At 72.3% G+C, this 57671-nt stretch carries 37 protein-coding genes, 1 pseudogene and 1 riboswitch (2 of these 39 cut by a window edge); of the genes and pseudogenes, 14 read left to right on the top strand and 24 right to left on the bottom strand.

Annotation, left to right across the window (positions count from 1 at the left end; translation table 11 throughout):
- The 8 genes in view from AB0F82_RS22925 to AB0F82_RS22960 are tightly spaced (at most 52 nt apart) and all read right to left on the bottom strand, a layout consistent with a single transcriptional unit that may run on beyond the window.
- Positions 1-220, bottom strand: the beginning of a protein-coding gene (locus tag AB0F82_RS22925; RefSeq protein WP_362630776.1) for a 4'-phosphopantetheinyl transferase family protein. It extends 638 nt beyond the left edge of the window; the window shows 220 of its 858 coding nt (coding positions 1-220); its start codon is at positions 218-220; its stop codon lies off the left edge, out of view.
- Complete coding sequence (locus AB0F82_RS22930; protein ID WP_362630779.1) at positions 217-453, bottom strand: phosphopantetheine-binding protein; 237 nt, start codon at positions 451-453, stop codon at positions 217-219. The genes AB0F82_RS22925 and AB0F82_RS22930 overlap by 4 nt, the downstream gene beginning before the upstream one ends.
- Positions 440-2332 carry an HAD-IIIC family phosphatase gene (locus AB0F82_RS22935; RefSeq protein WP_362630782.1) on the bottom strand — a complete coding sequence of 631 codons (1893 nt, stop codon included), beginning with the start codon at positions 2330-2332 and terminating at the stop codon, positions 440-442. The genes AB0F82_RS22930 and AB0F82_RS22935 overlap by 14 nt, the downstream gene beginning before the upstream one ends.
- A 7-nt stretch (positions 2333-2339) precedes the next feature.
- Entirely contained in the window at positions 2340-3380 is a 1041-nt protein-coding gene (locus AB0F82_RS22940; RefSeq protein ID WP_356812591.1) for a 3-oxoacyl-ACP synthase III family protein, read from the bottom strand.
- Positions 3377-6316 (bottom strand): type I polyketide synthase, encoded by a 2940-nt coding sequence (locus tag AB0F82_RS22945; RefSeq protein WP_362630785.1) that lies wholly within the window; start codon positions 6314-6316, stop codon positions 3377-3379. Before AB0F82_RS22945 ends, AB0F82_RS22940 begins: the two co-directional genes overlap by 4 nt.
- Positions 6316-6612: an acyl carrier protein gene (locus AB0F82_RS22950; RefSeq protein ID WP_362630788.1), complete on the bottom strand. Its 297-nt coding sequence runs from the start codon at positions 6610-6612 to the stop codon at positions 6316-6318. Before AB0F82_RS22950 ends, AB0F82_RS22945 begins: the two co-directional genes overlap by 1 nt.
- Positions 6613-6664: 52 nt before the next feature.
- Positions 6665-8416, bottom strand: coding sequence for an acyl-CoA dehydrogenase (locus AB0F82_RS22955; RefSeq protein WP_362630791.1), 1752 nt, complete (start codon positions 8414-8416; stop codon positions 6665-6667).
- Complete coding sequence (locus tag AB0F82_RS22960; RefSeq protein ID WP_362630794.1) at positions 8413-10224, bottom strand: fatty acyl-AMP ligase; 1812 nt, start codon at positions 10222-10224, stop codon at positions 8413-8415. Before AB0F82_RS22960 ends, AB0F82_RS22955 begins: the two co-directional genes overlap by 4 nt.
- A 240-nt stretch (positions 10225-10464) precedes the next feature.
- On the opposite strand from AB0F82_RS22960, the gene AB0F82_RS22965 reads away from it, so the two are divergent.
- The 4 genes from AB0F82_RS22965 (at position 10465) to AB0F82_RS22980 (ending at position 14090) form a co-directional block, all read left to right on the top strand.
- Positions 10465-12024: an acyl-CoA carboxylase subunit beta gene (locus AB0F82_RS22965; protein WP_362630797.1), complete on the top strand. Its 1560-nt coding sequence runs from the start codon at positions 10465-10467 to the stop codon at positions 12022-12024.
- 2 nt (positions 12025-12026) lie between these two features.
- On the top strand, positions 12027-12221 hold the full coding sequence (locus AB0F82_RS22970; protein ID WP_362630800.1) for an acyl-CoA carboxylase epsilon subunit: 195 nt from the start codon (positions 12027-12029) through the stop codon (positions 12219-12221).
- A 36-nt stretch (positions 12222-12257) separates the two neighbouring features.
- Positions 12258-13031, top strand: a complete 774-nt coding sequence (locus AB0F82_RS22975) for a thioesterase II family protein (protein WP_356815708.1) — start codon at positions 12258-12260, stop codon at positions 13029-13031.
- Between the two features lie 150 nt (positions 13032-13181).
- Positions 13182-14090 (top strand): ion transporter, encoded by a 909-nt coding sequence (locus AB0F82_RS22980; RefSeq protein ID WP_362630803.1) that lies wholly within the window; start codon positions 13182-13184, stop codon positions 14088-14090.
- A gap of 19 nt (positions 14091-14109) precedes the next feature.
- On the opposite strand, the gene AB0F82_RS22985 is transcribed toward AB0F82_RS22980, so the two are convergent.
- From AB0F82_RS22985 to AB0F82_RS23005, 5 genes are all read right to left on the bottom strand, one after another.
- Positions 14110-17697, bottom strand: coding sequence for an SAV_2336 N-terminal domain-related protein (locus AB0F82_RS22985; protein ID WP_362630806.1), 3588 nt, complete (start codon positions 17695-17697; stop codon positions 14110-14112).
- Positions 17694-18821, bottom strand: coding sequence for an AAA family ATPase (locus AB0F82_RS22990; RefSeq protein ID WP_362630809.1), 1128 nt, complete (start codon positions 18819-18821; stop codon positions 17694-17696). The genes AB0F82_RS22985 and AB0F82_RS22990 overlap by 4 nt, the downstream gene beginning before the upstream one ends.
- Before the next feature lie 31 nt (positions 18822-18852).
- On the bottom strand, positions 18853-20928 hold the full coding sequence (locus AB0F82_RS22995; protein ID WP_362630812.1) for a hypothetical protein: 2076 nt from the start codon (positions 20926-20928) through the stop codon (positions 18853-18855).
- On the bottom strand, positions 20925-22190 hold the full coding sequence (locus AB0F82_RS23000; protein WP_362630815.1) for a hypothetical protein: 1266 nt from the start codon (positions 22188-22190) through the stop codon (positions 20925-20927). Before AB0F82_RS23000 ends, AB0F82_RS22995 begins: the two co-directional genes overlap by 4 nt.
- Before the next feature lie 156 nt (positions 22191-22346).
- Entirely contained in the window at positions 22347-23534 is a 1188-nt protein-coding gene (locus AB0F82_RS23005; RefSeq protein WP_362630818.1) for a GDSL-type esterase/lipase family protein, read from the bottom strand.
- A 263-nt stretch (positions 23535-23797) separates the two neighbouring features.
- Between AB0F82_RS23005 and AB0F82_RS23010 the strand changes: the two genes are divergently transcribed.
- The 3 genes from AB0F82_RS23010 to AB0F82_RS23020 all read left to right on the top strand — a co-directional run bounded on the left by AB0F82_RS23010 (position 23798) and on the right by AB0F82_RS23020 (position 26829).
- A complete protein-coding gene (locus tag AB0F82_RS23010) occupies positions 23798-24757 on the top strand; it encodes a trypsin-like serine peptidase (protein WP_362630821.1) in 960 nt (319 codons plus the stop codon).
- Positions 24758-24833: 76 nt separating this feature from the next.
- On the top strand, positions 24834-26087 hold the full coding sequence (locus AB0F82_RS23015) for a hypothetical protein (protein WP_362630824.1): 1254 nt from the start codon (positions 24834-24836) through the stop codon (positions 26085-26087).
- Positions 26059-26829 carry a hypothetical protein gene (locus tag AB0F82_RS23020; protein ID WP_362630827.1) on the top strand — a complete coding sequence of 257 codons (771 nt, stop codon included), beginning with the start codon at positions 26059-26061 and terminating at the stop codon, positions 26827-26829. Before AB0F82_RS23015 ends, AB0F82_RS23020 begins: the two co-directional genes overlap by 29 nt.
- Positions 26830-26857: 28 nt before the next feature.
- Here AB0F82_RS23020 and AB0F82_RS23025 read toward each other — a convergent pair whose 3' ends face one another.
- Positions 26858-27823: an oxidoreductase gene (locus AB0F82_RS23025; RefSeq protein ID WP_362630830.1), complete on the bottom strand. Its 966-nt coding sequence runs from the start codon at positions 27821-27823 to the stop codon at positions 26858-26860.
- A gap of 145 nt (positions 27824-27968) precedes the next feature.
- Between AB0F82_RS23025 and cbiE the strand changes: the two genes are divergently transcribed.
- From cbiE to AB0F82_RS23040, 3 genes are read left to right on the top strand one after another with little or no spacing between them, the layout of a single operon-like run.
- Entirely contained in the window at positions 27969-29261 is a 1293-nt protein-coding gene (cbiE, locus tag AB0F82_RS23030) for a precorrin-6y C5,15-methyltransferase (decarboxylating) subunit CbiE (protein WP_356815387.1), read from the top strand.
- Positions 29258-30007, top strand: a complete 750-nt coding sequence (gene cobM, locus AB0F82_RS23035; RefSeq protein ID WP_362630833.1) for a precorrin-4 C(11)-methyltransferase — start codon at positions 29258-29260, stop codon at positions 30005-30007. The genes cbiE and cobM overlap by 4 nt, the downstream gene beginning before the upstream one ends.
- Positions 29997-30767, top strand: a complete 771-nt coding sequence (locus AB0F82_RS23040) for a cobalt-precorrin-6A reductase (protein ID WP_362630836.1) — start codon at positions 29997-29999, stop codon at positions 30765-30767. The genes cobM and AB0F82_RS23040 overlap by 11 nt, the downstream gene beginning before the upstream one ends.
- Before the next feature lie 60 nt (positions 30768-30827).
- On the opposite strand, the gene AB0F82_RS23045 is transcribed toward AB0F82_RS23040, so the two are convergent.
- Genes AB0F82_RS23045 through AB0F82_RS23055 form a run of 3 tightly spaced genes read right to left on the bottom strand, consistent with a single transcriptional unit; the run spans position 30828 to position 34229 of the window.
- Positions 30828-32330, bottom strand: a complete 1503-nt coding sequence (locus tag AB0F82_RS23045) for a precorrin-2 C(20)-methyltransferase (RefSeq protein WP_362630839.1) — start codon at positions 32328-32330, stop codon at positions 30828-30830.
- Positions 32327-32974 carry a precorrin-8X methylmutase gene (locus AB0F82_RS23050; RefSeq protein ID WP_362630842.1) on the bottom strand — a complete coding sequence of 216 codons (648 nt, stop codon included), beginning with the start codon at positions 32972-32974 and terminating at the stop codon, positions 32327-32329. The genes AB0F82_RS23045 and AB0F82_RS23050 overlap by 4 nt, the downstream gene beginning before the upstream one ends.
- Positions 32975-32978: 4 nt before the next feature.
- Positions 32979-34229 (bottom strand): cobalamin biosynthesis protein CobG, encoded by a 1251-nt coding sequence (locus AB0F82_RS23055; protein ID WP_436842135.1) that lies wholly within the window; start codon positions 34227-34229, stop codon positions 32979-32981.
- Positions 34230-34565: 336 nt separating this feature from the next.
- Positions 34566-34684: riboswitch (cobalamin riboswitch) on the top strand.
- Between the two features lie 46 nt (positions 34685-34730).
- On the opposite strand from AB0F82_RS23055, the gene cobN reads away from it, so the two are divergent.
- Positions 34731-38348, top strand: coding sequence for a cobaltochelatase subunit CobN (gene cobN / locus AB0F82_RS23060; protein WP_362630846.1), 3618 nt, complete (start codon positions 34731-34733; stop codon positions 38346-38348).
- Between the two features lie 117 nt (positions 38349-38465).
- On the opposite strand, the gene AB0F82_RS23065 is transcribed toward cobN, so the two are convergent.
- From AB0F82_RS23065 to AB0F82_RS23085, 5 genes are all read right to left on the bottom strand, one after another.
- Positions 38466-38687 (bottom strand): hypothetical protein, encoded by a 222-nt coding sequence (locus AB0F82_RS23065; protein WP_362630849.1) that lies wholly within the window; start codon positions 38685-38687, stop codon positions 38466-38468.
- 91 nt (positions 38688-38778) lie between these two features.
- Positions 38779-40296, bottom strand: coding sequence for an immunity 49 family protein (locus AB0F82_RS23070; protein ID WP_362630852.1), 1518 nt, complete (start codon positions 40294-40296; stop codon positions 38779-38781).
- A 37-nt stretch (positions 40297-40333) separates the two neighbouring features.
- Positions 40334-40999: a hypothetical protein gene (locus AB0F82_RS23075; protein WP_362630855.1), complete on the bottom strand. Its 666-nt coding sequence runs from the start codon at positions 40997-40999 to the stop codon at positions 40334-40336.
- A 29-nt stretch (positions 41000-41028) separates the two neighbouring features.
- Positions 41029-41274 carry a helix-turn-helix domain-containing protein gene (locus tag AB0F82_RS23080; RefSeq protein ID WP_362630857.1) on the bottom strand — a complete coding sequence of 82 codons (246 nt, stop codon included), beginning with the start codon at positions 41272-41274 and terminating at the stop codon, positions 41029-41031.
- Between the two features lie 918 nt (positions 41275-42192).
- Positions 42193-42585, bottom strand: a complete 393-nt coding sequence (locus AB0F82_RS23085) for a hypothetical protein (RefSeq protein ID WP_362630860.1) — start codon at positions 42583-42585, stop codon at positions 42193-42195.
- Positions 42586-43304: 719 nt separating this feature from the next.
- Between AB0F82_RS23085 and AB0F82_RS23090 the strand changes: the two are divergent.
- Positions 43305-44033: pseudogene (locus AB0F82_RS23090) on the top strand (tyrosine-type recombinase/integrase); the annotation flags it as partial.
- A gap of 134 nt (positions 44034-44167) precedes the next feature.
- Here the strand turns inward: AB0F82_RS23090 and AB0F82_RS23095 are convergent.
- Both AB0F82_RS23095 and AB0F82_RS23100 read right to left on the bottom strand, forming a co-directional pair.
- A complete protein-coding gene (locus tag AB0F82_RS23095; RefSeq protein ID WP_362630863.1) occupies positions 44168-44536 on the bottom strand; it encodes a hypothetical protein in 369 nt (122 codons plus the stop codon).
- 240 nt (positions 44537-44776) lie between these two features.
- Entirely contained in the window at positions 44777-51721 is a 6945-nt protein-coding gene (locus AB0F82_RS23100; RefSeq protein ID WP_362630866.1) for a polymorphic toxin-type HINT domain-containing protein, read from the bottom strand.
- A 729-nt stretch (positions 51722-52450) separates the two neighbouring features.
- On the opposite strand from AB0F82_RS23100, the gene AB0F82_RS23105 reads away from it, so the two are divergent.
- Together AB0F82_RS23105 and AB0F82_RS23110 are read left to right on the top strand one after the other, a co-directional pair.
- Positions 52451-56704 carry a ricin-type beta-trefoil lectin domain protein gene (locus AB0F82_RS23105; RefSeq protein WP_362630869.1) on the top strand — a complete coding sequence of 1418 codons (4254 nt, stop codon included), beginning with the start codon at positions 52451-52453 and terminating at the stop codon, positions 56702-56704.
- Positions 56705-57038: 334 nt separating this feature from the next.
- On the top strand, positions 57039-57671 hold the 5' end (the start) of the coding sequence (locus AB0F82_RS23110) for an ABC transporter ATP-binding protein (protein WP_362630871.1). The gene runs 1389 nt beyond the window's last position; 633 of the gene's 2022 nt are visible here — the first part of the coding sequence; it begins with the start codon at positions 57039-57041; its stop codon lies beyond the right edge, outside the window.

Consider the following 57671-nt stretch of genomic DNA (forward strand, 5'->3'; position numbering starts at 1 on the left):
GCGTCAGGTCCAGGTAGCGCGTCCAGTCGCGGCCGAGCAGCTCGCGCAGCCCGTCGCCGGAGGGCACGACCGGCTCCAGGTCCCTCAGCCACGCGTACACCAGGGCGGTCCCGTGCGTGGCCAGGTCGTCCCGCACCCGGTCCCACGAGTCACCTCCCGGTACCACGGCGACGGGCTCACCGAGCGGCGGGCCGAGCGAGGGGCTGCCCGGGGCAGTCATCCGTACTCCTTCACGAGGGTGTGGACCTCCCGGAGACTGCGTGCCTCCAGCAGGCGGTGTACCGGTACCCGGTGGCCGGACTCCTCCAGCAGCGCCACCAGTCGGAGCAGGTTCAGCGAGTCCCAGCCCGGCAGGTCTGCCAGGGCCGTGTCCGCGCCTTCGGGGAACCCGATGTCCAGGCCGAGGTCGTCACGGACCGTCCGCAGGAACACCTCGAGGCTATCGAGGCCCATCGGCCCGCCCTCCCCCCGGGGTTTCGGTGACGCGCACGTGCGCGGGGACCTCCGGCAGCCGTACCAGGTCATGGTGGAACACCACCGGACCGTCGGCGGAGCCGTCGGTTCCGGCGGGTTCCGCCGGGGTGAACCCGCAGGACGGGTAGAAGTCCCGGGCGCTGTGGTTGCGGGCGGTGGGAACGTACCGTGCGCTCACCGCGGTCAGCCCGAGCTCCCGCGCCCGGGCCAGCAGCACGGCGAGGCAGGTCCGCTCCACGCCGCGGCCGAGCACCCGGCAGCTGAGCCACATGCCGTCCAGCCGGAGCACCCCCTCGGCGATGGTCCCGAGCACCGCGCCGACCAGGCCGTTGTCACCGAACCGGTCCGCGCTGCGCACCACGAGCAGGAGCCGCCCCGGAGCGGCCGCCAGCAGGGCCAGTTCGTCCTCCGGGAGGCCTGCGCCGCTCAGGTTGAACTGGTTGGTTCGCAGGGTCAATTGGGACACGCGGGCGAATTCGTGACGGCGGGGCGGGCCGAGCCCGACGCTCACCTGCAGGGCCCGCAGGAACTCCTCGTACGAGCCGGAACCCGCCCGCAGCGCCCCGCGCTCGCGCCGCCCGCGGTACTCGCCGGTCCTGGCGCGGTCCTCGGCGGTCAGCCGCAGGGTGTCGAACCAGCCGTCGGCGAGGAGCCGGGTCACGTGCAGCGCGGGTTCCCCGTCGAGTGCCACGACGGCGACCTCGGGCGCGCCGAGCCGTACCTGGGCGCGCTCGGCCGGGGAGTCGTCGGCGAAGACGAGGGCGTCGGGGGCGAGGTCCAGGGCCCGGGCGATGTCGGCGAGGTTGCCGTCCTTGGGCTCCCAGTTGGCTCTGACCGCGGCGAAGTCCGGCTCGCGCAGGACGAGGTCGGGGTGGGCGGCGAGCGCCTCCAGGACGGGGCCCTCGTCGTTCTTGCTGCTCACGGCGAGGAGCACGCCCTGGGAGGCGAGCTGTTTGAGGCACTTCTGGAAGGCGCCGAACGCCTCCCCGCGCAGGGTGCCGGCCGCGGCGATGCCGTCGGGCCCGTCCTCGCCGAGCACCCCGTCCCACAGGGTGCCGTCGAGGTCGAGCACGAGGCATTTGCGGACCCTGCCGCGCAGGGCGCGGGCCAGGTGTCCGATCTCGCGGGCGTAGGCGGCCAGGAGTCCGGCACCGAGGTGGACCTTGGCGTGGCGGGCCAGCCGGGGGTCGGTGACCGGCCCGCCCTCGCCGATCAGCGGTTCCAGGTCGATCACCACGAGCCGGGTGGCGGACTCGGTCAGCCGCAGCAGTCGGGCGTTGAACTCCCGCCAGACGGCTCCCAGTCGGGCCCGGGAGCGGTGGTCTACGAGCTGGTGGCTGCAGGAGCGGGGCAGCGGGACGGTGTTGAGGACCAGGGTCCCGGGGACCTCGGCCGCGAGGGCGGCGCACCGGCCCAGCGCCTCCTCCCCGGCACGTTCGACGTCCTCGGGTCCCCACACCGCGGGGACCTGGGAGAAGAGGGTCTCGGCGTCCAGCAGGCACAGGGTGAGGTCCGGTGCGGCCGTCCGCAGTTCGCCGGCCGGATCGGTGAGGTCGCGCAGGTACGTCCCGTGCTCGCCGAGCACCGGGCGCAGCAGCATCCCGTGGCGGGCCAGTTCGCCCCTGAGGGGTTCGACGACGTGTCCGGCGGTGGACTGGCCGGTGACCGCCACCGTCACCACGGGGGTGTGCGGGTGGTGCTCCAGTACGGCGGCGTGGTCGAGGCCGGCGAGCAGCCGGCCCGCCGCCGCGGCGCCGGGCCCGTCCTCCTCGGCGAGCAGTGCCGGCACCTGGTCGTAGGCCTTCTCCAGCAGCCCTCGCCCGCGCAGCTCGCGCAAGCGGTCCGGTCCCCTCGTCATCGGGCCCTCACACCTTCTCCAGGGCGAACCCGGCTCTGATCCACCTGCTGGACTCCACGCACAGGGCCAGCGCCCGGTCCCCGGTGGCGAACTCCGGCAGAAGCCGTTCGACTTGCAGGAAGGGCAGCGCGTTGCCGGTGTTGCCGGTCTCGGAGACGCAGGAGATCTCCCGGGCGGGTCCGGCCGGCAGCCGCTCGACGATGCGGGCGGTCATCCGCTCGGACAGCTGCGGCGGCAGCAGGAAGGCGATGTCGTCCAGGCTCCACCCGAGCCCGCCGAGCAGCTCCCAGAGGATCTCCACCGAGATCGCGGGCACGTGCTCCTCGATCGCCTTGTAGTCCTCCGCCAGCATCCTCCGCTGCGAGTCCCGGTCGGTGGTGCCGTACCAGTCGAGGAGCTGGCCGGGCGGACGGCCGCGCCCTGCCCAGGAGTTGAGCACCGAGCGCAGGGCGATGCGCTCGCCCTCGGGCTCGTCCGTGAGGACGGCGGCGCCGGCCCCGTCCCCGAACAGCACGTGGTTGACCAGTTCCTCGGTGGGCATCCGGGCGGTGTCCCGGCGCGGCGACAGGAACCGGTGGGTGACGTCCCCGCCGAGGACCAGTCCGGCCCGCCGGCCCCCGAGGACCAGGGTGCGGCCGAGGTCGAGGGCCTGGACGGCGCCGGAGCAGCCGGCCTGGATCTGGTAGACCGGCAGGTGGTCGAGGCCGAGCCGGTCGGCCACCTCGTTCGCGGTGGTCGGCAGCAGCGTGTCGGGGGTCGCGGTCGCCAGGACCACGAACTCGACGTCGGCGGGACCGAGTCCGGCGGCGTCCATGGCCCGGGCCCCGGCCTCGGCGCACAGGTCGGCGAGTGAGCCCCGGACCTCGCCCGTGACGGGGTCCCAGCCGAAGTGCCGGGTCCGCGTGCCGACGAAGATGTCGATCCACTCCTCGCTGACGCCGAGCAGCCTGCCGAGCGCGGTGTTGTCCACCGGGTCGCCGGGCAGCGCCGTGCCGGTCGAGGCGAGGTACACCGTGGGCCGGTCGCCGGCGTCGGGTGCCCGGGTCACGAGGACCTCGCCATGAGCACGTCCGAGAGGAAATCGGCCAGGGCGCCGACGGAACGCAGCGCGGGCAGCATCTGCTGCACGGACACCTCTCCGACCCGGGGCAGCCGGGCCTCCACCTGGTTCTTGAGCTGCATGACCATCACCGAGTCGAAGCCGAGGTCCTCGTAGAAGCGGGCCTCGCGCACGACGCGCTCCGACGGGTGGCCGCCGACCTCGGCGACGGCCTGCACCACCGCGTGCAGCACCGGGTCTTCGGCGTCACGGCCGTCCGCCGCGCCGCGGGCGGGGTGCGGGGCGTCGGGGACGGTCACGGTGACCGGCCGGGCCGGCTGTACGAAGGACTCCCGGTCCCAGGAGCGCCGCGCCGACGAGAAGACGTACGGGGCCAGGGGCTCGACGCCGCGGTGCCCGGGCTCGTACAGCTCCTCCCACAGCGGGTCGAGTCCGCCGCGGTACAGGGCCGCGACGGTCTCGGCGAGCTCCAGGCCGGTGGCCGCGGGTCCCGGGACCGGGTGCAGGTATTCCGCGCCGGGCGCGCGCCCGCCCCGGGCGGCGATCTGCAGGAGCACGCCGCGCGGGCCGATCTCGACCAGATGGGTGGGGGCGACGTCGGCGACGAGCGCTGCCAGCGCGGTGTCCATCAGGACCGGCTCCTCGATCTGGGCGGCCCAGTAGCCGGCGTCCATGAGGTCGTGGCGCAGCACCCGGCCGTGCCGGGTCGACGCGAGCGGTACGGCGGGCGGAGCGCACCGCACCGTCTCGGCGCGCAGGCCCGCGGCGGCCGGGGCCATCAGGGGCGAGTGGAAGGCGTGGGTGACCGGCAGCCGTACGACCCGTACGCCGCGGCCGGTGAGCTGCTCCGTGATCCGTTCCAGGGCGTCCAGGGGCCCGGAGACCACGGTGTCCGCGGGGCCGTTGAGCGCCGCCACGGCCGTGCCCGGCTCGGCCGCCAGCAGACCGGCGAGTTCCCCGGGGCCGGCGCCCGCCGCGATCATGCCGCCTCCGGCGGGCAGTTCGGCCGTCAGCGCGCCGCGGCGGGTGACGAGCCGGGCGGCCTCCTCCAGGCCGAGGGCGCCTGCGGTGACGGCGGCGGCGAACTCGCCGAGGCTGTGTCCGAGGACGGCGGCCGGGGTGACACCGAGCGAGGTGAGCGTGCGGGCCAGGGCGTACCCGACGGCGAACAGGGCGGGCTGGGCGAACCGCGGCCGGTGCACCCGCTCGTCGCCGCCGAGGACGAGGTCGCGCACCGACGCGCCGAGGTGCGGGGCGAGCGCCTCGTCGGCCTCGGCAAGGTGGCGGCGGTAGAGGGGTGACTCGCGGTGCAGGCCCGCCGTCATGCCGGGGTACTCGCTGCCCTGGCCGGTGAAGAGGAAGGCAACGACGGGCCTGCCCCACGGGCGTCCCTGCTCGGCGGCCGTGTCCGTCGGCGCCGCCGCCCGGCGCAGGGCGTCGACGAGTTCGCCGGTGTCGCGCACGGCGGCCGCGAAGCGGTGCGGCAGGCCGGTCTTGACGAGGTTGCTGCTCCGGCACAGTGCCGCCGCCGCGCCGCGCGGCCGTCCGGCGACCGCGTCGGCCTGTGCGGCGAGGTTGCGGCGCAGGGCCTCGGGAGTGTCGGCGCTGACGGTGAAGACGCCGGCGGCGTCGCGCGCGGCGCGCGTACGGGCGCCGTCGGGGCCCGCGCCACGCGCGGTGCGCGGTGCCGAGCCGAGGACCGCGTGGGCGTTCGTCCCGCCCATGCCGAAGCTGCTGACTCCGGCGAGGGTCTCCCCGCGGGGCAGCCGCATCGGGGACTTCAACAGCCGCAGGCCCCGCTCGCCGAGCCGCAGCTGCGGGTTCTCCCGGTCGGCGAAGAGGCTGGCGGGGACGATGCGGTGGTGCAGGGCCAGCGCGGTCTTGATGAGGCCGGCGATGCCCGCCGCGCCTTCGGTGTGGCCGAGGTTGCCCTTGACGGAGCCGATGGCGCACGGGGTGTCGCGGGGCACTGCGTGGACCGCGCCGAGCGCCGCGCACTCGATGGCGTCGCCGAGTACGGTCCCGGTGCCGTGCGCTTCCACGAACGCGACCCGGTCCGGGGCGACCCCCGCGCGCCGGTAGGCGGAGCTAAGGACGCGCTGCTGCGACCAACGGTTGGGGGCGATCACCCCGTTGCTGCGGCCGTCCTGGTTGACGGCGCTGCCGCGCAGCACGGCGTAGATCCGCTGGCCGTCGGCGAGGGCGTCCGCCAGCCGGCGCAGCACCACCAGGCCGACGCCGTCGCTGCGGCCGATCCCGTCGGCGTCCGCGCTGAAGGGCTTGCAGCGCCCGTCGGCGGCGGCCAGGCCGAGCTGTCCGTAGACCATCCCCAGTGAGGGCGAGAGCACGATGTTGACCCCGCCGGCCAGAGCGGTGTCGCACTCCTCGGCCAGCAGTGAGCCCGCCGCGAGGTGGACGGCGACGAGCGAGGACGAGCAGGCCGTGTCCACGGCGAGGCTCGGTCCGGTGAAGTTGAAGTGGTAGGAGATCCGGTTGGCCGCCATGCCGGCGCTGCTGCCGGAGCCGAGCAGCGGGGTGACGCGGGCGAGGTCGCTCATCGTGAGGCGGCCCCACTCACCGCCCATCACCCCGACGAACACCCCCGTCTCGGTGCCCGCGAGGTCGCCGGGGGCCCGGCCCGAGTCCTCCAGGGCCCGCCAGGCGCAGGGCAGCAGGAGCCGGTGGTGCGGGTCCATGGCGGCGGCCTCGCGGGGCGCGACCGAGAAGAAGTCGCTGTCGAAGACATCGGCGTCGTCGATGAAGCCGCCGCTGCCGGCGACGGCGGGGAAGTCCCGGGCCTCCCAGCGCTGCGCGGGCACCGGGGCGATACCGTCGCCGCCGCGCATGAGCAGGTCCCAGTACGCCTGCACGCCCGCCGCCCCGGGGAACGCGCAGTCGATCCCGACGATGGCGACGTCCCCCATCAGTGCCGGTCCCGCGCGTGGGCCGGGGCGGCCGGGATCACCGAGGCGAGGTGGGCGACGAGGCTCTCGACGGTGGGGTGGTCCCAGAGCAGCGTCGGTTCCACCTCCAGGCCGAACTCGTCCTCCAGGTCGCCGCACAGGCTCAGGGCGGCCACCGAGTCCATGCCGTACTCGGCGAAGGGCACGGTGGGGTCGATGGTCTCGGGTGCGCGCCGCAGGTACACCGAGAGCCGGGCGTACAGCCACTCGTGCGGCAGGACGCCGTCGGCGGCGGGCCGGCCGGTGTGAACGGTCATCGTGGGGCTCCTTCAGTGCGTACGGCGCATCCGCGGGCCGGCCGGGTGCCGGTCAGCCGGGGATGGGAGTGGAGTAGAGGTCGTAGCTGGTCTGCGTGCTGAAGCGGAGCTGGACCTCGTGCCGGATCCGGGTCTCGCACTCCGCCGGCAGGTCGGCGACGCGCGTGCCCAGCCGGCGGGCTATGCGGTGCAGTGCGGCGGCCGCCCAGGACGGGTCGGCGAGGAACGGGTCGGGGCCGTAGCGGGCCTGGTCCCACAGGCCGAGCACGGCGGCGGCGGCGAGGAGCAGCGCGTAGCGGTCCATGAGGGCGAACCTCGCGGGCCGGGCGGTGGTCGCCGCACCCGCCGCCTCCAGCGCGAGCACCCGGCGGCGTACGTCGCGCAGCTCCCCGACGAGTCCGTCGGCGAGCGTGCGCAGGGCCCGCTCGACGGGGCCGGCGCCGTCGATGCCCGCGGCGACGGCGAGCATGGTCGCGCTGAGGGAGTCGCGTCCGCAGGCGAGGCTGAGCCGTTCGGTCCGCAGCGGCGGCAGGTCGCCGTGCAGCCGGAACAGGCCGGCGGGCGCCTCGTCCTCGACGAACCAGGAGGACCGGGCCAGGCGCGGCATCTGCGGGATGACCGTGGCCTGGCAGGCGACCGTCCCGGCGTGGCCGAGGCTGAGCACCGGCACGTCCCTGACGTGTTTCTGGAAGATGCCCAGGGTGCCCTCGCGGGTGTAGAAGCCCGAGCCCAGCACGATGGACAGGTCGTACATGGTCTCGGTCAGCACGCGGGGCAGCAGGTACTTGAGGGCCGCCGAGTACACGCTGGTCTCGGCGGGCAGCAGGTGCAGGGCCCGGGTGGCGACGACGGCGAGGGCGTCGTACAGCAGCAGGTTGACGAAGGCGTTGGTGAGCGCCGCGCCGGTGCGGCCGCCGTCCTGGCCGCCGGCCTGCCATCCGCCGGAGCGCTCCCGGTCGAAGCGGACGGCGGTGCGCAGGCTGGTGTCGAGGGCCGCGACAGCCGTCGCGGCGATCACGGTCCGGCTGATCTGGAACGACCGCAGGGCGGTCGTGATCCCGCTGCCCTCCGGACCCAGCAGGGCCGAGCCGGGCACCGGGCAGTCGTCGAACTCCACCCCGGCGAACCGGCAGCCGCGCAGCCCGACGGGGGTCCGGCAGGCGGTCACCGCCGCCCGTGCGCCGGTCAGCTGCCCCGGCTCCAGCAGCAGCACCGAGTGGCTGCCGCTGCCCGGGGCGGGATCGGTCCGGCAGAACAGGACCAGCGCCCCGGCCCGCTCCAGGTTGTTGACCATCGGCTTGCCGCCGCTGATCAGGTAGCCGTCGCCGCTGCGGCGGGCGGTGACCTGGCTGCGGACGAAGTCGTTGCTGTGGGCGGTCTCGTGCTGGGCGATGGCCGCCTTGCCGCCGCCCCTCAGCAGCCCGGCGAGCCAGCGGCGCTGCCGGGAGCTGCCGGCGGTCCAGACGTCGGATGCCGCCATGAAGGTGGTCATGCCGTGGCCCATGGCCAGTCCCACGTCCCGGCGGAAGACCGGGCGCATGATCCTGACCAGGGTGTCCATGCCGTCCAGCCGCCCGCCAAGGGCGTGCGGCACGTATTCGTCGGCGATGTTGAAGTCGTCGAGCAGCGCCTCGCCGGCGGCGAAGGGCACAGCGGCCCGGTCGGCCTCCAGCAGGGCGGTGTAGCCGACCGGGTTGGCCGGGTCGGTGGGATCGCCGAACCGTGCCTCCAGCTCGGCCACCCGGGCCCGGACGGCGTGCTCGCGCCGCTGCCCGGCCGCCCGCTCGCCGAGGAGCGACGTCACCACCGTCTTCCTCCGTCGGCTCCCTCCGGCCGCAGCAGGTCTTCGCCGAAGAGCACGTCCTGCGGCCGCGCCAGCGCCCGTACGTCCGGGGTCAGGACCTCGTAGTCGCCGCGCAGTACGCCGTCGAGGAACAGCCCGCGCATCAGGGTGCGCTGGACCTTGCCGCTGCTGGTGCGGCGTACGGTGCCGGGGCGCACGAGCAGCACGTTGCCGGCGGGGATCTCGAACTCCTTGCCGATCAGGGCCTGGATCCGCTGGGCGACCGTCCGCAGCTCGGCGCCGCCCGCGCCGCGGACCTCCTGGACGAGGACGAGCTGCTCGCCCCCGGCGTCCACGGAGAACGCGGCGCCCGCGCCGAAGGTCAGCGCGGGGCTGACCGTGCGGGCGGCCCACTCGACGTCCTGCGGGTAGACGTTGCGGCCGTTGACGATGACGACTTCCTTGAGCCGGCCGGTGACGAACAGCTCGCCGTCCTCCAGCATGCCCAGGTCGCCCGTGCGCAGGAAGTTGCTCTCCTCGTCGTTGAGGCTGGCACGGAAGGTGTGGGCGGTCTCGGTGGGGCGGCGCCAGTAGCCGCGGGCCACACTGTGGCCGCGCAGCCAGATCTCGCCGACGGCGCCGGCCGGGAGTTCGTGGTGGGTCAGCGGGTCGACGACGCGGACCTCCACGTCGACAGGGGTGCCGCAGCCGACCAGGGTCTGTGCGCGGCCGTCCGCCGCCGCGTGGAGCACCCGGTCGCGTTGCAGGGCGGTCCGGTCGAAGTCCTTGCGGACGTGGGGGGTGCCGGGGACGCCGCCGGAGACCACCAGGGTGGCCTCGGCCAGGCCGTAGCAGGGGTAGAGGGCCTCGGGGCGGAACCCGGCGGGGGCGAAGCGGCGGGCGAACTCGTCGAGGCTCTCCGGGCGTACGGGTTCGGCGCCGTTGAGGGCCAGGCGCCAGCGGGACAGGTCCAGTTCGGCGATCTGCTCGTCCTTGACGCGGCGTACGCACAGGTCGTAGCTGAAGTTGGGACCGCCGCCCACGGTGACGCCGTAGCGGTCGACGGCCTGGAGCCAGCGCAGCGGGCGTTTGACGAAGGACAGCGGGGTGACCTGCACGCAGTGGCTGCCGAGCCAGACCGGGTGCAGCAGGTGGGCCACCAGTCCCATGTCGTGGAAGTAGGGCAGCCAGCTGCCGAAGCGGTCCTCGCGGGTGGTGCGCAGCACCTTCTGCAGGGCGGCCTGGTTGGCGAGGAGGTTGCGGTGCGAGACGCTCACGCCGCGCGGTTCGCTGACGGAGCCGGATGTGTACTGGAGGAACACCAGGTCGTCAGGGCGGGCGGTGACCGGCTGCCAGGCTTCGGCGTCGCCGGCCTCGGGCACGTCGGTGACCAGGCACGCCGCGCCGGGCCGGGAGTTGCGGGCGAGCCACAGCGCGACCTCGGGGGCGGCGGCCGTCTCGGTCAGCACGAGGCTCGCGCCGGTGTCCGCCAGGACCGCGGTGGTGCGGTTGAGGCGCTTGTCCCGGCCGGCCTCGCCGGGCATCGGTACGGGTACGGCGACGGCTCCGGCGTAGAGGCAGCCCGCGAAGGCCTTGAGGAACTCGACGGTGGAGGAGTAGGCCAGCAGCACGGGCCGGCCGGCCGCCTCGTACTCCTGGAGGCGGGCGGCGATCCGTCTCGCCTCGCGGTCCAGTGCCCCGTAGGTGAGGTGCTCGGCCTCCACCCCGCCCGCCGTCTCGCGGAGGAAGACGTGCACGTCCTCGTCGGCGAGTTCGGCCGCCCTGGCCCGGAGGAGGTCGGTGAAGGTGGCGAAGCGTGGCTCTGACATCCGCGGCGTCCCCTCGGGTCTGCGGGCCCGTGGAGTGGCGGACCTCGATTCCCCGGATCATGCGGGCGTCTGCTTAAGGGGCGCTTGCGCCCGCCCGGAACGGCCGGCGGGTGACCCCTGACCCCTATCCCGGTCAGGGGGCGGTCGCTGTTCTCGGCGCGCGCCGTCGGTGCCTTCAATGGCAGGCACTGTCCAGGGCCGCCGCGGGCGCCCCCCGACGGCCGAGGAAACGGGTGGAGCATGACAGTTGCCGATGTCGGTGTCCGAGTGGCCGAACTGAGAGCGATCAAGGAGTCCGTCGAGCTGGGGCCGTCGCCGGGCGCCTCCGAGGCGCAGCACGCCCGCGGCAAGCTGACCGTACGCGAGCGGCTGGACCTGCTCTTCGATCCGGGTACCTTCCGGGAGATCGAGCAGTTGCGCCGGCACCGGGCCACGGGCTTCGGCCTGGAGGACCGCAGGCCGCACACGGACGGCGTGGTGACCGGCTGGGGCAAGGTCGACGGCCGCAGGGTGTTCGTGTACGCGCACGACTTCCGCATCTTCGGCGGTTCGCTCGGCGAGGCGCACGCGCAGAAGATCCACAAGGTGATGGACCTCGCGCTGGCGGCCGGCGCCCCGCTGGTGTCGCTCAGCGACGGCGCGGGCGCCCGGATCCAGGAGGGGGTCACCGCGCTCGCCGGCTACGGCGGCATCTTCCGCCGCAACGTGGCGGCGTCCGGGGTGATCCCGCAGATCAGCGTGATGCTCGGGCCGTGCGCGGGCGGGGCGGCGTACTCGCCCGCGCTGACGGACTACGTCTTCATGGTGCGCGGCATCGCGCAGATGTACATCACCGGCCCCGACGTGGTGCAGGCGGTGACCGGCGAGCGGATCAGCCACGACGACCTGGGCGGCGCGCAGGTCCACTCCTCGGTCTCCGGCGCCGGCGCCTTCCTGTACGACACCGAGGAGGAGTGCCTCGAAGAGGTGCGGCACCTGCTGTCGCTCCTGCCGTCCAACAACCGCGAGCTGCCACCCGCGGTCGTCCCCTCCGACCCGGCCGGGCGGCGCGCCGCGGCACTGTCCGAACTCGTCCCCGCCGACCCGGCCCGCTCGTACGACATGCGCGCCGTGATCGAGGAGATCGTCGACGACGGCGACCTGTTCGAGGTCCACGCCCACTGGGCGACCAACATCATCTGTGGTCTGGCCCGGCTGGACGGCCACGTCGTCGGGATCGTCGCGAACCAGCCCGCCTCGCTCGCAGGGGTGCTCGACATCAACGCCTCCGAGAAGGCGGCCCGGTTCGTGCAGACCTGTGACGCCTTCAGCATCCCGCTGGTGACGCTGGTGGACGTGCCGGGCTTCCTGCCGGGCAGCGGCCAGGAGCACGACGGTGTCATCCGGCACGGCGCGAAACTGCTGTACGCGTACTGCGCGGCCACCGTGCCCCGGGTGCAGGTGATCCTGCGCAAGGCGTACGGCGGCGCCTACATCGTGATGGACTCCCGCTCGATCGGCGCGGACCTGTCCTTCGCGTGGCCAACCAACGAGATCGCCGTCATGGGCGCCGAGGGCGCGGCGAACGTGGTCTTCCGCCGGGAGATCGCCGCCTCGGACGACCCCGGGGCGGCGCGGGCGCAGCGCGTCAAGCAGTACCGCCAGGAACTCATGCACCCCTACTACGCCGCCGAGCGCGGCCTGGTGGACGACGTCATCGACCCGGCGGGGACCCGGCAGGTGCTGGCGGACGCGCTGGAGATGCTGCGGGCCAAGCACGTGGCGCTGCCCGAACGCAAGCACGGCAACCCGCCGTTCTGACCGTGCCCGCCACTCCCCCGCCCCTGAAGATCGTGCGCGGCGCCCCCGACAGCACGGAACTGGCGGCCGTCCTCCTCGCCCTGCTCGCCGTCGCCGGGCAGCCGGACGACGCCGGCGAGGGTGCCGCGCCGCCTCCCCGGGCCCGCTGGCGTCCCGCGCACGGCTGGCGGCCGCCGGGCTCCTGGACCGCTCCCTGAGCGGGACCGGCCCCACCGAAAGGACACCGACCGACGATGATCCGTACGAACCGCGCCTCCGCAGTCGCCCCGCCGGCGACCGGCGACTGGCTGCGCCGTTTCCACCCCGCCGACGACGCCCCCGTACGGCTGTTCTGCTTCCCGCACGCGGGCGGCGCGGCCAGCTACTACTTCCCGATGTCCCGGGCCCTGTCCCCGTACGCCGACGTGGTGCCCGTGCAGTACCCGGGCCGCCAGGACCGCCGGGGCGAGAGGTGCGTCGACGACCTGATGGAACTCGCGGACCGGGTCACCCGCGAGCTGCTGCCCTGGTGCGACCGGCCGGTGGCGCTGTTCGGCCACAGCCTCGGCGCGTCCCTGGCCTTCGAGGTGGCGCTGCGGCTGCAGGAGGCCGGCGAACCGGCTCCCGTGGCCCTGTTCGCCTCGGGCCGCCGGGCGCCGTCGCACCACCGCGAGAACCAGCTGGTCCATCTCGCCCCCGACGAGCAGCTGCTCGCCGAGATCAAGGGGCTCAGCGGCACGGCCCCGGCCGTCCTGGCCGACGACGAGCTGCTGCGGTCGGTGCTCCCCGCGATCCGTGGCGACTACAAGGCCGCCGAGACCTACCGCTACAGGCCGGGGCCCGCCCTGGCCTGCCCGATCACGGTCCTCACCGGGGACGCCGACCCGGCGGTGACGGCGGAGGAGGCCGCGGGCTGGGCCGACCACACCGAGGGCCCGTTCGCCCTCCACCGCTTCACCGGCGGCCACTTCTACCTCAACGAGCACGCCGCCGAGGTCAACGACCTGGTGCGACGGCAACTGTCGTAGGGCGGTCCGTCCCCACCGCCGTTCGGACGGTGGGGGCGCACGCCTCGGCGCGTTGGGGCGCGCGCAGGGGTGAAACCCGATCGGCTGTGGGGCGTTAGGGAGGGTGGGCCGCCGTTCGCCCGTGGTGCACGCGAGAGTACGAGGAGCACGATGACCAACCCCAGGCCCGCCGGACGCGCCCGGATGAAGCTGGCGGCCCGGTGCCGGGTGGCCACCGAGGCGCCCGCCTTCGGCATGGTCGTCTTCTGCGTGATCCTGTTCAACGCCGCGCTGATGGGTGTCGAGACGTACAGCGGGCTCGCGGCGGAGTACCAGCGGCTGCTGCGGACCGCCGAGCAGTGCTGCCTGGCCCTGTTCAGCGTGGAGATGCTGCTGCGCGTCGGCGCCTTCGCGGACCGGCCGAAAGCATTCTTCCGCGACCCGTGGAACCTCTTCGACCTGGCGGTCGTCGCCTCCGCCTTCGTCCCGTTCGTCCGCGAGAACACCACCTTGCTGCGGCTGCTGCGGCTGGCCCGGGTGCTGCGCACGGCCCGTTTCCTCCCGCACCTGCGCATCCTGCTGATCGCGGTCGGCCGCAGCCTGCCCGGTACCGCCAGCTTCCTGTTCGTCGGCGGCCTGGTGCTGTACGTGTACGCGATGGTCGGCTGGGTCTGCTTCGCCGACTCGGACCCGGGGCACTACGGCTCCGTGGGCCGCGCGATGCTCACGCTGTTCCTGCTGACCACTTTGGACGGGCTGACTGACGCCGTCCGCGCGGGGCTGCAGATCTCCCGCCTCAGCATCGTCTACTACGCCTCCTACGCGCTGCTCGCCTCCTTCGTCCTGGTCAACGTCCTCATCGGGGTGGTGCTCAACTCCCTCGACGAGGCGCGCGAGATCGAGGACGCGGCCGACCGCGACCGCAAGCAGCCGGGCCCGCCGCCGGCCGCGGGCCCCGACACCGACGTCCGCGACCGCATCGCGACGGCCCGCCGCGCCCTGGACGAGATCGAGGCGAGCCTCCCCACCCCGGACGGCCGCCCCTCACGCCACCTGGAGACCTCCCGCAGCGGTTGCTGACCGGCGGGACGTCGCCCGTTCACTGCTCGGAGCCCAGCAGACGGATGTCCCAGGTGCCGTCCGGGCGCTGGTGGACGGCCCAGCGCCCGGGTCGGTCCCCGAATGCGGACCCGGGCGCCTCCTGGAGGCGCAGCTGCTCCAGACGGACCCGGCCCTGGAACGTGGCTCCGCCGAAGTCCACCGGCCCTTCGAACACGGCGCCGGTGGACACCAGTCCCAGTTCCCACGTCGTGGAGGCGAAGGAGACCGGTCCGGCGAAGGAAGCCCCGCTCAGCCCGGTCAGACCGCAGAACACCGCGCGCGAGAAGTCGGCCTCGGCGGCCACCTGCATCCCGTTCAGGTCCGCCGAGGCCTCCAGCACCGCCCGGGCGAAGGACACCTCCTCCAGGAAGGCGCTCTCCGAGAAGCCCGCCAGTCCGCGGAACTGCGCACGGCGGAAATCGGCTCCCGCCTGGAACCGGCTGTGGTCGAAGTCGCCGACGCCCAGGAACACCGCGCCGTCGAAGGAGGCCCGTCCGGCGAAGGTGGAGTTCCCGAGCCTGGCCCGTCCCGCGAAGACTGCCCGGCTGAAGGAGGCACCGGCCAAGAACTCGATGCCGCCCTCGCTCCAGTCGTCCACGAAGGTTGCGCGGTCGAAGACCGCCTCGCCCAGCGTGACGGGCTGCGAGCGCGATTCCCGCAAGGCGTTCAGGAGCCGCTGCAGCAGCCCCCCCTTGAAGGTGGTTCCCCTGAGGTCCACCGGGGATCCGGGCCCGAGGGCCCCCAGGTACGCGTGCTCCCCATCGGGGTCGAGATGGGCGAGGCACACGTCGCGGCCGGGCAGCCGGATCCCCGTGCACGGGGCGCGCGGCGGCTGCGCGGAACGATGACCGCAGGTCAGCCAGTCGACGGCTGCCCCCCGGAGCTCGGCGGCCTCCGTCAGGGCCAGGCCCAGCTCGGCGCAGTCCCCGGTGCACAACCAGCCTTCCGTGTCACCGCCGAGCGGAACGAGCGTGCGCAGCGCCGTGGGACCGACCATCGCGCCGAGCTCCTCGTACACGGGTCGGGCCAGGGCCACGGCCAGCGAGCCCTGCGACGAGCGGCTCCGGTTCACCATCCCGGAATGCCCGAGGAGCCGGCCGGCCTCGGACGCGGCCTGCCCGGTGACGCCGCGTCTTTCCGGCAGCGATTCCACGGGCCCCGCTGCCACGGCGATGTCGAGCGAGAAGGGTCCGCCTCCCGTCCTCTGGTCCGCGAACAGTGCAGCCGTACGCGGGAGTCCGGACAGCAGCAGACCCGCCTTGCCGAGGGCCCCCGGTGCCTCCACCAGCAGCACCTGCACGGGCTGGTCCTGCACGCCCCCGGCCAGCCTCACGGCGACGTCCGTGTCCTCCACGAGCCGCATCAAGAGATTGACGGCCTCCGCGCTCGGCGAACTTCCTGCCGGATAGACGCAGTCGTCACCGAGCCGCACAGCCAGGCACACGGTGCCCTCCGTGGAACGGACCTGTCCGTGCTCGGCCATCACCGCTCGGAAGTCCGGCTGTTCCAGCAACGCGCTGCCCGAGAGGAACACCATGCGGTCCGGCCAGACGCCGTGGACGACGCCGATCAACGCGCCGTCGCGGGAGACCGGGGCGCCGCGGTAGTGGGTCCAGGCCTCCGGCTCCGCGGAGAGCCGTACCAGCTCGCCGTTGCGGGCGCCCTCGTACGGCACCACCTCGCCCGTCAGCGCGACGGCGTCGCCCTGGTCGGTGCGGCCGTCGATCCTGACGCGGCCCGGCGGCTGGTCCGCCGTCAGCCACGGCAGCGGATCGGGCGGGGGTTCCGGGCCGGTCAGGTCCTCCTCGGCCAGGAGCAGGAACACCCGGGGCATCGCATCGTCCGACCACACCGCCCGGCAGGAGACCTCCCGGTCGCCGGCGCGCACCCAGCCGACAGCCCCCGGGGCCGCGTCCCCGACCGTGAGGACGAGCCGGGGCGTCAGGAGCGTGCCGACCTCCAGCGGCTCCGGCAGCCCGTGGTAGCGGACGCGTACGACACGGTCCGCGAGGCCCGGGTCCTGCGGCGGCTGTGTCGCGAACGGCAGGGACCCCTCGGCCACCCGCCGGCGGCCCTCCCGCCCGTCGGTGACCCTGGTCGCGGAGAAGTCCGGTCCGGTGCCGCGGTTGCGGGACATGTACTCCCACACGCGCCGGCGGACCAGTTCCCGTACGGCGGCCACCTCACCGCGCAGTTGCGAGCCGAGCAGCGCCTCCCGGACGCCGGGCAGGAACTCGAACTCCACCTCATCGGCGTTCCGTTCGTGCTCCCAGGGCGCGAACAGCCCGCCGAGGGCGACCTCCGCGAGGTGTCCGTGCTCGGAGTCCCGCAGCAGGGAGCGCCGGACCAGGTTCATGACCGGCAGGGTCAGCGGTACGGCGGCCAGGTGGGCGGCGAGCTGCTGGGCGGTCGGGGAGGCACTCGCACGGAAGCGCTCCACCACCTCCAGCGCGCTGCGGACACCGCCGGCCGGGGCTTCGCGGGCGCCGGTGCTCCCCGGCTCCGCGTCCAGCCGCAGACAGGCCAGGCGCCGCCAGCGGCCGTCCCCTGAGACCACCCGCACCAGCCGGGCCAGGCTGCCCGGGGCGACACCGACGACGGGGACGACGTCGGCGGCGCGCCGGCGGCCGGCGCGGGAGCGGGAGCGGCGGGCGGTCGCCGCCCGCTGCCAGGAGCGGGTGGCGGCGGCCGGACGGTCGGCGCGGACGGCGAAGGGGACGGGTCGGACGGCGCCGCGCGTCCAGAGCCGTTCGGGCAGGACGTTCAGCACGGCCACGGCGTTGTGCGTGCACCAGTGCCGGAGCACGCCCTGTACGGAGGCCTCGCACCAGCCTCCCGCCACGGTGTCGGAGACTACGAGGATCAGCCTGCGGCCGGCGGGGTCGGCCAGTTCCGTCGGGTTGCGGGGCGCGCCGGAACGGCCCCGGGTGAGCATCGGGGTGGCGCCGGAGCCGGTGCCCGTCAGCTGCCAGGTGCGTACGTCGCGGAAGACGCCGCTGCGGGTCAGCACGCGGCGCAGTTCGTCCACGAGGTCCGCCCAGAGCAGCATCGAGTGGTGCGTGTCGACGACCAGCGCCAGGTCGAGCCAGCGGCTCTCGGCCGGCCGCAGGACGGGCGTCGGCACCATCCGCTCGATGCTGCGCTCGACGGTGAGCTGCTCGTCCAGTTCCTCCCCGGGGCCGCCGATGGAGCGCCGCCCGACGGGGCGCAGGGCCCGCATCAGGGCCAGCGGGTCGTCGAGGGAGGCGGCCCGGGGCAGCCGCACGGGTGAGCCGCGGCGGCCGGCGCCCTCGTCGGCCGGTTTCCCGGCGGGGTCGGGTACGGAGGCGGGGAAGAGCTTGACGGCAGGCTGCCCGTCCGCCGGGCCGCCGGAGACCGCGGCGGCCTCGGGTGCCGGCGGGTCGGCCCCCGGTGGCCGCTCGGCTTCCACGTCGTCGCCGGGCGCGACCGGCGGCGGGCGGGGCCCGGCGGGGTCCACGCGGGCGGCCAGCCACAGGATGTCGGCGATCTCCTCCGCCCCGATGCCCGGACGCGGGCCCGCGTCCTCGGCGCCGTCGGCGAGGGCCGCGAGCAGTTCCTCGATCACGCCGTGGGCCCGGTCAGGTGCTGCATGACGGTCTTGAGGAAGCGGTCGCGGTCGGCGGGGGCGGACCAGGCGCCGGCGAGGCGGAGCTGGATGGCGTTGAGGAGCTGGTCGGTGGCGAGGTCACCGTCCCCGGACCGGTCGATGAAGTCCTGGACGAGCTCCTGGTACTCGCCGCCCTCCTCGACGTCGACGCCGAGCCGGCGGCGCACGATGCGGGCGAGTTTCTCCGGGCCGGGCGGCTCCAGGTGCAGGCGGACGCAGCGGCGCAGGAAGGCGGGCGGGAAGTCGCGTTCGCCGTTGCTGGTGAGGACGACGACGGGGAAGTACCGGCACTGCACGAGGCCCTGGGAGATCTGCACGGAGGCGTCGGGGTCGTCGTCGGTGCCGATGGCGACGGTCGGGTCCTCCTTGGCGAGACGGGCGAGTTCGGGGACGACGAAGCCGCCGTCCTCGAAGACGGTGAGGAGGTCGCCGGGGAGGTCGATGTCGCTCTTGTCGATCTCGTCCACGAGCAGGACGCGGGGCCGGTCCTGCGGCAGCAGGGCGGTGCCGAGCGGCCCGAGGCGCAGGTAGCGGGAGATCGAGGGCGCGTGGGCGGGTTCGGTGCCGGGTTCGGCCGCGGGTTCTGCCGCGCCGGCGGTCACGGTGGCCGGTGCCGCGGGGCCCACCGGACCCACCGGGCCCACCGGCCTGCGCAGTTGCTCCAGGCCGGCCTCCTGGAGGCGGCCGATGGCGTCGTAGAGGTACAGCCCGTCGCGCAGCACCGTCCGGCTGGTGATGGGCCAGTGCAGTACGGGCCCCAGACCCAGGTCCGAGGCGATGCTGTAGGCCAGCGTGGACTTTCCGACGCCGGGCTTCCCGGTGATCAGCAGCGGCCTGCGCAGGTGCAGGGCCGTGTTGACGACGTCCTTCTCCTGCTCGTCGGGGACGTAGCCCTCGCCGCGCCGGCGGGTGCGCTCCCAGGCGGACCCCTCGCACCCGGGGGGCGCGTAGCCCGGGTCGGGGCTGCCGGTGAAGTCCCGCCAGGGCGGCGGGGATGCGGTTTCCAGGCGGGCGCGCCGTTCCGCGCCCTCACCGGCCCCTTGGTACAGCCACCAGTCCTTCACCACTGCCTCTGCCTCCATCGTCGTGTCGCCGTCTGTCAGTGGTCGGGGGTCAGGCCAGGGACCGGGAGTCGGGTATGTCGTCGGGATCGTCCCACAGGAGGACCAACTGGTCTTCCCCTGCCGGAGGTTGGCCGTCGCCCGCGGCGGCGCGCGCGCCTGCGGCGGCTGCGCCGGCGGCCGCCCGGCGCACCTCCCGCACACGCGCGGGCAGGGCCAGTACGTCCAGTGCGCCGGGGTCCGGGCGGCCGTCGGGCCCGGCCGGTGCGAGCACGTCGAGGAGCGGGGGCGGCGGCGCGGCGCCCCCGCGCCGCCACACCGCGACCGGGACACCGCCTTCGAGTACGGCTTCCAGCAGCCCGGCGTGCGGGGCGGAGGTGGTGTGCGCCAGGACGCACGCGGGTGCCGGCCGCTCGGCCAGTTCCATCCCCAGCGCGTCCGTCACCTCGGCCTCCTCCACCACCCGGACGGCCTCGGGGTGCCGGCCGCCCCGGGTGCACAGCCACCGCCAGCTGGTGTGCCACTCGGCGCGGGTGTCAGCGCGCTCCTGCGGGCAGCGCACCACGACCTGGTGGAGCAGGCCGAGGGCGCGGTGCCGGCCGGCCGGGCCGCGGGGCACCGGCCACTGGTCGAAGTCGGTGTCGAGCAGTTCGTACGGCACGTGGAACTCGATGCGGTCGACGCCGCCCGGGGCCCGCGGTCCGGCCCCGCCGCCGTCCGTCGGCGCCGCGCCGATGAGGGCGAGCTGCCGCAGGAGTTCCTCCCGTACGGTGTCCAGCCGTACGGGTGCGCCCTGCGACTCCCATATGTGCTCGGTGCGTTCGCCGCGCAGCCACATCCGGGCGCGGAAGCCCGGCCCGCCGTCCGGCGGCGGCTCCAGCCCCACGTGTACGACGGTCGTGCGCGCGGGGGGCGGCGGCGGGGGCAGCACCGGCAGGGCGAGCCGCTCGCGGGTGGTGTCCACCCAGTCCTTCAGCCGCCCCGCCCACGCCGCGTCGCCCGCCGTTCCGGCCCGGTCCGCGAGGAACCGTACGAAGGGCACGGCCAGCGGCATCCCGCCGTGTCCGCCCTGGCGTTCGTCCAGGTCCTGGACCACGTCCAGGAGGCCGTCGCCCGGCAGGCCGCCGCCGACCGGGGTGGTGCAGCCGGCGGCCTTGAACGCCCAGGCGTAGGCCTCGTAGGCGCAGCGCGGAAGTTCGCGGCCCTCGAAGAGCGCGCCGAGTCCGTCCCAGGCCTGCTGGTCGAGGCGGGCGGCCCGGGGCAGCGCGACCGCGGCCAGGTCGTCGTCGAGGAAGGAGCAGGCGTCCCAGTCCCGGTCCACGAGGAACTGCGGAAGCTGCCAGCCCTCGCCGCGGTCGCGCAGTTCGCGGAAGGTGCGGTGGATGCTGCGGGCGGCGACGGGGAGCCCGCTGACGCTCTCGCGTACGGAGCGTCCGCCGAGTTCCGCGAGGAGGGCTTCGGTGAAGCGGCCGGCGCCGCGCTCGGCGTCGTTCTGCGCGGCCTCGCCCTCGCGGGAGGCGTAGAGGCGGAACTGGCGGCGTCCCGGCACCGAGCTGCCGCCGCCGTAGTCGGTGCTGCCGAAGTTCCAGCGGGCGTCGCGGGGCGCGTCGACGCGGCAGGAGTCGACGAGTGCGGCCTGGAGCGGGAAGCTGCGGTGTTTGACCAGGTCGGTGCGCCACCAGCGGAGCGCCGAATCGAGGTTGAGGTGGCGGATCTGGCTGGGGCGGGCGTCGGCACAGGGCAGCATGAGCTCCTGGCGGGGCCCGAGGTAGCCGTGGCCGGCCCAGAAGATCCACAACAGGTCGCCGTCGCACTGCGGGAGTTCGTCGAGCAGCGCCGCCTTCACGTTCTCCTCGGTCGCCGGCCGGTACGCCGTCCGCAGGGCCGCCATGGCCGGGGAGTCCGGCCAGTCGAGGGCTTCGGGTTCGTCGAGCGGGGACAGCAGAAGCCGGAGGTTCCCGGGCGGCACCTGGGCGGGGCCGGTCAGCCAGTGCGCGAAGCGCAGGGCGTCGCGGGCCGGGCCGCGCAGGTTCCAGCGATGGCTGATGTCGTAGCGCTCGACGCCGGCGACGAGCGCGAAGGTGCGCTGCGGGCCGAGGGCCGGGGGCAGGAAGCCGGTGGGGATCACCCGATCTCCGCTTCGGCCACCGCCTGTTCGATCCGTTCGTAGAGGGAGTCCTGTTTCCAGTAGGCGCTGTGACAGGCGGGGAAGGGCTGGCGGCTGCCGATCTCGTGGTCGGTGACGCGCGGGTCGCCGGGAAAGACGGGCCCGGCGAGGTAGGACAGCACGTCCTGGCGGTCGTAGACGTTGAGCCAGCGCGGGAAGCCGTACGGGAGCTTCGCGCCCGGCTCGAGCGCGGTCAGCGCGCCGAGCTCGTAGAGGAAGGGTGCCTGGGAGCCGACGGTGACGAGCAGTTCCGTGCCGGGGACGGCCTCGCCGCGGGCGGCGGCGAGGGCGAGGAGGTCCACGAGGGCGATCCCGCCGAGGCTGTGGCCGATGAGTACGGTCGGCCCCGGGGCGGCGGCGATCCGCGCGTGCAGGAATTCCCTCAGGTCGTGGCCGCGTGCCTGGTAGCGCAGGATGTCGCCGAGCGCGGGGGTGGCGCCGGCGGTGAGGGATCCGCGCCAGGCGTTGAGCAGGGGCTGGGTGGTGACCCGCATCGCGAGCCGGCCGAGGACGGCGGCCGCGCGGGCGCCGGGGACGCGGGCGTCGCCGCCGAGGCGGGTGGTGAGCAGTTCGACGAGGCGGTCCCGTTCGGCGCCGGTGCAGTCGGCGTCGGCTCCGGCGGCGGCGAGCGCGCCGGCGGTCACGGCCCGGGCGAGGGTGGTGGCCAGCTCCCGTGCCTGCGGTTCGCCGGTGGCCCGGTCCGCGGCGCGGGCCGCTTCGGCGGAGTCCGCGGCGGCGGTCAGGGCGGCGGGGAAGCCGGCGGCGAGCCCGGTGCCGTGCAGGAGGGCGCCGAGTTCGTCCCCGGAGCGGGGAGGCGCGGGCGGTAAGCCGTCCAGCAGCGCGAGCACCCGGACCCCGGCGGGCTGTACGCCGGGCATCGCGAAGGCGTCGTCGTCCCCGCCCCCGGGTGCGTTCGTGTCTTGGCCGGCGTCCGCCCAGCCGGCCTCGGCGAGGACCCGGAGTTCGCACAGCGGGTCGGCGAGCAGCAGGGCCCACTCGGCCGTCTCCGCGTCGACGGCGTCGGGTGCGGCTCCGGCGGCGGGCCGCAGCCCGGGTACGGACCGGCCGCCGGCGCCGAGGGTCGCACCGAACCGGTCGCCCCAGTAGCAGGAGTCGACGAAGGCTTCGGGGAATCTGGCCGTCAGCCGCTCGCGGACCAGGGCGAAGAGCCGGTCGTGCCGCTCGCGCCGTACTCCCGTGCCGTGGACAAAGAGAAAACGCATCGCCGCCCCGCCCCCCTCGTGCCGCCCGTAGGTCGTGTCGTCAAAGTAGCGCCGACCGCTCGGCAGGGGGTAGGGAACTCCCGGTTTGGGGGTGGCCGGCGGATCAAGGTCGGACAGTTTGGGCCCGGCCGTGATCCGCCGGACACCCCCGGTGTGTCACCGGGCCCATGCGGAGCCGAAGGCGTGCTCGGCGAAGCGCCGGCCGATGCGGCGGTGGCCGGCGGCGTCCGGATGGAGGTCGTCGGGCAGCGGGAACTCGGCGAAGTCGGCCTCCCCGTACAGGGCGCGGCCGTCGAGGTGGTGCAGGTGGGGGTCGTCGGTGGCGCGGGCCGCGGTGATGCGGGCGAGTTCGTCGCGGACGACGCGCAGGGTCAGCCGCCCGTGGGCGGCCTCCGCCGGGTCGCCGAGGGCGCGGAAGCGCAGCCGGCCGTCGCTGAGGTCGGCGGCGGCCGGGCCCGGGGTGTCCTCGTGGATGGGGCAGTGGAGGGGGGAGACGACCAGGACGGGTGTGGTGGGGTGTCCTTCGCGGAGGGTGTCGAGGAAGCCGTGGACGGCGGCGGTGAAGGCGCGCAGGCGCATCACGTCGTGGTTGACGAGGTTGATGCCGATCTTGAGGCTGATCAGGTCGGCGGGGGTGTCGCGCATGGTCCGTGCGGTGAACGGGTCGAGCAGGGCGTTGCCGCTGAAGCCGAGGTTGACCAGTTCCACACCGGCGCGGGCGGCTGCCAGCGCGGGCCAGGTCCCGGTCGGCCCGTCGGCGGTCGAGCCGTGGCTGATCGAACTGCCGTGGTGCAGCCAGACGCGCCGGCCGGGGTCGGGCGCCGGCTCCACGGGGGCGTCGGTGCGCAGGACGATGAGTTCGTGGATCCCCCGGTAGGGCAGCCAGATCTCGACGTCCTTGGGCCCGTCGGCCAGTCCGGCGAACCGGACGGTGCCGGGCGGGCCGGGGGTGAGGACCGCGGCCCAGGTGGTGGTGTCGACGGTACGGACGTTTCCGCCGCCGTCGGCGGCCGCCCGGCCGGCCGGGCGGCCGTCGACCAGGAGGTCGTACACGGCGTCCGGGGGCGTCGGCGCTCCCCGGTAGACGGTCGTGGTGGCGAGGACGTCCAGTTCGACGGCGGTGGCCCGGGTACGGAAGGCCAGCCTCACGCCGGCGGGCTGGGCCTCGACGTCGGTGAGATCGCCGGGGGCCTGGCGGCGGGCCCAGGCGGGCAGCCGGTGGGGCAGGACGCCGCGGGCGGTGCGTTCCACTTCCAGTGCCCCGCGCAGGAGTTCCGGCCCGACGGGAGTGGTGGTCCAGCCGGGCGCGCCGTCAGGGGTCGCGTCGTGTTCGAGGTCTTCCATTGCGTCACCCTTTCAACCGGACGCACCTGCCGCATCCGGTTTCGCGGTGGGTCCGGTCGCCCGCCGCTTCCCGTGCGGCTCGATGCGGGTCGCGCACGGGCCGGTTGGGTTTCGCGCGATGCGGCGACCGCGAGGCAAATCCATGGCATGCACACAGCGCTGGGATCGGCTGTGAGAACGGACACGTCCCGACCTCGGAACCCGGGTCGCCCTCCCCTCCATCGAACCGAGAGTCGGACGCGTACGCGGGCGGGAGGAACCACATGTCCAGCAGGGTTCAGGGGCGGGAGCGGGGACGGACCGCGGTGCGGGGCTCCGTGGCCGTCGGCCTGCTGTGCAGCCTGGTCCTCGTGGGGGCCGGGTACGTCGCCTGGGAGCTGAGCGGCATCGCCGCCAACCGCGCGGACGGCGATCCGGTCCAGGGCCTCTACCAGCAGGATCCCGAGCGTGCCGACCGGACGGCGTCGGCCGTGCTCGACGGCATCGTCCGCGAGGACCCGGAGCCGCCGACCGACGGCAAGGCCTTCGCCGTCGGCGGCGCGGTGAACTGGCGATCCGGCGGGTGGGAGCCCTCCGATCCTCTGGTGGCCGGACCCGCCCCGGCCGAACCGGCGATCGGCGCGCTCTTCTCCCCCGGCAACGACGGCGACCCCGACCACCACTGCTCGGGCGTCGTGGTCCATTCCCCCGCCGGCGACCTCGTCGCCACGGCCGCCCACTGCGTGTACGGCGGCGGCTTCCGCACCAACCTCGCCTTCGCGCCCGGCTACCGGGACGGGATCGCACCGTACGGCGTCTGGGTGCCCACCCGGATCGACGTGGACCCGCGCTGGACTGCGGACCAGGACCCCGACCACGACATCGCGTTCCTCCGGCTGCGCCGGCCCGGATACCCCGGCCAGCGCCTGGAGGACGTCACGGGTGCGCAGACCATCGCCTTCGGACGCGAACTGCCCGTGCCCGCGCGGCTCGTGGGCTATCCGAACTTCGCCGAGCAGCCCCTGGACTGCCGGACCACGGCCCGCCCGGCCGGCCCGACGCAGCTGCGGCTGGACTGCGCGGACGTGCCCAACGGCACCAGCGGCGGCCCGGTGCTCACCGACGGGCACACGCTGATCGGCGTGATCGGCGGCCGCGACGGGGGCGGCGACGACGAGACCTCGTACAGCGTCCACTTCGGCGATGGCGTGCGGGCCCTGTACGAGCGCTCCACCCACTCCTGACCCGGCCTGTTCCGGAGAGGGACCGGCTACTGTTCTGATCGATCCACCGAGGCGCGCGAACGACAGGTACCGCTTGATGTGCACGGCAGAGCCGACAGAAGCCCGTATCGAGGACGCGGGCAACATCCTGGTCGCGCCTTCGGCGTTGCGGGACCACGACGTGGTCAGGGAATTCTTCGGGTCCGTGATCACGCCGGAGGACTTGGCCTCCGGGGCGGCCGACCTCGCGCAGAAGACCGTCTACCTGTGCGGCGACATGTCCGGGATCAGCGGCCGCCTGCTGGATGCGGCTGCCCGGGTGCTCGTCGTCCGGGAGCTGTCACACGGCTACGGCGAGGACGTCGACGGACGGTGGGCCCTCATCGGCCTCGGCCGAGTCCCGCTGCGCGTACACGGCGTCGGCGTGTACTACCGCCGCTTCTTCGAACTCGACGCCGATCACTTCGGACGGATCAGTGCCGAGCACGCGTTCCAGTCCCTGACGGAGTCCGACAAGCCGGGAACGGCCCACCGCAGCGGAATCTATCTGACGCCCGTCACGCGACGCGGTGACGCACTGCATTTCCGCCTGCTCCGGTGCTCGACGAACCTCTCGGGGCCGACCGAGGGCTTCCGCCCCACCGACACCCGCATCGTCGAGGCTCTGAACCTTGAGGCCGCCACCGTCTTCCGCGACCACGCACCGCTCAATCACGTACTGGCGCAGATCTACCACAACACCCGTGCCACGGCCGAGCGCAAACAGTCCAAGGCCAGGATCTCGGCCCATGCCGACAAGACCAAGGACATGCCCGCCGACGGCATCATGGCCTTCTGCACCTTCTACGACGGGCTCGACGAGCTGCAGCCCCTGGCCGAAGACGCCTTCGACTTCGGTGTGAAGGGTGCCAGCGGGCTGACCAGGCTCCACTTCCGCCTCAAGGAGCCCACCGCACAGCACGACGGGGTCGTGCTGCCGGAGCAGTTCACCCTGACCCTTCACCCCGGCTCCGTCTTCCTCATGCCGCTGTCCACCAACCGCCTGTACACGCACGCGGTCCGGCCCTCGTCGCTGGACGCCGAGTTGCTGCCGACCCGCCTGGGATACGTGGTGCGCTGCTCGAAAGCGGAAGCCGTGCACAAGGACGGCCGCACGTTCCTCGACGTGGCCGGCGATCTGGCGCAGTTGGAGCAACCCACGCCGGAAGGCATGGACGAGCTGCGCAGGCTGTACGCCGAGGAGAACCGGACCTCGTCCTTCATCGATTACGGCGACCGATTCCGCTTCAGCATGAACACGGGAGACTATCTTGCCCCCAGGCTTGCCCCCGCAGTGGAGGATCTCGGATGAGATCCTCTCGTGCGATGTGCCGACCGATGAGGACCTCTTCGCGGAGCTGTCCGCGTCGGTTCGGTGGGAAGACGTGGGCAAGGGCCGGCGAGGCGCCACCCTTGTCAAGATCGACGAGGCGGGTGGTGTGCCTCTCGTACGCACCACCACTCGATACGGCAGCCCTGCGCAGCGTTTCCGGGCGGTGCACGAACGGCTGGCGCGGCGTGTGCAGGAACGTGCGGCTCTTCCGGTCGGCTTCAACAACGCCCTCATCGAGCGCTACACGAACGCTTACACCACCATGGGCGGCCATTGTGACCAAGCCCTGGATCTGGCCGACGAGTCGTTCATCGCCGTCTTCTCCTGCTACCAGAACCCCGGAGCGGGCCCGCCGAGGAAGCTGGTCTTCGAATCGAAGGGGTCGGGTGGCGAGAAGGCCGAGATCCCTCTCGCCCACCACGGCGTCGTCGCCTTCTCCGTCGCATCGAACCGGCGGCTGCGGCACAGGATCGTTTTGGACACCTCCGCCGGGGTGGCGGACAACGAATGGCTGGGCGTGACGTTTCGAACGTCGAAGACCTTCGTCCGGTTTCGCGGCGGTCAGGCGTATCTCCCTCAGGGGGCACGCCTCACGGCGGCGGACGAAGAGCAGGAGCGCGAGTTCTACCGGCTACGGCGCCGGGAGAACAGGGAGACGGACTTCAGCTACCCCCCGCTGGCGTACACCGTCAGCGAGAGCGACCTGATGCCGCCGGTCTGACGCACCCGGTCCCGGCCGGAGCGCCGGATCAGCGCGGCAGGGACGCGTAGGAGACGCCCGTCAGCTTCTCGGAGGCGGCCCAGAGCCGTTCGCCCGCGGTGTCGTCGAGGGTCCACCCCGCCCGCCAGGACGGCGCCGGCGCGCCGCGCCAGCCGAACCGCGGGCCGATGAAAGCGTCCTGCCCGATCCCGGGCGCGGTGGCCGCGTACAGGGTGGGCAGCGCACCCGAGGCGGTCGGTTGCGCGATGACCGCGTTGCCGAGGGCCGCCGCACGCGAGATCGGGGTGGGGCCCTCCAGCGTGGCCGCTCCGGCGTGGAAGTTGCTGGCGGCGTAGCCCGGGTGGGCCGCGGCAGCGGTGATCGGGGAGCCGGCGGCGGCGAAGCGGCGGCCCAGCTCGTGGGTGAAGAGCAGGTTGGCGGTCTTGGAACGGCCGTAGGCGACCCAGCGGCGGTAGCCGTGCTCGCTGCCGGGGCCGCCGAAGCCGCCCGTCTCCGCGGGGCCGTCCGCACCGGAGCCGATCTGCCCCAGGACGTGGAAACCGCTGGAGACGTTGACGATGCGGGCCCCGGCAGCGGCGGCCCGCAGCCTCGGCAGGAGCAGCCCGGTCAGGGCGAAGTGCCCGAGGTGGTTGACCCCGAACTGGGTCTCGAACCCGTCGGCGGTCCGCCCGTACGGGAGCGCCATCACACCGGCGTTGTTGACCAGCAGGTCCAGCGCGGGGTGCCGCTCTCCGCAGGCGGCGGCGAACTCCCTCACGGAGCGCAGGTCGGCGAGGTCGAGCGGTATGAACTCCGCCTTTGCCGCAGGGACTTCCGCCCGCAGCCGGAACAGGGCTGCCCGCCCGCGGGCCGCGCTGCGGCAGGCCAGGACCACCGAGGCGCCGCGCCGTGCGAGCTCGCGGGCCGTGACGTAGCCGATGCCGCTGTTGGCGCCGGTCACGACGGCGGTCCGGCCGCTCTGGTCGGGAATGTGCGTGGCGTTCCAGCCGGGCATGGCAGCTCCCTCGATCGCGGTGGGTCACCGAGGGTAGACCCGGCGGCCCCTCCCGGGTTCACGAGGGTGGGCGGGGCGTCGCCGCCGCCGGCCAGTAGGCTGCGGGTCCACCCTCTTTCCCCCTCCCGCCCCGAGGTACAGCGCAGTGAGTTCCGCACCGCCCCCCATACCCGTGACGGTCGTCGGCCTCGGCGCCGACGGGTGGGCCGGGCTCACCGCCGCCGCGCGGTCGTCCCTGTCCTCGGCGGAGGTCCTCATCGGCGGGCCGCGCCAGCTGGACCTGCTGCCCGCCGCCGAGTGCCCCGGGCGGCGGGTGGCGTGGCCGAGCCCGCTGCGGCCCGCCGTACCGAAGCTGATGGCCGAGCACGCCGGGCGGCGGATCGCGGTGCTGGCCAGCGGCGATCCGATGTTCTACGGGATCGGCCGCGCCCTCGCCGAAGAGCTCGGGCCGCGCTCCCTGCTGGTCCGCCCGCACCCCTCGTCCGTCTCCTACGCCTGCGCCCGTCTGGGCTGGCCGGTGGAGGACACCGAGGTGGTCACCGTGGTGGGCCGCCCGGTCGCCCGGCTCGCCGCCGCGCTGTTCGAAGGGCGCCGGGTGCTCGTGCTCAGCGCCGGCGCCGCGTCCCCGGCCGAAATCGCCGCTCTGCTCCGCGAACGGGGCTTCGGCCCCAGCCGGATGCGGGTCCTGGAACAGCTCGGCTCCGAGCGCGAGGACGCGTACGAGGGCACGGCCGACACCTGGGACCACGCGCCCGGCGACCCCCTGAACGTGGTGGCCGTCGACTGCCGCCGGGACCCGGCGCACGGCGCACCGCGCCTCGGCGCGACCCCCGGCCTGCCGGACGCCGCCTACGAGCACGACGGTCAGCTCACCAAGCGCCACGTCCGCGCCGCGACCCTGTGCGCGCTCGCCCCGGCCCCCGGCGAGCTGCTGTGGGACATCGGCGGCGGCTCCGGCTCCATCGGCATCGAGTGGATGCGCATGCACCCCTCGTGCCGGGCGGTGGCCGTGGAGCGCGTCCCGGAGCGGGCCGCGCGGATCACCCGTAACGCGGCGGCGCTAGGCGTGCCCGGCCTGCGCGTGGTCGTCGGAGCCGCCCCGGACGCTCTTGCCGGGCTCCCGGCCCCCGACGCGGTCTTCATCGGCGGCGGGCTGACCGCGCCGGGCCTGCTGGACGCGGCCTGGGCGGCGCTGGCTCCCGGCGGCCGGCTGGTGGTCAACACGGTCACCCTGGAGTCGGAGGCGGTCCTCACCGACCGCTACCGGCGCCACGGCGGCGACCTGGTGAAACTGGCCGTCGCGCACGCCGTGCCGGTCGGCGGTTTCACGGGCTGGCGGCAGGCCATGCCGGTCACCCAGTGGTCGGTGACGAAGCAGCCGGACGCCCCGCAGGCGGACGCCCAGGACACGCACACCAAGGAGAAGGATCAGACATGACCGTGTACTTCATCGGTGCGGGCCCCGGCGCCGCCGACCTGATCACGGTGCGCGGTGCCCGGACCCTCGCCGCCGCCCCGGTTTGCCTGTACGCGGGCAGCCTCGTGCCGCGCGAGCTGCTCGCCGAGTGCCCGGCGGACGCCCGCCTCGTGGACACCTCGCAGCTGAACCTGGACGAGATCGTCGCCGAGTGCGTACGGGCCCACGAGGCGGGCCAGGACGTGGCGCGGCTGCACTCGGGCGACCCGTCGATCTTCAGCGCCGTCGCCGAACAGATGCGGCGGCTGGACGCGGCCGGCATCCCCTACGAGGTCGTCCCGGGCGTGCCGGCCTTCGCCGCCGCGGCCGCCGCCCTCAAGCGGGAGCTGACGGTGCCCACCGTCGGGCAGACCGTCATCCTCACCCGGATCGCCCAGCAGGCGACCCCGATGCCGCCCGGCGAGGACCTGGCCACCCTGGGCCGCAGCGGCGCGCTGCTCGTCCTGCACCTGGCCACCCGCTACGTGGACCGGGTGGTCGACGAGCTGCTGCCGCACTACGGGGCCGAGTGCCCGGTGGCGGTGGTGGCGTTGGCCAGCCGCCCCGACGAGCTGATCCTGCGCGGCACCCTGGCCGACATCGCCGGCCAGGTGAAGGAGGCGGGCCTGGTCCGCACCGCTGTAATCGTGGTGGGCCGCACCCTGGGCGCGGAGCAGTTCCGCGACAGCCACCTGTACTCCCCCGAGCGCGACCGGCATGCCTGCTGAACCGGACCCGGCGGGTACGGGCGGCCACGTCCTGATCCTGGGCGGCACCACCGAGGCCCGCCGCCTCGCGGAGGCGCTGGCCACCGACCCCTCCTGCCGCGTGACCACGTCGCTCGCGGGAAGAGTCGCCTCGCCCGTGCTTCCGCCGGGCGACACCCGGATCGGCGGTTTCGGCGGTATCACGGGCCTCGCGGCCTGGATCGTCGCCCACGACGTCACCCGTGTCGTCGACGCCACCCACCCGTTCGCGGAGCGGATGAGCTTCCACGCCGCCGAGGCGGAGGCGCTCACGGGGGTCCCGCTGGTGGCGCTGCGGCGCCCAGGCTGGACGCCGGAGCCGGGCGACGACTGGACCTTCGTGGACTCGCTCGACGGGGCTGCCGACCGGCTGCCCGGCCTCGGCTCCCGCGCGTTCCTGACCACCGGCCGGATGGGCCTGCACGCCTTCGCGCGCCTCACCGACACCTGGTTCCTGGTGCGTTCGGTGGACCCTCCCGAGGCGCCGGTCCCGCCTCACCTGGAAGTCCTGCTCGCCCGGGGCCCGTTCACCCTGGCCGACGAGCGGGAGCTGATCGCCCGGCACCGCATCGACGTCCTGGTGACGAAGGACAGCGGCGGTTCGGCCACCGCCCCCAAGCTGACGGCCGCCCGCGAGGCCGGCATACCGGTCCTCGTGGTGCGCCGCCCGGCGGTCCCGGAGGGCGTGGCGGAGGCGGAATCGGTGGCCGCGGTGCTCGACTGGCTGCGGCAGCAGGTGTGAACACATCGGTCCCGGGGTGGGACGAGCACCCCGGGACCGACTTCCGGTCAGGCCGACCCGTCACGGGTAGCGGCGCGGCGTCCACGTGATCCGCGAGCCGTCGGCCCGCTCGGTGATCTGTGTCTGCGAGGAGCCGATCAGCAGGATCGTGCGCATGTCGACCTCGGACGGCTCCAGTTCGGCGAGCGTGACGATCCGCACCGACTGCTCCGGGCCGCCCACGTCGCGTGCGACGACCACCGGGGTCTGCGGCGCGCGCAGCTCCAGCAACAGCTCGCGGGCCTGCGCCACCTGCCAGGTCCGGCTGCGGGAGCCGGGGTTGTAGAGGGCGAGCACCAGGTCGGCCGCGGCGGCCCCGCGCAGCCGCTCCGCGATGACCTCCCACGGCTTGAGCCGGTCGGACAGCGAGATCGTCGCGTAATCGTGGCCGAGCGGGGCGCCGGCCGCGGCGGCCGCCGCGTTGGCCGCGGTCACGCCCGGCAGGACCCGTACGGGCACGTCCTTGTACTCCGCCTGCACGGCGACCTCCAGGACCGCCGTGGCCATGGCGAAGACGCCCGGGTCGCCGCCGGAGACCACGGCCACCCGCTTGCCGCGGCGGGCGAGGTCGAGGGCGAACTCGGCGCGCTCCGACTCCACCTTGTTGTCGGAGCCGTGCCGGACCTGGCCCGGCTTGACGGGCACCCGGTCCAGGTACGTCGTGTACCCGACCAGCACCTCGGCGTCCGCGAGGGCGCGCCGGGTCTGCGGGGTGAGCCACAGCGGGCCCGCCGGTCCGGTGCCGACGACGACGACCTCGCCGGGGCCGGACGGCACGCTGCCCGGGTTGCCGATCCGGCTGGGCACCACGGCGACGGCGAAGTACGGCACGCTGTCGGGGTCGGTGTCGGCGAGGACGCCCGTTCGCTCGCCCTCCATGGTGGCGCGCTCGACGTAGCGGGCCTCGGCGAGCCGGCCGCTGTTCTCCATCGCGCCGCGCACGGCGGGGAAGGTCCGGCCGAGCTTCATCACGACTGCCGAGTCGGTGGCCGCGAGGCGGGCGGTCAGCTCCTCCTCCGGCAGCGTGCCGGGGAGGATGGTCAGGACCTCCTCGCCCTCCACGAGCGGGGTGCCGAGCCGGGCGGCGGCGGCGCTGACCGAGGTGACTCCGGGGATGACCTCGGTGTCGTACCGGTCCGCGAGCCGCTTGTGCATGTGCATGTACGAGCTGTAGAAGAGCGGGTCGCCCTCCGCGAGCACGGCGACGGTCCGGCCGGCGTCCAGGTGGGAGGCCAGCCGGGCGGCGGCCTCCTCGTAGAACTCCTCCATGGCGCCCTGGTAGCCGCCGGGGTGGTCGGTGGTCTCGGTGGTGACCGGGTAGACCAGCGGCTCCTCGATGTGGGTGTCGCGCAGGTGCTTCGCGGCGATCGAGCGGGCGATGGAACGGCCGTGGCGGGCGCTGTGGTAGGCGACCACGTCCGCTTCGCCGATCACCTCGACGGCCCGCAGCGTCATCAGGTTCGGGTCGCCGGGGCCGAGCCCGACCCCGTAGAGGCGGCCCTTGGGCTGCGCGTCGTCGCTCATTCGGCCACGCTCGCGATGGCGTTGAGGGCGGCGGCGGCGATGGCGCTGCCGCCGCGGCGGCCGCGTACGACGAGGTGGTCGAGGCCGGAGGAGTGGGCGGCGAGGGCGTCCTTGGACTCGGCGGCGCCGATGAAGCCGACGGGCACGCCGATGACGGCGGCCGGGCGCGGGGCACCCTCCTCGATCATCTCCAGCAGCCGGAACAGCGCGGTCGGCGCGTTGCCGACGGCGACCACCGAACCCTCCAACAGGCCGCGGTCGCGCCACACTTCGAGGGCGGCGGCGCTGCGCGTGGTGCCCATCTTCGCGGCGAGGTCCGGGACCGCCGGGTCGGAGAGCGTGCAGATCACGTCGTTGTCGGCGGGCAGCCGCTTGCGGGTGACGCCGCTGGCGACCATCTGGACGTCGCACAGGATCGGCGCGCCCGCCTCCAGCGCGGCGCGGGCCCGCAGCACCACCTCGGGGGTGTACCCCAGGTCCTGCGGGAGGTCGGTCATCCCGCAGGCGTGAATCATGCGCACCGCGACCTGGGCGACCGAGGCGGGCAGCCCGGAGAGGTCCGCCTCGGCGCGGATCGTGGCAAAGGACTGGCGGTAGATCGCGGCGCCGTCCTTCTCGTACTCAAACACGGTGTACTCGCTCATTTCTTCACTGCGTCTTCGGACTCTGGGGTGATGAGGTGTTCTCGCGTGCGGCCGTCAGGGCGGCCGCCAGGTCTGGCCGGTTCGGCAGGGTGCGCCCGTGCGCGGAGAGCCGGTATCCGTCGGCGGTGGCGAGCGCGTCCACCCACTGCGTGCCCCGCGGGTGGCCGCACCGGCGCTCGCAGCCGGACCAGTGCACGGGCAGCGGCCCCCGCGCCCGGTCCACCACGGCGCGCGCGTCGGCGCGTACGTCCGCGAGGGACTTCGCACAACCGGGGCGCCCCGTACAGGCGGTGACGGACAGCCAGGGGCTGTCCGGTGAGACGACCAGCCCCGCGCCGGCCGGCAGGGCCGGGTCCGAGGCGCCCGGGAGCACGACGGTGCGCCACGGGGTGATGCGCATCCCGTCGCCGCGCTCGGCCACCTGTACGAGGACCCTCCACTGGTCGGTGCTCAGCCGGCCGAACGGAGGCAGCACGCACAGGGGATCGTGCGGGCCGGGCAGGGGCGGGGCGCAGTACGGCCAGTCCACGGCGGGCACGCGGACCGCGTCGATGCCGGCGGCGGCCAGCCGGGCCGCGAACTCCCCGTCGTCCAGGGCGTGTCCGGCGGGAAGTTCGGCGACCCGCCAGGCCCGGGTGCCGGCCGCGTCCACGGCGTCGAGGAAGTACTCGGCGGCGAGCAGCGCGGCCCGCGGCGCTTCCCGCGCGGCGACGGCCACCGCCCCGGCGGCGGCCCCGAGGCGCACCAGGGCCCGTTCGCCGGGCCGCCCGAGCACGGTGACGTCGGGTTCCAGGGCGGCCACGTCCCCCCGGCCGTCGTCGAGCGCGAAGAGGAAGCGGCCGGACAGCGCGGTGACGCGGGCGTTCGCGCACAGGAGCCGGTCCAACTCGCGCACCCAGGGCAGTACGTCCTGCGAGGTCGGGGTGGCCACGATGTTGCGTACGCGTTCGTGGCCGGGCGCGGGCAGCAGTCCGGCGGCGTCGAGCAGCTCCGCGAGGCCGTTGCCGCAGCCGTCGGCGAGGCCGCGCAGCTGGAGGTTGCCGCGGGAGGTGAGTTCCAGGTGCCCGTCGCCGAACCGGTCGGCGGCCGACGCGAGGAGCGAGGCCTGATGCGCGGTCAGCGCGCCGCCGGGGATCCGGACGCGTGCGAGGTACCCGTCGTCCGCCGCGTGCAGCCGGAGCGCGCCGGGGCAGGCGTCACCGCGGTCCCGTATGACGGGTTCGTCCCGCGATACGGCGGAGGGGGGCTGGGGCATGGCGGCGAGCATACCCACGATTCCCCTCCCCGGAACTGTGTCCACCGCCACCCCCGCCCGACGGCCGGCGCCACAGCCGCGCGGATCCAGCCGCCGCGCAGATCCCAGCCCCGCCGGCGTTTGAGGCGCGGGGGTCCGGGGGCAGAGCCCCCGCAACCGAGCCGCACCCGACGCGACCACCCCGCCCGAACCGGCGGAGCCACCGGCGGAGCCCCCTGGCCGAGCCGCACCCGACACGCCACCCCGCCCCGGCCGGCGGAGCCACCGGCGGAGCCACCGGCCACCCCCACTCCCGACCACCGCAAACGCCACCTAGGATGACCACCGGCGGCCCGCACGGTCCGCCGTCGCCGAGGACGGCGACATGGGAGGAAGCCCGGTGCGAATCCGGCGCGGTCCCGCCACTGTGAACCCGGCAGAGCCACACGGCCGGGTGAGTCAGGAACTCCCGCTGTCCTCACTGCCCGGGGCGCGGAAACCCCGAGGAAGGCCTGCCGCCGCATGATCCTGCTGCTGTCGACGTCCGACACCGATCTGCTCAGCGCTCGCGCAGCGAACACGGCGGACGCCCCCGTCCCGTACCGGTTCGCGAACCCCTCCCGCCTTCCCCTCGACGACCTCCCCGGCCTCCTCGACGGGGCCGACCTGGTCGTCGTACGCCTCCTCGGCGGCCTGCGCGCCTGGCAGGACGGCCTGGACCTGCTGCTGTCCCCCGGCCAGACCCGCCCGGTCGTGGTCCTGACCGGTGAACAGGCCCCGGACGCCCAGCTGATGGAGGCCTCCACGGTCCCGATCGGCATCGCGGCCGAGGCACACGCCTACCTCGCGCACGGCGGCCCGGCCAATCTCGAACAGCTGGCCCGGTTCCTCTCCGACACCGTCCTGCTCACCGGTCACGGGTTCGAGCCGCCCGCCGCCGCCCCCACCTGGGGCCCCCTGGAGCGCACCGCGCGGCGGACCGACGGCCCCGAGGTCGCCGTGCTCTACTACCGCGCGCACCAGATGAGCGGCAACACCGGCTTCGTGCACGCCCTCTGCGAGGCCGTCGAGGCCCACGGGGCCCGGCCGGTCCCCCTCTACGTCTCCTCCCTGCGCAGCCCCGAGCCGGAGCTCATCGAGGCCCTGTGTTCCGCGGACGCGGTCGTCACCACCGTCCTCGCGGCCGGCGGCACCAAGCCGGCCACGGCCTCCGCGGGCGGGGACGACGAGTCCTGGGACGCGGGCGCGCTCGCCGCGCTCGACGTTCCGATCCTCCAGGCCCTGTGCCTGACCGGCTCCCGCGCCGCCTGGGATGAGAACGACGAGGGCCTCTCGCCACTGGACGCCGCGACCCAGGTCGCCGTGCCCGAGTTCGACGGCCGTCTGATCACCGTCCCGTTCTCCTTCAAGGAGCTCGACGAGGACGGCCTGCCCGCCTACGTGGCCGACCCCGAGCGGGCCGCCCGGGTCGCGGGCATCGCCGTACGCCACGCCCGGCTGCGTCACATCGAGCGCCGCGACAAGAAGATCGCCCTCGTCCTCTCGGCGTACCCGACCAAGCACTCCCGCATCGGCAACGCGGTCGGCCTGGACACCCCGGCCAGCGCGGTGGAACTGCTGCGCACCCTGATCGCCGAGGGCTACGACTTCGGCCCGGTCACCGAGATCCCCGGCCTGGTCTCGGGCGACGGCGACGAGCTGATCCGCGCCCTGATCGAGGCCGGCGGCCACGACCAGGACTGGCTCACCGAGGAACAGCTGGCCCGCAACCCCGTCCGCATCCCCGCCGCCGACTACAAGCGCTGGTTCGCCGAGCTCCCGGCCGAGCTGCGGGGCAGCGTCGAGGAGCACTGGGGCGAGGCCCCGGGCAACATGTTCGTGGACCGTTCCGCGAACCCGGAGGGCGACATCGTCCTCGCCGCCCTGCGCCGCGGGAACCTCCTCATCCTCATCCAGCCGCCGCGCGGCTTCGGCGAGAACCCGATCGCCATCTACCACGACCCCGATCTGCCGCCCTCGCACCACTACCTGGCCGCGTACCGGTGGATCCAGGCGCGCGCGGAGGACGGCGGCTTCGGCGCGGACGCGATGATCCACCTGGGCAAGCACGGCAACCTGGAGTGGCTGCCCGGCAAGAACGCGGGCCTGTCCGCGGCCTGCGCCCCGGACGCCGCCCTCGGTGACCTGCCGCTGGTCTACCCCTTCCTGGTCAACGACCCGGGCGAGGGCACCCAGGCCAAGCGCCGCGTACACGCCACCCTGGTCGACCACCTGGTGCCGCCGATGGCACGCGCGGAGTCGTACGGCGACATCGCGCGGCTGGAGCAGCACCTGGACGAGTACGCCCAGATCTCGGCGATGGACCCGGCGAAGCTGCCGGCCATCCGCGCGCAGATCTGGACCCTGATCCAGGCGGCGAAGCTCGACCACGACCTGGGTCTGCAGGAGCGTCCGGACGACGACGGCTTCGACGACTTCCTGCTGCACGTCGACGGCTGGCTGTGCGAGGTCAAGGACGCCCAGATCCGCGACGGTCTGCACGTCCTGGGCGGAGCGCCGACGGGTGAGGCCCGGGTCAACCTGGTCCTCGCCATCCTGCGCGCCCGGCAGATCTGGGGCGGCACCGCGGCCCTTCCGGGTCTGCGCGAGGCGCTCGGCCTGGACGAGTCCGCGGCCACCCGTACTTCGGCGGACGCCGTCGAGGAGACGGCCCGCGCACTGGTGCAGGCGATGGAGGACGCGAACTGGGACCCGTCGGCGGTCCCCGCGGTCGCGGCGGACCACTCGGCGCAGGTGGCGGCGGTCCTGACCTTCGCCGCGAACGAGGTGGTGCCGCGCCTGGCGGGCACCACGGACGAGATCGCGCACGTGGTCGCGGCCCTGGACGGCCGGTTCGTCCCGGCGGGCCCCTCGGGCTCGCCGCTGCGCGGCCTGGTCAACGTCCTGCCGACGGGCCGCAACTTCTACTCCGTCGACCCCAAGGCCGTTCCGTCCCGCCTCGCGTGGGAGACGGGCCAGGCCCTGGCCGACTCCCTGCTCACGCGCTACCGCACCGACAACGGCGAGTGGCCGGCCTCGGTCGGGCTGTCCCTGTGGGGCACGAGCGCGATGCGCACGGCGGGCGACGACGTCGCCGAGGTCTTCGCGCTGCTCGGCGTCCGCCCGGTCTGGGACGAGGCCTCGCGCCGCGTGACCGGGCTGGAGCCGATCGGGCTCCAGGAGCTGGGCCGGCCGCGGATCGACGTGACACTGCGCATCTCGGGCTTCTTCCGCGACGCGTTCCCGCACGTGATCGGCCTGCTCGACGACGCGGTGCGGCTCGCGGCCTCGCTGGACGAGCCGGAGTCCGACAACTACGTCCGCGCGCACGCCCAGGCGGACCTGGCCCTGCACGGTGACGAGCGCCGCGCGACGACCCGTATCTTCGGCTCGCGCCCGGGGACGTACGGGGCGGGCATCCTCCAGCTGATCGACTCCCGCGACTGGCGTACGGACGCCGACCTCGCGGAGGTGTACACGGTGTGGGGCGGCTACGCCTACGGCCGCGGCCTCGAAGGACGCCCCGCCCGGGACGAGATGGAGACGGCCTACAAGCGGATCACGGTCGCGGCGAAGAACACGGACACCCGCGAGCACGACATCGCCGACTCGGACGACTACTTCCAGTACCACGGCGGCATGGTGGCCACGGTCCGCGCACTGCGCGGCACGGCCCCCGAGGCGTACATCGGCGACTCCACCCGCCCGGAGACGGTCAAGACCCGCACCCTGGTCGAGGAGACCTCGCGCGTCTTCCGCGCCCGCGTCGTGAACCCGAAGTGGATCGAGGCGATGCGCCGCCACGGCTACAAGGGTGCCTTCGAGCTCGCGGCCACGGTCGACTACCTCTTCGGCTACGACGCCACGACGGGCGTGGTCGCGGACTGGATGTACGACAAGCTGACCGAGACGTACGTCCTGGACCCGGTCAACCGAGCCTTCCTGGAGGAGGCGAACCCGTGGGCCCTGCACGGCATCGCGGAGCGCCTCCTCGAAGCCGAGTCGCGCGGCATGTGGGAGAAGCCGGACGCGCAGATCCTCGAAGCGCTGCGCCAGGTGTACCTGGACACCGAGGGCAACCTGGAGGGTGAGTCGGAGTAGGTCCGCCGCTCGCCGGACGCACGACGAAGGCCGTTCTCCCCACCCCTTCAGCGGGTGGGGAGAACGGCCTTCCCGCCGTCGGAGCCGCGTACCCCGAGTACGCGCACCGCCGGCCGGCTACGCCTTGACGGTCTGGTTCAGCGCGACGAGGGCCTGCGCCCAGCGCACGTACTTCAGCTGCCCGAAATCGGCGACGGTCTTGACGCCGAACGCCTCGTGGAGGAGTTCGCCGTCCTTCTCGCTGACGCCCTTGAGCGCGGCCACGGGCGCGGCCAGCACATCGGCCAGCGACTTGTCGGCCCACGCCTTGTCGAGCACCTTGTCCAGTTCGATCGCCATGAGTGTCCTTCCAGGAACATCAGCACCTCATACGCGGGCAAACCTAACGCAATCGGACAATCACCTCGCGCTGCGGCACGCCGCCGGTGTGTCAGGAGATGTCCTCGATCCTCTTGCCGTCGACGAGGTACCTGGGCAGGTGCGGCAGCCGTTCCGGATCGATCGGGAATCCCTGGTCGTGGGCGAGGCAGGCCATGGCGAGCGGGCCGAGCGCCACCCGGGCGCGCGGCGCCGCCGACTCAGCCCAGTAGCCGCCGTGTTCCGCGAGGGCCTCGGTGAGCGCCTCCCCGAAGGCCTCGTGGTCCCGGGTGAAGAGGCGGTGGAAGAGCGCGACCGGCTGGTAGTCGACGCGGTTCACGAACTCGTCCGGGGAGTGGGTCAGCGACTCGGGCAGGGACGCCTGCATGGTGGCGAGCAGCTTCTCCACGACCGCGTCGCCGGTGCCGCCGGAGAGGTAGGTCTGCAGGGTGTCGACCCAGTGCAGGACGTAGGCGTCGACGGTGTCGTCCTCCCGCAGCGTCTCCAGCGGGACCCGGCACAGCCGGGCCACCCGGTCGTGCGCGCGGCAGGTGAGCGCGAGGTAGACGGCGTCGAGCCAGGCGCGGGCATCGGCGGGCGGGGCGGCGGCCGCGGCGGGCAACCGGAGGGTGTTCTCCTCCCCCAGGTACCACTGCTCCGACTCGGATCCGGTGAACAGCGCGGAGCCGAGCCGCACGGCCGTCGCCCAGGCGTCCCACGTGTCGAGCTCGGACACGACGGGATCGGCGGTGCAGCGGACATGGGCCAACGCCAAGGCCGAGGCGAAGGCGTCACCCAGCCCCGACGGATCCTCCGCGAGCCGCGCTACGGACTCGACGGTCGCACGCGTCAGTGCGACCGGATCCGGGGCGGCTCCGTCCGCGGCGGGGGTGGCGATCCGGCCGGCGCGATCGAGGCGGACCAGGCCCTCCATCAAAGCGAGCAGCTCCTGCGGCGGCTTGAGCGACAGCGTGCGCGTGTCCTCGTCGACGACCGTGAGGGAGGTCAGACCGCCCCGGTGCCACCAGTAGACCCGCGGCGACAGGCGCCCGGGGCCGTCCTCGTAGGCGCCAAGGGCGTACATGGCCAGGTCGTTGAGGGCGTCCACGACCGAGCCGTCGGCTATCGGGTGGAAGGCCAGCAGGTGCCGGGTGGGGACGACGACGAGGGCGCCGGCGGACGGCAGGGCCGCATGGGTGACCTGCCGCGCGAGTTCCCCGAGGTGCAGCGCCTTGGAGGCCACGAAGTGCGAGTCGCCGAAGACGGACTGCAGCGCGGCATGCCCCTCCAGGGAGATCTCCTCGTGCGTGACGGGCACCCGCATCAGGTTGGCGTACGCCGCCTGCCCCAACTCCTCGATCCCGACGCGCTCCACGTCGTCGTCGGTGAGGGAGCGCACGCTGGTGGGCCCGTCGAAGGCGTAGACGAAGACCAGCTCGTCGGCGATCACCCGGGCGTACCGCATGCCACCGGCGACCTCCGGCGTGATCAACCCGACGGGCAGCAGCCGCGCGTGCACCCCGCACAGCAACTCCTCGACGCTCTCGCCGCCGTGACCGGCACTGGATTCAGATGAGTTGTCTCGATTCACCCCCGAACCCTACGAGACGCCCCTGCCCCGACTTCACTCACCCCGAACCCTGACGTACACCGATCAACTTCCCCCACTCGACCCTGACGAGCACCGGATCGACCGTCTCGAACAACACCTCCGTTTCCCGGCCCACAGCCGACGCCGCGGTGCTCGCGACGCGGTGGTAGTGCCGGGCCTCGTCGGGGCGGTTGTTGCGGCCCGCAGCAGCCGCTGCCCGAAGCGCCAGCCATCCCCACGCCGCACACTCGTCCGGCGTCGCCCGCGACAGACGCGGCTCGATCACGTCGGCCGTCTGGGAGGCGAGCTGCTCCGCCTCGTCCAGCCGCCCCTGTCGCAGCAGCAGCCAGCACATCCCGATCACGCCCGATGCCCCGGTGAGCTCGTCGTCTGCGCGGCGGGCATCCGTGATCGCACCGGCCAAGGCGGTATAAGCGAGGTCGTACTGCCGCACCTGCTTCAGATACCGGCCGGCCAACTGCAACGCCTCGGCCCTTGCCAAGACCGCCTGGCGGTGCTCCTCGCCACTGTCGTAGTAGGCGACCGCGCTGTTGGCGTCCCGCAAAAGTCCTGGCAGTTGGGACGCGACGCTGTTGTAGCTGTCGGAGTGATACAGCACGGCTCCGTCCTGGACCGTCCTGCGGAACCGACGCAGGTTCGGTTCCTCCTCGGCGGCCTCGCCCCCCAGGTCGGTGAGGTCCACTGGTGGCGTGAGCGCGGCACGAAGCTGGATCAGGTTGACGCGGTCGGATCCTCCCCGCGGCCGACGGGTTCGGGGGCGTCCGGGGCCAGTAACGTCGCCGTGGTCACGCCCAGCGCGCGGGCCAGTGCGTGAAGGGTCTCCATGCGGACCGTTCCACCCTGTTCCACCTTGCGCACCGTGCCCGGTGACACGCCTGCGGCGTGGGCCAGTTCCTCTTGGCTCAACCCGGCACGACGCCGGTACTTGCGGACGTTGTCAGCCAGTTCCGTAGTCATCCGCTCACCACCTCCAGCGCCACGGTACGCCGGTGGGGCGTATCAACCGGGGGCTATCCGGCAGATACCCGACCGGGGCGGTAACCCACCACGGCGCGCATGGTTGGGCACAAGGCCGGCCCGAAACGGCGCGGGGCCGGAGCCCGGCAAGAACGGCGCCTGAGCGGGAGGGGTCCCTCGTCGGTCGGGCAGCTTCGCCGTACCAGGGTTCTCCGGGGGCCGCCAAGGCTCACTCGGTGACGCTTGCGCTTGGCCTTGGCGGCCCCCGGGGGTTCCTGGTACGCCTCCGGTGACCGGGCGACGAGGGACCCCTCCCGCGACCCCGACCAACCGTCACCACGATGGAGCCGCACTCGTAGGTCGGCCTCCTCCCCTCGGAGAGAGGGCCGGGGCCTGGGGCAGCGCCCCAGGACAATCCCCGCTGTTGGCTGTTGCGCGCCCGGACCGGCGGGGCCGCCGGTAAGCGGGGCGGAGACAGGAGCGGGCGGCGGCCCCGAGGGGCCGGAGCGCGCGCGGGCCGCGTCAGCGGGCCGCCCTGATCAAGTAAAGAAACTCTGAACAGCCCCGACCACTCAGGTACGACTCAAGACCGCTGCCGGTAGGCACGCCTGGTGTGGTTGCGCGGCCCTCCCTCGATACCTCTCTTCAGCAGCAGCGGGTCACCGCTTCGCGGGACAAAGTCCACCGACGTTGCCGTCAACTACTGCCGTCAAACACCCCAGGGGCCCATCGGAACAGATCCCTGGGGCCCCTGGTGCGCTGTGAAACTGCGACGGTCGGCAACGCTTGGCATCTTCCTCTTCGATAAGCCTGCGCGGCTCGTCTCAGAATCAGATTTCTACCAAACCCGATGAGGCGTCAGGGGTAATCCCGTAAAGAACTTCGACCGGGCTGCACTCGCCAATCACCAAGGGTTCCTTATGGAGGGGGAGTCGCCCCGGATGGAGGCTTAAGCCCAATGCATCCGATCACTTTGAGTGGGCAGGGGTCGAGGTGTAGCTGGAAATAATAGCCACCCCGATTTCGATCGTCTACATAGCCAACAAGGAGGTCGCGCTCCCCGATTTCAGAAAGATTCGCAAGGGATTCCGGGAACCCCAGCGAAGGTTTGCCTAGTTTCTGTAGTCTCCTCATTCTTCTGCCACATATGTGCAGGAGCCTCACAGACGGGACCAATCCCGGCCATACGGCGAAGTCTGCTCCAGCGATCAGGGCGCTCCTGACCTCGATACTGGCTTCAGAGTCGGAATCGAACGCCGCCAGGAGTTCCTCCCTGAGGACTTTCACACCTACCGCCTTGGGGCTTTCCATGTAACTCCACCATCGAAACTCACTTCCGACGCTGAAATAGTTCCGGCGATTAGATGTTCATCCTCAAAGTATCCGAGATCATACTCGCTACCGTCGATTTCAATATCCCTTCTTGGCTCCACGGTGGGATTGATGTCTGCTCGACGTATGCGCAAAATAATCCCGCTTCCCCCAAGGTCTTCAGTGGCTTCAAAGGCCCGCTCCTATGTTGGTGGTCCAAGAAGTGAAAACACTTCCCGTATTGTTTCCTACGCGCCACGCCGGATTTGAATGTCCCCCGTACGGAACCGCACGGCCTTGAAGTGTATCGTCGTACTGATTGTGTCCCTCGGCGAGACCGCGGTACAGATATTCGTCGTCGCAATTGTGAACGAGGGCCGGTGTGGCACCCGCCAGCACATAGTACGTGTGCGTGCTGAAGTGCTGTCATCTGCGTTTTCGCAGGTCAACGGAATTCGGCCAGTCCGTGGGTGTGCGTGGAAGTGCCGTGTTGTGCGCCCCTGTTGCCGTCGGCGTTGCCGTCAGACGGCTACGCACGTGAGGGCGGCGGAGTGGGCTTTGGCCGGTGTCCTGTTCGGGTTGGGGTCGGCCATGGTCAGGGGCCGTACGCTGGCCGGCAACTCGGGCAGGCTTTGGACCCCTCGCGGACTGCGTGTTCGAGCGCGGATTTGAGAACGGAGTGGACGTACGTCACGGTCAGCGGGGACAGCCGCTTGCCGCAGCAGGACGAACCTCCACGCAACGTCGCCCGGAACGTCAAGACCACCGCGCCGCGCCCCAGACGCTTCACACCACTCACAGCAGCCGAGGCCTGGCAGCTCCTCCAAGCGGCCAAGAGCGACCGGCTGCACGCACTGTACGAACTCGCCCTACGCACCGGACTCCGCAAAGGCGAACTCCTCGGCCTCCACTGGGAAGACCTCGACCTCGACGTTGGCACCGCCGGCATCCGACATTCTCTCCAACGCACCCGTACGGGCGGCCTCACCGCGCTGCCTACCAAGACGCGTGCCTCTGAGCGCCGCATAGCCCTGCCCACGGGGTGCGTCCAGTCATTGAAGAGCCACCGTGAACGCCAAGGGAAGGAACGCACGGTCTCCGGAACGGGCTGGAAGGACAGAGGTCTGGTCTTCACCACCCCAACCGGCGGACCGCTTGACCCCGCCAACCTCACCCGTCGCTTCCGCGGCCTCCTCGACCGTGCAGGGCTGCGCCGAATCCGCTTCCACGACCTACGACACTCCACCGCCACCCTGCTCCTGGAGCAAGGCATCGACCTCGTGGTCATCAAAGAACTGCTCGGCCACGCCCACACCGGAGTCACCGCCGGCGTCTACGCCCACGTCAGACTCCGCCTCCAACGCCAAGCGATCGACACGCTCAACGACGCACTCGGCACGGACAACGACGGCCCTGGGGACCCGCCCGCCGCAGTGGTCGTCCGCTGACGTTGCCGTCAGCGTTGCCGTCAAACACAGCCGTACCGCCACGACAACATGTCGATGGCGGTACGGCTTTCTGCCCCGAGGGTTTCCAAGTAGTCCGAAGAAACAGGGCAGTTCTCGTGCAGAAAGGTGTGCTACTACAACTGATCCCGAATTTCTAGCCAGGCATCAACGTCGCGACTGACCTCTCCACTCACCACCGCGGAAGAGACCCACGGAAGAGCAGACAAAATTAGTTCAACGTCATGCAATTCGGAGAATCTGACACCCACCTCGCCGCTCAGGGGGATCGCCTGCCCCACGGGCGCAAAGAAGTCTTCGCCGGCGGCCAAGTACTCCGCTTTCCTGGTTTCGGACTCCGCTAGCGCCTGTTCACGTGAGAGAGGAATTCGATTGACCGCCCATTCGGCAGCCCCGTCCGGCGTCAGGATTTCAGGCAGGCCAGCGACTGGCGGGGTGAATCGGAGCGCGATGGCTGCGAGTCGCAGGATCCAGTACGCCCCCATGGGGGACCTGATGCCCCCAACAGCTACCGCCAGCCTGACGACCTCCACGCTGACTTCAAAGTCGCGTCTACGCTGACTCGAAGCCACATCCCGTAGGGGACTTACGCTGGTCTCCAGCGATTCGAAAACCGCCAACCACCATTGCGGATAGCTCCCGTCAGGAAAGCGCCTGTGGATCCAGTCGGAGATCCCATCGACTGGGATGTTCCGGATCTCCCGTAGATCAGACTCCACTCCCATTTACGGAGCCCTCCCGCCATAGTCCCTAATTACTGCCAATGGAACCCTAATTCCGGCCCCAGCGAAGGCGTCGACCCCTCGCTCGATGAACGCGGCGGCACACTGAGCACAGGGTGGCGTGTAGTGGCCCGTCATGTTATCGAATGAGGACACCGCGCCACCATTGCGGAATGAGACTTGCCCTGCGGCAATTACTGGCGCACCACCACTGGCTACCGTGTGATGAATCCCGGGTGCAGCTCGAACCATGTTCAGGTTCCCTGCCTCTCCAACTGTCCAGAGGAAGTCCCCACCCTCAGATGCGGCGCGCGAGAAATCAGAGGAACCGGCGGCCATTGGAGAAATACCCGCGAAGTCAGCCTCCATCATTTCAAGCCCCAGATCGTCGGGCCTGTTATTAGAGATCGAGCCGTTGCCGCAATTGTGGACGAGGACCGGAGTGGCCCCCGCCAGCACATAGTACGTGTGGAAGTCGTCGACCGTGAGGTTGTAAGTGGTGACGGCGTACGGGTAGTTGCGGGTGGTTTGGACCGTGAGGGCCGTGCCGTCGGGCTTGCGGAGTTGCTCGCCCGGGGCGAATTCGCCGGCGTCGAGCCACTGGCGGCGGGTTTCGCTCCAGTGCGGGTGGTGGGCGGTGGAGGTGAGGGTGGCCGGCGGGCCGCGGGGGTTGGCGTCGTCGGTGAGGGTGAGGTCGGTGAATTCCTTGTCGTCGGGGGTGATGATGGTCGCCGTGACCGTCTTGGGCGCGGTTTCGCCTGTCTGGGGGTCCGTGGCGAGGACCCTGTCGCCCACCTCGACGTCCTCGATGGCCTTGCTCGTTCCGTCGGCCATCTGCACGCGCGTGCCAGTGGGGAAGCTGTTCTGCTTGGTGCACGACGGCGCTGCCGACTCGCCGGAGCGCGCCTCAGCCCCTCCGCCGCTCGCCTCGCCGTCGGTGTCGCCTCTGTCTGCCTTGGACTGCGTGCCCGGGCTGTCGCTGGCCGACTCGGTCGTTGCCTTCTCGTCCGCCGACTTGCGTGCTTGGGCTGCTGCCGCGGCTGCTTCGTCGTCGGCCTTCTTGGCCTTGGTCACCGCCGCCATCGCCCGGGACACCTTGCTCTCCGCGGCGTCGACGGCCGAGTAGGCCTTGTTCAGTTCCTTGTAGATCTTGAAGGCCTGGATGCCGATCTTGATGGCCTTGGCCACCTTGCCCCAGGGGACGGCGTTGAGGGCGGTGTTGATGCAGGCCATGACGTCGCCCTTGGTGAAGCAGTCGCGGGCGTCGTTGTAGCCGATGAGGTCCATGACCAGGTCGACGACGGCGTGCTTGAGGGCATCGCGGCGCTTCTTGGCCTTGTTCAGCTCATCGTTGGACCTGTTCAGTTCCTTCGTGGCCTCGTCCGAACCGCCGCTTCCGCCCCCGTTGGCGGACTGGGAGGCGTTGACGTTGCTGGTCGTTCCGGTCTTGGTGTTCTGGGCGCAGGAGGAGAAGTTGTCGCAGAAGACCTTCAGCCCGGTCGAGTCCGACTTGTTGATCGGGTCGTTGTTGGAGTAGGCGTACGCGTTCCACTGCTGCGGGTCGCCCGGGTCGATGATCTGGTCGGGACTGATGAAGCGGCCGGTGGCGGGGTCGTATTCGCGGGCGCCGAGGAGGGTGAGGCCGGTTGCCTCTTCCTTGGTGCCGCCGACGAAGCCCTTGTCGCCCGCCCAGGAGCCCGGCGCCGGCTGGGTGCCGCGTTCGTTGCCGAAGGGGTCCGCGGGGCGGCGCACGTGGTTCAGGTCGGTGGCGTCGAACTGAACGCCGTTCGTGCCGTGGTGGTCAGACGACTGGTAGGAGAGGGACGACTTCCCCGCGCTCGTCGTGCGGGTGACGGACAGGCCTCCGGGGGCGCCGTAGGTGCGGACGTTGGAGACCTTGCCGGTGGCGGTGTCCAGGGTGATCTGGTCCGTACCGAGGTTGAGAGTGGTCTTGCCCGGGTCGCGGCGGATGAGCTGGTTGCCGCCGGTGTCGTACAGGTAGCTGGTGCCGGCGCTCTCGCCGGTACCGGTGATCTTGTCGAGCTTGCCCTGGTCGTTCCAGGTCAGGGTCTTGGTGCCCGGGGTGCTGGTGATCGAGGCGGTGTTGCCGCCGGCGTCGTAGGTGTACGAGGTGACCTTCGTGCCGGCCGTGCTGGTCTCGGTGGACTTCATCAGGGCGTGCGGGCCGCCCGTGCCGCCGCCGGTCTTCGGGTCCGAAGACGGGGTGTTGGGGCCGGTGCCGAAGGTCTGGGTGACCGTCGTGTCCTTGGCCGCGTTTCCGCTGACGTCCTTCTTCACCAGCTTGGTGCGGTTGCCGATCCGGTCGTACTCGTACTGCTGCCAGTACGGGGCCGGCCCGCCCACGCTCGGCTTGCCGGTGCCGTCGACCGCGGGCGCTGCGCTGTTGGTGCAGCCGCCGATACCGCGGACGTTGGGCTGGGGCGCGTTCGTGGTGGTACCGGTGTCGGTCCACGCCTGGGTCAGGCGGCCCAGGTAGTCATGGGTGAAGCACTGCAGGTCGCGGGCCGCCCCGTCCTGCGTGTTGCTGATCGACGTCAGCTGCCCGACCCGGTTGTAGGTGTAGTCGAGGACGTCGACGCTGGCCCTCGTCCCGGTCTGCTTGTCCAGGGTGGACCGGACGGGCCGGCCGGTTGCCTGGTCGTAGTCGACGGTCGAGACCACCTGCATGCCCGTTTCGCCGAGCGTGGTGCGGATGGCACGGCCGTACGGGTCGTTGAAGACGTCCACGACGTAGGGGGTGCGGACGTCTCCGATGGTGCCGGCGATGGACGACAGCTTGCCGACGTCGTCGATGCCGAAGGCGAGCCTCTCCGTCTCCAGGCCTGCGGCCGTGATGGCGGGCAGGTCCGTGGCCCTGAGCTGACCGTGCTTGTCGTAGGTGTTCTTGGTTTCGTAAGTGCCCGCCAGCTGCTTCTCCGCCGTGGGGACGGTGACCTTGGTGCCAAGGGGCCGGTAACCACTGTCATAGCCGGTGATCTCGGTGATGTACGGGGTGCCGGACTTACCGCCCACATAGCGGGTGGTGGTGGCGGGCTTGCCGAGGGCCTTGGGCTTGGTGTCGTAGGTGAAGGCGCCGACCTGCTTGGCCGGGTCGACCGTCTTGCCCTCGTACGTGGCGACGGTGCGGCCGAGGAGGTCGCTGACGGTGGTCGCGCTCTTGCCGCGCGCGTCGGTGACGGTGACGAGGTTGTTGGCGTCGTCGTAGGCAGTGGTGGCGGTCCCCGAGTCCGGGTCGGTGGTCTTCACCGTCCGCCCGAGGAGGTCGTAGGCGAAGGTCCACTCGTTGCCCGCGGAGTCCTTGCGCCGCAGTTCCTGGCCCTGGGTGTTGACCTCGTAAAGGGTCTCGTCGTAAGGGCCGGTCGGGTTGTTGCTCTTGTATTGGCGCAGGAGCGAGGTGGTGCCGTTGCTGATGCGTGCCGTGGCGTAGCCACCTGCCGGCGGGATCGAACGGACCTCGTCGGCTCCCGGGTACTCGGTCTTCGAGCGCCACTGCTCGATGCCGTAGGACTGGAAGACGGAGGCCGTGGGGCGGCCGAGGCCGTCGAAGACCGAGACGGTCTGCGCCGGGATCTGGCTGTCGGGGTTCACCCCGCCGTTGGGCAGGAAGAGCGCGCCCGACGGTTCCTTCTCGTCGTTGTAGTAGGGGGCGCTCGTCTTGACCTGCCGGCCATGGGAGTCGAAGAGGGCGTCGGTGATCAACCGGCCCTTCGCCCCGGACGGGGTGTGGGCCTGGGTCTGGCGGACGCGGCCGAGGCCGTCGTAGACGGTGTAGCTGTTGACGTACGTCTGCTTGTTCGCCATGAGCGTTTGGCTCAGAACGGTGGTCGGCGCCTTCGTGCCGTTCATGGCGTAGGAGAACTTGCGGACCGGCGGATCGGTCGTCCGGTCCTGGCCCGGCTGCCAGACGGCGGTGACCCGGCCGAGGGAGTCGTAGCCGCGTTCGGCGACGTGACCGTTCTCGTCGGTGGTCTTCATCGGCAGTGCGCGGCCGGTGTCGAGGGTCGTGGTGGTCTTCCAACCGAGGGGGTTGGTATGGGTGACCTCGTACGGCAGAGCGTTGGGCAGGGACTTGTACTCGGTCTTGGTGACGGCGCCGTCGGGGTGGGTGGCGTCCTTGCGGAGCTTGTTGGTGCTGGTCGCCAGGCGGCCGTAGACGTCGTAGGTGGAGGTGATGTTCAGCCGGTAGACCGGCTGGCCGGCGGCGTCGTACTTCTCCAGGACCTCGGTGCCGGTCTGGTTGGCGGTCGTGCCCGTCTGGCCGAGGGGCTTGTCGTCGAAGTAGGCGCGGGTGTCACCGACCGTGTTCGCAGCCGTGGCGGGTCCCGTGCAGCCGCCGGTGCCCTTGAGGATCAGGGTGCGGGAGGCGAGCTGGGTGAGCGCGCCGGCGGGGCCGGCGGCGTAGGTGAAGGTGGTGCACAGCCGCTGATCGGGGCGGGACAGGTCGCTCTTGTCGTCGACCTGGACCGGCCGCGAGAAGGCGGTGTCGTCGTAGGTGGAGGCGCGTTCGCTGACGCGCCAGGTGGTGCCGTCGGCGAGCTTGGCGCGGCTGGTGACCTTGCCGGTGTTCATCACTCGCGCTTCGATGGCGGGCATGCCGCCGGACTGGGCGCGGGTGGCGGTGGGCTTGGTGCGGACCCAGGGGGTGGAGACCTCGTCGGCGATGACGGTGCCGCCGTCGCGGTCGTAGGTCTCGGTCTGGCGGACGAATCCGGAAAGGTGGTTCTCGTCCTTGATGGTGCCGCCGTGGGCGTCGGGGACGTTCACGCTGCGCTTGGTGCCGTTGGCGAGGACGTCGCCGTCCATGCCGCGCAGGAAGGTGGCGACGGATTTGGTGCGCGGGGCCTGTGCGCTGTTGCCGTTGCCGGTGCGGGTGGTGACGGTGGCGTAGCCGCGGAACTGGTCCCAGGTGCGGGTCTTGGAGTCGGTGAACTCGGAGTCGTTGCGGTGCCAGGCGATGCCGCCGCCGTACTCGTAGTCGGTGACGACGGTGGTCTGGCCGGCGACCATGTCCTGCTGGGTGACGGACTGGACGACGACCTTGTGGAACCAGTCGTCGACCGGGTCGGGGAAGGACTGGTCGGGCAGGTACCACTTGACCGGCATGCAGGCCATCGCGTTGGTGTCCGCGGCGGCGGGCATCGTGACCTTCACTCGCGAGCACTCGGGGGCCTTGTAGACGACGTTGATCCGGCCACCGGTCTCGGTGGTGATCTCCTGGATGCGCGGCCGGTGGAACGGGGAGGTGGTGGCCTCGGTGCCGTTCGGGCGCTTGACGGGGCCGTCGACCCGGTTGGGGATCTGCTTCGGCTGCCCGAAGGTCACGGGCGGCACGTCCAGCTTCGGGCGGGCGTTGGTCGCGCTGCGCTGGATCGATTCCAGCCACAGCGTCGGCGCGGAGCCGTCACCGGAGGGCTCGAAGCGCTGCTTGAGCAGGTAGGTGTCGATGTTGCGGTAGCCGCCGGTGCCGAGGACCTCGGTTTCGATCTTCGCCAGGCGCTTGGTGGAGAAGTAGGTCGGCGACAGGCTCAGGCACTGGCCCGATGCCGCGCATTCCTGGTCGACCGGGGTGTCACCCCACGCTGCGGGGCTGGTCTTGCGCTTGGCCGGGTCGCATACGGCGGCACCTTCGAAGCAGCGGTCTTCGATGCCCAGCTTGATCTGGGCGGCGGTGTCGGCCTTGCCCTTGGCGGCGATCTGGTCGGGTAGGCGCTGGCCGTAGCCGATCCAGGTCGGGTAGGAGGCGCGCTGGTAGGCGGTGGGGGTGCCGGTGCCGTTGTTCTGGCCGCCGCCGCGCGCGTAGTGGTTGGTTTCCTGGCCGTAGCGGTAGGAGGTCAGGTTCTGGTGCGGGTCGACGACGTAGTCGAGGTTCCACTGCCAGCCCAGCTGCTGCCACGTGCCGTTGGCGGGGGTGGTCGCGCCCAGGCACTTGTCCTGGCCGCTGTTGAAGTAGACCGGGACGGTGGAGACGGAGTCGGCCTGCGGGTCCGTACCGTCACCGCCGGGCAGGCGGTTGGAGCCGAAGTAGTACTGGGTGCCGTCGGTCGTGGTGACCTTGAAGGCCTCGCCCTTCCAGGCCGAGTTCCGCTGGTCGGTCAGGCGCTCGATCTTCGTGCCGTCGTCACCCTGCAGGCGGTACTCGCAGGTGGTGTCGTCACGGACGATCTGCCCGGCATGGCCGGCCATCGACAGCGAGAGGATGTCGCCGGACCAGCACTCGTCACCCGAGTCCTTGATACCCGCGTCCTTGCAACCCCGGTACGAGCGCGAGATCGACCCCGGGTGCCAGTCCCAGCCCTCACCGACCAGACCGGCCTGCGCGTTCGTCGACGCCGTGCGGCCGTCGACCGAGGCGGAGTCGTAGCCGAGCACGACACTCGGCGCCGCACCCGCGATCGCCGACGGGATCTCGGCCGTGTAGCCGTACGTGAAGTTGCCCGCGTTCGCCCCCGCCTGCCACGAAGCCGACGGCAGCAGCGGCGTCGCGGAGTAGTCACCGAGGTTGCTCGCCGGACCCGGCTCCACGCCCAGGACGACATCCTGGGGGGCCAGCATCCGCGGCGTCGCGGCGGACTTCGCGCCGGACTGCGGCGCGAGCACGGAGGCATGGGCCGCGCCCCTGCTACGGACATCGACCTCCGCGATCAAGCGGCCGGAAGCGTCACGGCGGAAGTCCACAGGGGTACGGGTCGTGCAGCCGTCAGCGCCCGGTGTCGTCAGCGCACACGGGGGGAGCTGCACCAGCCTGGCGCGGCTCGCCCAGTTGGCGCCACCGTTCTTCGCCCAGGCGGAGATGTCGAGGCCGACTTCGACCTTGTCCGTCGCGGCCGCTCCCACCGGGTTCGTGAGGGCGATCATCGCGCCGTTCACGCCAGCCGCCTTGGCCTTGGCCGCGTCCTTCACCTCGACCTTGAGACTGCGGATCCCCACATCCACAGGTAGCGACTTTGCGCCATTCACTGGTGCGATCCAGACAGGGAGCTTCCCTGCCTGGGTCGATCCGCCTTCGGGCGCGGCTCTCGCAGCACCCTCGCCAGCCAGCGCGACAGTCTCCGCGCCGGAGGGAATCTTCTTGTTCGATTCAGGGGTCCACTTCCGGCCAGACGACTCCTGCCCACCCGAAGGCTTGGCGTCCGACCCCTTGACCGGCTTGACGCGCGGTAACGGCGTCTGCGGCGGCGCCCACACTTCGGGAGGCTTCCCAGCCGCCTCGGCCAGGGGAATTCCCAGGCCGGACACGAGAAGCGCGAATACCGACGCGAGCACGACGCGCGAGCGAGCGGCGCGTGAGCGCATGAAGACCTGACCCCGATGACTCAACCGGATCCCCCCACGGGACACATGGAACGAGAACGCCGGGCCGGCCGAACCCGGGTGAAGCGCACCCTACGCAGCGCGCGTTCGATTCATCAGCGGAGTCCCGCATTCCCCTGGCGTGACTCACGTCACCCGCGACTCGACCCGGGCGTTCACCGCACAAATCGGACAGCTCGACGGAGTAATCTGTTGACAGATTGCAAGCGTGAAGGAAATGTGCGGCTGACTTCTGTCCGTCTCACAGCTTGGGGGGCCATGAACGTGAGGCCGTCATTACTTCCTCCGCCACCGCCGAGACCAGCAGGCCCGCGCAGACGGGCCTTTCGCACGACGGTTCTCCCCGTGGCCGGAGCCGTCGTCCTCGCACTCGGCACTGGCCTGATCGCCGCACCACCCGCGGCTGCTGAGGCTGCGCGCGGCCACGGCCCCTCGGACAGTTCCTGGCCCAGCCCCACGACCAGGCCTCCCAACCCGGAAGCGGGAGCGGTCGATGCCGCCAAGGCCCGAGCCAAGAGCAGCGGCAAGCCGGTTCTCATTGAGCACCTGACGACGGCGAGTTCCCAGACGTTCGCCACGCCGAACGGCACTCTCACCACGGACACCGCTCCCGTTCCGCAGCGCGTCAAGAACGAGTCGGGGACATGGCAGGCCGTGGACGCCACGCTCCGGGCCGACGCGGACGGCACCGTGTCCCCGGCAGCCGTCCCGTCCAAGCTCAGGCTCTCCGGCGGCGGCACGGGGCCGATGGCCACCATGACCACGGCGGACGGCAAGAAGCTTGCCCTCAAGGCGCCCTTCCCGCTGCCGAAGCCGTCACTCAACGGCAACAGCGCCCTCTACGCGTCCGTCCTACCCGGTGTGGACCTCGAACTCAGCGCCACCACCCTCGGCGGCTGGCGCCAGGTCCTGATCGTGCGCACCGCGGAAGCCGCCGCCAACCCGGCCGTCAAGAAACTGCACCTCGCGGTCGAGGCCGAAGGACTCACCGTCAGCGCGGACGGCGCCGGCAACCTCAAGGCCGCCGACGGCCAGGGCAAGACCCGCTTCTCCGCGCCCACTCCGCTCATGTGGGACTCGGCGGGCTCCTCGACCGCCGCCTCGGCCCCTCCCGCGAAGTCGGCGCAGGCTCCGACCGGCCGGTCCGACTCCGCCCGGGCCGCCGAGGACGGTACGACTCCATCGAGCGCCGACGGCCCCGGTACCGGTGCCACGGTCCAGAAGGTCGCCACGGCCGTGGATGCGAAAGGCATCCAGCTCGTCCCCGACGCCGCCCTCCTCGGCCAGGGCACCGGCCCGTGGTACATCGACCCGGGCTGGAACCCGACGCTCGACAACGCCAACCAGGCCTGGGCCCAGGTCCAAGAGGCGTACCGCGGCACGAACGAGTACAACGGGACCCAGGACGGGCAGGACAGGCCCGCCACCGGCTACTGCGGCTACCGATACGGAAACCCGCCCTGCACCGGCGTCGGCCGTACCCGCGCCTACTTCCAGATCGGTGTGGACTCCCGGCTCCACGGCGCCGAGATCATCAACGCGACGTTCTACGCGGACGTCGTGTCCTCCTCCAGCCCGGACACCCGCACACCGATGGGGCTGTACTCCACCGGGTACATCAGCAACCCGACCAGCTGGGACCACCAGCCGTGCAACGAGACTTCGCGCATGGGCGGCTGCAGCAAGGTCGGGCACGTCGACATGTCCGGCTCGGGCGACATCCAGTTCGACGTCAAGGATCTGATGAAGACCGCTGTCGCGCACAAGTGGCCCACCATCACCCTCGGCCTCGCCCCCGACGACGAGTACGAGAAGCGCTACCGCCAGCGGTTCAGCAACACCCCGCACGTCGTCGTCGAGTACGACATCCAGCCCACCGTATGGTGGCCCCGCGCGGCTCCCACTCCCGGCTTCGCCGACACCGGCTCCTACGCCGACTGCCGCACACCCGGCACCGCCAACCCGTGGGACAACCCCGGCTGGATCGGCGCCAACAACAACATCACCCTCACCACGTCCACCTACTCGGCCACCGGCCAACAGCTCTGGACCGGGTTCCAGTACTGGGACGACGACCAGGGAGGCGAGAGCAAGTACGCCGACACCGGATGGCAGAGCAGCTACGGCGCCGTCACGGTCGACATCGGGTCGCTGACCGACGGGCACCAGTACGGCTGGGTGGCCCGCACCTCGGACGGCACGCTCACCAGCGCCAGCACCGACATGTGCTTCTTCCGCGTCGACCGCACCCCGCCGACCGCCGCCGTCACCTCCACCGACTTCCCCGCCTTCGGAACCATCGGCGCCCACCCCAAGAACGTCGGCGAGGAGGGCACCTTCACCCTCACCGGCACCGATCCGGCGCCGGCCGTGCAAGCGCGGACCTCCGGTCTGGCCTGCGCTCGGTGGACCACCGACCCGGTGGAAGCGGCCGTCACCGGCTGGAAGTGCACCGACCCCGGGCCCGGCATCACCAAGCTGACCGAGGGCAAGGCCACCATCACGATCAAGCCGCCGCGGTGGGGCACCAACTTCGTCTACCTGCAGACCCAGGACAACGCGGGCAACATGTCCCAGCCGTTCGTCTACAGCTACTACGCGCCGTCCGACCCGAGCGGTACCGCCCCGGTGTTCGGCGACCTCACCGGTGACATGAAGGCCGACATCCTACTGCCCGACACCGCCGGGGCCCTGCGGGTGATCGGCGGAGGTTCCGACCCGGCCGCGGCGCCCAAGGCCGGCATCAGCTCCGCTCCCGGAGACAACGGCTGGAACGGCGTCCAGATCAGCCACCGCGGCAGCCTGGGCCACAAGACCGTCGACGATCTGTTCGCTCACGCGCCCTCCGGCCGGGACCTCTCCCTCTACCGCAACGACGGCATCGTGGGCCGGTTCGACAGCCGGGCCGCCGGAACGGTGCTCAAGCCGACCGGTTGCCTCACACCCGCCCGCGTCCCCATCCCCTGCGGTGAATCCGGTTTCGGACCCGACTGGTCGAACGTCACCCAGATCGCGGCCTTCGGCAACCACACGGGCGACAGCAGCACCAAGCCCAACTCGGTACCCCGTACCTCACTCCTGTTCGTCGAGAAGGGCCGGCTGTGGCTGGCGACGGCGGGCGAACCGGACCAACTCGAGACGGGAGCCGTCCTCCTCTCCGCCAACGACACCCGGTGGGACTCGTACGAACTGATCACCCCCGGCCGGGCACAGGGCACCGACTTCCCCACCCTGTGGGCCCGTTCCAAGACCGACGGAAGCGTCCGCGCCTTCACGGTCAAGGGCACAGCCCAGGCACCCGACCTCACCGGCTTCACCGATCCCGCCGCCGGCACCGTCATCGGGAAGATCGACCCCACCGCCCACCCCCGGATCGGCTCCGACGGTGATCTCACCGGCGACGGCATTCCCGACCTGTGGGCCGTCGACGCCAACCGGCAACTCGTCGCCTTCAACGGCATCGGCACCCGCCCCGACGGCGGAGGCGTCCCGCACCCCACCGTCACCGGCTTCGAGTCCACCCCGGTCACCCTGGGCAACCTCAACATGCCCAAGGCCCAATGGCCCCTCACCGGGGAGAAGGGCGGCACCACCCCCAGCACGGTCGGGAAGTTCCCCGCCACCGCGACCGGGGTCACCTGGCCCAACGCCACCATCGACGGCCGCAGCACCACCTACGCCGCCTTCGACGGCCCCTCCTCCTCCATCAGCGCGTCCGGCCCGGTGATCGACACCCGCAAGAGCTTCACGATCAGCACATCGGTCATGGCCACCAAGGCCGGAGGCGTCGTCCTCGGCCAGGGCCCGAAGGGCAACACCTCCCTGCTGCTCTTCCCCAACCACTACACCAGCACGTGGGAGTTCGCCCTGGGCAACCCGGCCACCCCCGGTTGGCCCTACGACACCACCGCACAGACCAACAGCGCCGCCCGTATCGCCTTCGGCACCTGGACCCGGCTCACCGCCGCCTACGACCACACCACCGGGCAGATGCGCCTGTACGTCAACGGCACCCTCGCCGGAACCGGCCACCACAACTCCTCCGCCGGTCCGGCCCCCGCAGGCCCGCTCACCCTGGGCCGGTTCGAGGACGCCGACACCCCCTCAGGCCTCACCGGCGGCGTCAGCAATCCGGCGGTCTATCCCTACGCCGCCTCCGTCACCGCCACCGGGGCCGCCGGCCCCATCAGCCTGACCGCGGCAGCGGGACATTGCGTCGACAACGACGGGAACAGCGCCGACGACGGCAACAGGATCCAGATCGCCGGCTGCAACGGCACCGAGGCCCAGAAGCTCCAGATCCGCGACGACGGCACCATCCGGACCCACGGAGCATGCCTCAATGCGACGGCCGCCGGTACCGCCAACACCACGCCCGTCGAACTGCGCGCCTGTGACGGCAGCGCGCCGAGCCAGAAGTTCCTGCCCCGCGCCGACGGCACCATCCACAACCCCGTCTCGGGCCGCTGCCTCGACCTCGGCAACGCCGACACCACGCCGGGCCGACAGCTCTGGCTGTGGGACTGCAGCGGTTCCGCAGCGCAGCGCTGGAGTGTTCCCATCCTCGGCACGGCACCGCTCCCCGTCCCCGTCCCGTAACACCCGCACCACCGCACGGAGGCCGTCTCCCCCACCCGGGAGGCGGCCTCCGCCGCCTTCCTGGCCGCCCGGTCGCGGGAGCTCGGGCGCAATCCCTCGAAGGGGGGCATCGACACCTGCGGGTGGTTCGAACGTCCGGTGACCGCGCCGCCCTTGGGCTCCGGACGGGGGTCGCAACTGTGTGCGGGCGTTCGTTCCCCGCGGGCCGTGACGCCGCTCTGAGCAGCCACGTTCTTCCGGCGTCAGTTCGCAGCCGCAGCGCCTCGGGAGGAAACTTGCGATCCGTGCACGTTCATGTGGTGTTCGACCCGGCACCGGGCGGAGGTGGCCGCGCATGAGGCTCCTCAAGCGGCCCACGACCCTCCAGCCCGCCGTCTCGGCCAGCGAGCGGCGGCTCTTCGGCGGGCCCCTGCGCTACGACGCCGGCTGGTCCAACCACGACTACGCCCGCCTCGAAGGGCGGCTGCTGTCCACCCTGCGCTCGATGCCCCGCATGGTCGCCGGGACCCTGCGCCTGGCCTGGGACACCGACCGGCCGGCCCTGCTCACCGTCGCCGCCTCCGAGGCCGGGCAGGGGGTCACCTCCGCCGTCGGGCTGCTCGTCCTGAGCGAGGTGCTCCGTACGCTGCTCGGCTCGGGCAGCCCCGCCGAGCGGCTGCACGCCGCGATGCCCGCCCTGGCCGCGGGGGTGCTGGTCGCCGTACTGGGCGCCGTACTGGCCTCCCGGTCCACGGCCGCCGCCGGACGGCTGGAGCCGAAGATCGAGCGGGCCGCTCACGAGCAGTACTTGAAGGCCGCCGTCGAGGTGGAACTCGAAGCCATCGAGGACGGGGAGTTCCGCCGGCTGCTGGACAGCGCCCAGTGGGGGCCGCCCTCGGCCCGCCGTACCGTCGGCGCCTGCGTGGCCACCCTCGGCGGCATCATCTCCCTCGTCGCCACCGCCGGTGTCCTTACCGTGCTGCACCCG

Source organism: Streptomyces virginiae (assembly GCF_040638905.1).
Lineage (GTDB): Bacteria > Actinomycetota > Actinomycetes > Streptomycetales > Streptomycetaceae > Streptomyces > Streptomyces virginiae_B.

What these genes read in the sequence shown, in the direction of transcription:
- AB0F82_RS22930 (WP_362630779.1), bottom strand. Translation starts at nt 453, where the DNA reads ATGGGCCTCGATAGCCTCGAGGTGTTCCTGCGGACGGTCCGTGACGAC.
- AB0F82_RS22935 (WP_362630782.1), bottom strand. Translation starts at nt 2,332, where the DNA reads ATGACGAGGGGACCGGACCGCTTGCGCGAGCTGCGCGGGCGAGGGCTG.
- AB0F82_RS22945 (WP_362630785.1), bottom strand. Translation starts at nt 6,316, where the DNA reads ATGGGGGACGTCGCCATCGTCGGGATCGACTGCGCGTTCCCCGGGGCG.
- AB0F82_RS22950 (WP_362630788.1), bottom strand. Translation starts at nt 6,612, where the DNA reads ATGACCGTTCACACCGGCCGGCCCGCCGCCGACGGCGTCCTGCCGCAC.
- AB0F82_RS22960 (WP_362630794.1), bottom strand. Translation starts at nt 10,224, where the DNA reads ATGTCAGAGCCACGCTTCGCCACCTTCACCGACCTCCTCCGGGCCAGG.
- AB0F82_RS22965 (WP_362630797.1), top strand. Translation starts at nt 10,465, where the DNA reads ATGACAGTTGCCGATGTCGGTGTCCGAGTGGCCGAACTGAGAGCGATC.
- AB0F82_RS22975 (WP_356815708.1), top strand. Translation starts at nt 12,258, where the DNA reads ATGATCCGTACGAACCGCGCCTCCGCAGTCGCCCCGCCGGCGACCGGC.
- AB0F82_RS22980 (WP_362630803.1), top strand. Translation starts at nt 13,182, where the DNA reads ATGACCAACCCCAGGCCCGCCGGACGCGCCCGGATGAAGCTGGCGGCC.
- AB0F82_RS22990 (WP_362630809.1), bottom strand. Translation starts at nt 18,821, where the DNA reads ATGGAGGCAGAGGCAGTGGTGAAGGACTGGTGGCTGTACCAAGGGGCC.
- AB0F82_RS23000 (WP_362630815.1), bottom strand. Translation starts at nt 22,190, where the DNA reads ATGCGTTTTCTCTTTGTCCACGGCACGGGAGTACGGCGCGAGCGGCAC.
- AB0F82_RS23005 (WP_362630818.1), bottom strand. Translation starts at nt 23,534, where the DNA reads ATGGAAGACCTCGAACACGACGCGACCCCTGACGGCGCGCCCGGCTGG.
- AB0F82_RS23010 (WP_362630821.1), top strand. Translation starts at nt 23,798, where the DNA reads ATGTCCAGCAGGGTTCAGGGGCGGGAGCGGGGACGGACCGCGGTGCGG.
- AB0F82_RS23015 (WP_362630824.1), top strand. Translation starts at nt 24,834, where the DNA reads ATGTGCACGGCAGAGCCGACAGAAGCCCGTATCGAGGACGCGGGCAAC.
- AB0F82_RS23025 (WP_362630830.1), bottom strand. Translation starts at nt 27,823, where the DNA reads ATGCCCGGCTGGAACGCCACGCACATTCCCGACCAGAGCGGCCGGACC.
- cobM (WP_362630833.1), top strand. Translation starts at nt 29,258, where the DNA reads ATGACCGTGTACTTCATCGGTGCGGGCCCCGGCGCCGCCGACCTGATC.
- AB0F82_RS23040 (WP_362630836.1), top strand. Translation starts at nt 29,997, where the DNA reads ATGCCTGCTGAACCGGACCCGGCGGGTACGGGCGGCCACGTCCTGATC.
- AB0F82_RS23045 (WP_362630839.1), bottom strand. Translation starts at nt 32,330, where the DNA reads ATGAGCGACGACGCGCAGCCCAAGGGCCGCCTCTACGGGGTCGGGCTC.
- AB0F82_RS23050 (WP_362630842.1), bottom strand. Translation starts at nt 32,974, where the DNA reads ATGAGCGAGTACACCGTGTTTGAGTACGAGAAGGACGGCGCCGCGATC.
- AB0F82_RS23055 (WP_436842135.1), bottom strand. Translation starts at nt 34,229, where the DNA reads ATGCCCCAGCCCCCCTCCGCCGTATCGCGGGACGAACCCGTCATACGG.
- cobN (WP_362630846.1), top strand. Translation starts at nt 34,731, where the DNA reads ATGATCCTGCTGCTGTCGACGTCCGACACCGATCTGCTCAGCGCTCGC.
- AB0F82_RS23065 (WP_362630849.1), bottom strand. Translation starts at nt 38,687, where the DNA reads ATGGCGATCGAACTGGACAAGGTGCTCGACAAGGCGTGGGCCGACAAG.
- AB0F82_RS23080 (WP_362630857.1), bottom strand. Translation starts at nt 41,274, where the DNA reads ATGACTACGGAACTGGCTGACAACGTCCGCAAGTACCGGCGTCGTGCC.
- AB0F82_RS23085 (WP_362630860.1), bottom strand. Translation starts at nt 42,585, where the DNA reads ATGGAAAGCCCCAAGGCGGTAGGTGTGAAAGTCCTCAGGGAGGAACTC.
- AB0F82_RS23095 (WP_362630863.1), bottom strand. Translation starts at nt 44,536, where the DNA reads ATGGGGGCGTACTGGATCCTGCGACTCGCAGCCATCGCGCTCCGATTC.